A 56,582-nucleotide genomic window follows, 5' to 3' on the forward strand; every position below is an offset into this window, starting at 1 on the left:
CTCACCATGAGGGTTCAAGATTTAGCCGCACAGAAAGTCCTCATCCTGAGGGGTCGCCGTAGGCGGCCGTCTCGAAGGATGGCCGCACAAAGACTGCAGGCCAATCTCTTTCTTCATATGCGATTCCCCTACCCGCAAGCGGGAGAGGTAAGTTACTTCACTTCCCAAACCCCGCGCTTTCGCGCTGCTGGCGCTGACCCGCACCGCTCAACAACTCGATCAGGATTTGCGCCTGCGCCGCATGGGCGGCGTTCTTGACCACCGCTGCCGTATAAACGGTCGCCAATTCACATCCCGGCGGCAGCGATCCCGACAGCACGACGCCTTCGGTCGAGATGATCTCGGTCGATTGGGTGCAGCCGACCGGGCGTTTGGTTTTGGATGCGGCCAGATGACGCATCGCGGTAGCGCCATTGGGGTGGATCTGCAAGCGGGCGGCGACTTCGTCGGCGATGCCTAGTTGTGCCAGCACTTTCGCAACATGAATCCCGGCGGTAGAAGCTTTGGTGTCCGGCACGAAGATCGCGTCGGCGCTCAGGAATGCGGCGCGCAGGCTGGCGGCATCCGTCGCCGCGACCAGGGGATCGCCCGTGCGAACGGCCATCGCGGTTTCGACCAGGCCTACATCGGCAATAGAGCCGCTGGTGACGAGATTTTCGCGCGCGAGATCCGCGATCAGCGCCGACGTCAGGATGACAATGTCGGTCGGCATTCCCCCACGCAACTTGCCGGCCATTGCGCCGACCGCACCGAACTCGCCTTCGATGTCGAGGCCGGTTTTAGCCTTGAACGTCGCCGCGAGGCTCTTGACCAGGCCGTGCGCAGCGCCGCCGCTGAGAATGTTGAGTGCGCTCATGACAATTCCATTGCTGCGATCAGACTGTCGCGCGTGATCGGCAGGTCGCGAACCCGCACGCCCAGCGCGTCGTAAACGGCATTGGCGATCGCGGCGGCGACCGGGCCGTGGGCGGCTTCGCCGGCGCCGAGCGGCTCCATGTCGGGCCGCGGGATGATTTCGATATCGACTTCCGGCACTTCGGTGAAACGAAGAATCGGATATTCGCTCCACGAATTGCTGGTGATGCGCGTCGAATCAAAACGGACGCGCTCTTTCAGCACCCAGCTCGTGGCCTGGATGGCGCCGCCTTCGATCTGGTTGATCACGCCGTCCGGGTTGATGGCTTCGCCGACATCGACCGCGAGCGTCAGGCGCTTGACGCTGATGTCTTCCGCGCCCTCGATCTCGGCCACCACAGCACAATAAGCGCCGGTGTTTTTGTAGCGCGCAAAACCGATCCCGTAACCGACGCCGTCGCGCGGTGCCGGTTTCCAGTTGGCGCGTTTGGCCGCGGCGCTGATGACATCCCGCGCGCGTGGATCTTTCATATGCCGCAGCCGGAATTCGACCGGGTCTTCGCCGCGCTCGGCCGCCAACTCATCGAGAAAGGATTCGATCGCGAACACATTGCCCTGGGCGCCCAGCGTGCGCAGCGCGGAAGTACGCACCGGCATGGTGAGCAGGCGATGGGACTCGATATGCCAGGAGGGAAAATCATACAGCGGGACGGAATTGCGGTCGCCGCCGCCGCCATTGGCGGCCGGCGGATTGCCGGAAATCGAGCGTGGGAACGGCTTTGCCAGCTCAGTGCCTGCGAGCAGACCCGGCATGTCAGGGCGACCCGGCCGCGCCGAGTGGCCGTTGCTCCACACGGTATGACGCCAGGCGACGATTTCGCCCTGCGCATCGAGGTCAGCTTCGACCTCCATCCGCATCGCGGCCCCGAACGGCGCATGCGACATCTCGTCGGCGCGCGACCACAGCACGCGCACCGGCCGGCCGCCGGCGGCCTTCGCCAGCAGGATCGCATCGAGCGCGACATCGTCGGCGGCGTTATGCCCGTAGCAGCCGGCGCCTTCCATATGCTCGACGGTGATGTGGTCGGGCGGCAGCTTGAGCACCATCGAAAGATCGGAGCGCAGCAGATAGACGCCCTGGCTGTGGGTCCAGACCCGCACGCGGTCGTCGCCGGTCCATTGCGCCATCGCACAGGACGGCGCGATCGAACCATGCGCGATATAGGGCCTCGAATATTGCCGCCGGATCGTCTGTGTCGTCTCAATCGGCTGCGATGCGGCCTTGCTGGAGATCACGCTCGATTCCGCCGGCTGGGTTTTCAGCCAGTCTGAAACATGGTTTTCATCGGGCAGCGCTTCGCCCGGCGACCAAGCCGCGCTTTTACGCAGCGCCTTGAGCGCGGCTTCCGCGCCGGCCTCGGTCTCGCTGACCACGCCAACAAAATTGCCGTCGCGCACGATCGCGACCAGACCCGCGACGGCGCGCGCGCCATCTTCGTTCAGCGATGTCAGCGTCGCGGCCGCAAGCTCCGGTCGCATCACGCGGCCATGCAGCATGCCCGGCAGTTTGGTGTCCTGAATGAAACGAGGCCGCCCGAACACCTTGTCGGGCACGTCGAGCCGCTGCACGGATTCTCCGGCGAGCGCGCGCTGATCGGGTGATTTCGGCACGATGCCGGGCGTCGCCGGACGATCCAGCGCGACGTCGGCGGCGAGTTCCCAGTAGCTGGTCTGGACGTTCCCGGGGCCGGAGATGGTGCCGTCGCTGACCGCGAGAACTTCGGTCCCGACGCCGAGCCGGTCCGAGGCAGCGGTGAGAAACATCTGCCGGATTTCGGCGCAGGCTTGCCGGATGGCGCGGCCGGAATGCTGCACGGAAAGACTGCCCGACGTGACGCCTTCATTGGGACTGCCGGCGGTGGTGGTGCGCACCATCTGCACGCGGGCGAGATCGACATCGAGTTCGTCGGCCGCGATTTGCGCCAATGCAGTCACGATGCCCTGTCCGATCTCGACCTTGCCCGGCGAGACGATCACATGTCCCTCGGGCGCGAACTTGATCCATGACGACAGCATGGGGTTAGCGGCAAGGCTCGGCAGCAATTTCGGTGCGGCAGGTGAGGGGGCGGGCGTTGTCGCTGGAGAAGTCATGGCGTCTGCATCTCGGCCGCGGCGCGCAGGATCGCCCGCACCATGCGGTTATGCGAACCGCATCGACACAGATTGCGATCGAGCGCGTTCCGCACGTCGGTGTTGGTCGGATTGGGATTTTGCCGGAGCAGCGCGGCAGCGCTCATCAAGATGCCGGAGACGCAATAGCCGCATTGCAGCGCCTGCTCGGCAATGAAAGCGCGCTGCAGCGGATGCGGCGCTTCCGGATTGCCGAGGCCCTCGATGGTGGTGACATCCTTGTCGGCGACCGACCACAGCGGCGTGTCGCAGGACGCCACCGCGTGATCGCCGATCAGCACATTGCAGGCGCCGCATTCATTGGCGCCGCAGCCGAAATGCGGACCGATCATGCCGAGCTGCCCGCGCAGGATCGACAGCAGCGACGCATCGGGATCGGCGTCGATATCTGTCTCGACGCCATTAAGGCGGAAGTGAATTGGCATCAGTGAAGTCTTGTTGTCATTTTTGTCATGGCTGTTTGGTGGTTATTGCGGCTTGTCGCTGATCTGCTTGACGACGGCGGCCCATTTCACAATATCGTCGCGCAGATATTTGTCGAATGCCTCAGGGGTCATCGACATCGGCAACGCGCCCTGTTCGGCCCAGAGTTTGGCGGTTTCCGGCCGTTTCACCGCGGCGTTCACGGCATTGTTAAGCTTGTCGACGATCGGTTTCGGCGTTCCGACAGGCGCCATCAATCCGAGCCAGATCGTTGCGTCGTAATTGGGCATTCCGGCTTCGGCGACCGTCGGCACGTCGGGCAGCACGTCGGAGCGCGCCTTGCCGGTGATGGCGAGCGCGCGCACCTGGCCTTGGGCGATATTGGGCGCCATCGTCGTCACGGCATCGATCATCATCTGCACCTGCCCGCCAATGGTGCCGCTGCGCGCCTCGCCGCTGTTGCGGTAGGGCACATGCACGAGATCTATACCGGCCACGGTCTTAAACAACTCGCCGGCCATGTGATAGGGCGTGCCCTGGCCGGATGACGCGTAATTCAGCTTGCCCGGTTGCGATTTGGCCAGCGCGATGAATTCAGCCAGCGTCTTGGCCGGGACCGACGGGTGCACGACGATCACCAGATCGGAATAGTTCACGGGTGCGACCGCCACGAAATCACGCATCAACTGGTATTTGCGCGTGGGCACCAGCGATTCATTGACGGTCTGGGCGTTCGACATCATCAACAGCGTATAGCCGTCGGGCGCCGCCTTGGAGGCCTCCAGCGTCCCGATCACGCTGCCGGCGCCGGGCCGGTTTTCGATCACGATCGGCTGGCCGAAACTTTCCTGCAGGTAGTTGCCGACCAGACGGGCCGCCACATCCGCCGGGCCGCCGGCGCCGAACGGAACGATCAACCGGATCGGCCGCGTCGGATAGTCCTGTGCCAGGCAGGAGCCCGCCAATGGACCCGCGAGAAGGGCCGTCGTAACAAGGGTTGCCGCCAGCGCCGGGATGAACCTTGGCGAGAATCCGCACGTGAACTTCGACCAGGTGAACTTTAGAGGCGCCATTTCGTTCTCCCCGGCCCCAGACTGGTTTGTGTTGGGCCGGTGGCTGGCCAAATCCAGCTTTCACGTCTAACTGTCAAGTCTAGCTGCAAAAGCGACGGGCTGTCGACGATGGACCGGGATTTTAGCGGCAGGAATAAAACACGCATTCGGGTGTACCGAAGCTCAGGAAACGCCGGCAGAACGGGCCCATGAAAAATCAGGGATTATCGCGTCGAGGCATGCTCAAGGTCGCAACTGGCGTCGTCAGTGGCGCGCTGGCTGGCACGACCTTCTCAACCCGCGTGATGGCCGATGCGCCGCCGCCGGAACCGGTGACGCCGGCCTTGATCGCGGCGGCGAAAAAAGAAGGCCAGATCATCCATTATACCTCGACCGACCTGCCGGTGGCCGAGAAGCTGGCCAAGGCGTTCGAGGCGAAATATTCAGGGATCGCCGTCCGCGTCGAGCGCACCGGCGCCGAGCGCGTGTTCCAGCGTATCGGCCAGGAATATTCCAGCAAGATCCACGCGGTCGATGTGGTGAATTCATCCGACGCGTCGCATTTCATCGTCTGGAAGCGCGACGGCATTCTGCTGCCTTATGTGCCGGAGGATGTCGCGAAGTTCTATCCGGCCGAACACAGGGATGTCGACGGCCAGTTCGCAAGCTGGCGCGTCTGGCTCTCCATAATCGCCTACAACACCTCGCTGGTGAAAGCCGAAGACGCGCCGAAGAGTTTTGCCGATCTGCTCGACGCCAAATGGAAGGGCAAGATCGTCAAGGCCCATCCCGGCTATAGCGGCACCATCATGACCGCGACCTATCAGATGCAGCGCGATCTCGGCTGGACCTGGTTCGAGCAGCTTGCCAAGCAGGGTGTGATGCAGGTGCAATCCTCGGCCGATCCGCCGAAGAAGCTCGAACTTGGCGAGCGTGCCATCATGGCCGACGGCAACGAATACAATATCCTGCAGATGAAGGAGACCGGCCGTCCGGTCGAGCCGGTCTATGCCAGCGAAGGATCGCCGTTGATCATTGGCCCGAACGGCATCTTCAAGGACTCGCCGAACCCGAACGCGGCCAAATTGTTTCAGTCGTTCTGTTTCACCCCCGAAGCCCAGCAACTGATCATCGATATCGGCGGCTTGCGCTCGGTGCATCCGCAAACGCAGGAAAAAGCCGGGCGCACGCCGTTCAAGGACATCAAGACCATGAAGGACGATGCCGCCGCGGTCGAGAAACAAGGCGACAGCATCAAGTCGCGCTACACAAAAATCTTCCGCGTCTGATCCCGCGGCGCGCTCAACTCATTTCAAACACAGAGCCATCATGACATCCGAGCTGCCGAAGGTCTCCGTCGCCGAAACGCTGGCCGCCAAGATCGCCGGCCTCAAGCCCGGCGTGTTGCCGGCATCGAGCACGCAGAAATGCGAGGACCTGCTGATCGATGTGATCGGTCTGTGCGTCACCGCGCGCAACGAGGATTATGTGCAAAGCGCGATCGCAGGCTGCGACGATGACGGTCCCTGCACGGTGATCGGTCACAAGCGTACGCTGACCGCGGCGGGTGCGGCGTTCGTCAACGGCACCGCGGCGCATGGCGAGGATTTCGACGATACGTTTGAGGGCGGCCCGGTTCATGCCGGCGCAGTGATCGTGCCGGCTGTGCTGGCGGCGTGCGAGCGGCACAATCCCGATGGCCGGATGGCGCTGACCGGCATTGCGGTCGGCACCGAGGTGCTCTGCCGGTTGAGCGTCGTGGTGCCTAAAGCCGTCCACAAATCAGGGTTTCATCCGACCGCGGTGTTCGGCGCGATGGGGGCGGCAGCCGGTGTCGGCGCAGCGCTTGGACTCAACGCCAAACAGATCGTCGATGCACTGGGGATCGCCGGCAGCATGGCCGGCGGCATTATCGAATATCTCGCCGAGGGCGCCTGGACCAAGCGGATGCATGCGGGCTGGGCCGCACAGTCCGGCATTCGCGCCGCACTGCTGGCGAAGGCCGGCTTTGTCGGACCGCGCACGGTGTTCGAGGGTGTGCACGGGCTGTTCAACGGTTTCGCACACACCACCAAGGGAGATTACGAGGCGCTGACCGGCGATTTCGGCGCAAGCTGGGTGACCGACACGCTGGCGTTCAAGCCCTATCCCTGCGGGACCATGGCGCAGCCTTATATCGATTGCGCGCGGCGTCTGGCCGCACGCGGCATCGCGGCCGAGGACATCAGCGCGATCCTGTGTGAGGTCGCGGAGGGGACGGTGCATCGGCTGTGGGAGCCGCTCGCCGACAAGCAGCGTCCGCGCAACGGCTACGCGGCCAAGTTCGCGGTGCCGTATCTGCTGGCCTCCGGATTTGTCCATGGCGGCGTCGGGCTCGGCGCGTTCACCGAGAGCGCGATCCGCGATGAAAAGGTGCTAGCGCTCGCGGCCAAGGTGAAATTCGTGATCGATCCGGACAATCCCTATCCGAACAACTACACCGGCCACATCAAGGCGACCTTGAAGGACGGCAGCGTGGTCGAGGACCGCCAGCCTTATCTGCGCGGCGGCGCCCAGGAGCCGTTGACGCGGCAGGACGTGACCGACAAGTTTGCGCTCAATGCGCAGCATGGCGGCTGGAGCAAATCGCAGGGCGATGCGGCGTTGAAGTTGCTGGCGGGGTTGTATGGCGGGAAGATCGACATATTGTCGCTTCGCGAATAATTTTCTTCGTCATGCCCGCGCAGGCGGGCATCCAGTAATCGCAATACCATCGGTTGAATCGCGGGCGCTGGCGTTTACTGGATCGTCCGCCTTCGCGGACGATGACGACTCGGGAGCCAATACATGACCAAAGAACTCACCGGCAAGGTCGCGATCGTCACAGGCGCAGGGCGCAATATCGGGCGCGCGATTGCGCTGACGCTGGCGGATGGCGGCGCGTCCGTTGTGGTCAATGCGCGCAGCAATCGCGCCGAGGCAGAGGCGGTGGTGCGCGACATCGAGGCGGCCGGCGGCAAGGCGCTGGCTCACATCGGCGACATCGCCAATCCCTCAGACGTGCAGGCAATGGCGGATGCTGCGGTGAAGGGCTTCGGCCGCATCGATATCCTGGTCAACAATGCGGCGCTGCGACGCGAAAAGCGGTTCGACGAGATCTCGTTTGAAGAATGGCGCGAAGTGATGGACGTGATCCTCAACGGCACGTTTCATTGCGTGAAGGCCTGCCTGCCGGCGTTGCGTCAAAGCGGTGCGGGCACCATCGTCAATATCGGCGGCCTGAGCGCCCACACCGGCGCCCGCGACCGCGCCCATGTGGTGACCGCCAAAGCCGGCATTATCGGCTTCACCCGTGCGCTGGCCCATGACCTCGCCGACGACGGCATCGTCGTGAACTGCGTGGTTCCGGGGCTGATTGGTACGCCACGCCCCAAGAACACGCCGGAGCCCGCGCATCACCTGGTCCACCACACCATCACCGGCGAGCGCGGCCGGCCGGAAGACGTCGCCGCGGCGGTCCGGTTCCTGTGCAGCCCGGGCGCCCGCTACATCACAGGGCAATCTATCCACAGCAATGGCGGGGCCTATCTCGGCGGCTAAAGCCCCGTAGGGGAACGGAATTCTGCATACCCCGCTCGCTATTTGCGCAGCTATAGCCGGATAATTGCGCTCGGATCGGCCGGATTTTGATGATACTCATCAGTCCATGAACCAGCTCGCCAAGATCGACATCCGGCATTCCACCTGCCCGCACGATTGTCCGTCGGCCTGCGCGCTCGATATCGAGGTGATCGATAATTCGACCATCGGCCGGGTGCGCGGTTCCAAGAAGCAGACCTATACGGCCGGCGTGGTCTGCGCCAAGGTCGCGCGTTATGCCGAGCGCATCCATCATCCGGACCGGCTGACGTTTCCGCAATTCCGCGTGGGCCCCAAGGGCTCGGGCAAGTTCGCGCGCATCTCCTGGGACGATGCGTTCGACGAGATCGCGTCCCGGTTCAATCAGGCCGAGCGCGAATTCGGCGCCGAGTCGGTGTGGCCGTATTACTATGCCGGCACCATGGGCCTCGTGATGCGCGACGGCATCAACCGCCTTGCCCATGTGAAGAAATATTCCCGCTTCTATTCGACGATCTGCTCGACCATTGCGCGCGTAGGCTACGCCGCCGGCACCGGCAGGGTCGCGGGCGTCGATCCGCGCGAGATGGGCGTCTCGGACCTGATCGTGATCTGGGGCACCAATCCGGTGAACACCCAGGTCAATGTGATGACGCATGCGATGCGCGCCCGCAAGGAACGTGGCGCCAAGATCGCGGCGGTCGATATCTACAACAACGACACCATGAAGCAGGCGGACATCAAGATCCTGCTGCGGCCCGGCACCGACGGCGCCTTCGCCTGCGGCGTGATGCATGTGCTGTTCCGCGAAGGTTTTGCCGATCGCGCCTATCTCGAGAAGTACACCGATTGCCCGGATGAACTGGAGGCGCATCTGGCGACCCGCACGCCGGAATGGGCGTCTTCAATCTGCGGCGTGCCGGTCGCCGAGATCGAGGCCTTTGCCCGCGCGGTCGGCCAGACTCCTCGTACGTTCTTCCGCCTCGGCTATGGCTTCACCCGCAGCCGCAATGGCGCCGCGCAGATGCACGCCGCGTTGTGCATTCCTACCGTGACCGGCGCCTGGCAGCACGAAGGCGGCGGCGCGTTCTTCAACAATTTCGCGATCTGGAAATTCGACGAATCCATCATCGAAGGCCATGACGCGGTCGATCCGACCGTGCGCCAGCTCGATCAATCGAAAATCGGTCGCATCCTGACCGGCGATCCGGCCGCGCTCAAGAACGGGCCGCCGGTCAAGGCGATGTTGATCCAGAACACCAATCCGATGACGGTGGCGCCGGAGCAGGCGCTGGTGCGCCAGGGCTTTGCGCGCACTGATTTGTTCACCGTGGTGCATGAGCAGTTCATGACCGAAACCGCGCAGATGGCCGATCTGGTGCTGCCGGCGACGATGTTCATGGAGCACAACGATCTCTATTACGGCGGCGGCCACCAGCACATCTCGGTCGGCGCCAAGCTGATCGAGCCACCCGGCGAATGCCGTTCGAACCACGAGGTGCTGCGCGGCATCAGCCGCCGTGTCGGGGCCGTGCATCCCGGCTTCGAGATGTCGCCACGCGAATTGATCGACGCCACGCTGAAGAAGAGCGGCCATGGCGGCATCGAGGCGCTGGAGGAGGATATCTGGCGCGATATCCAGCCGGACTTCCGCACCTCGCATTATCTCGACGGCTTCGCGCACGCCGACCGCAAGTTTCACTTCAAGGCGGACTGGGCCCGTGTGCCGCTCGGAAATGCCGGGATGATGGGCGCGTGGGAACAACTGCCGTCGCTGCCCGATCACTGGGCTTCGATCGAGGAGGCCGATGAAGCCCATCCGTTCCGGCTCGCGACCAGCCCCTCGCGCAGCTTCCTCAACACCAGCTTCAACGAAACGCCGTCGTCGCAGGCCCGCGAAGGCGTAGCCAGCGTGATGATCCATCCGGACGATGCCGCGCCGTTTGATATCGCCGATGGCGACGCGGTCACGCTCGGCAACATGCGCGGCGAGACCACGCTGATCGCCAAATTGTTCGATGGCGTGCGCCGGGGTGTGCTGGTTGCCGAATCCGTCCACCCGAACAAGGCCCATATCGGCGGCCGCGGCATCAACATGCTGACCGGTGCGGAAGCCGTAGCACCCTTCGGCGGCGCCGCATTCCACGACAACAAGGTCTGGGTGAAAAAGGCCTCGGCTGAGATTCCGACGCCTTAGAGCCTTTACCTTTCGCTCGAAAACGCCGTCAAATTCCAAGAAACTTGAACGGCGTGGTTTCCTTGAATTGATCGCTGACCTCGCCGGAATAGATGTGCGTCTGGTTGGGTCCGAGCTCAAGCTTCAGGACTTTGCCGTGTTCGGCTGAGAGATCCAGCTTCTTCAGGTCGACCCAGAAGATATTCGGCGTCAGCGCCGATTCGAAGAAATACAATTGGCGCTTTTGATCGGACACGGTTCGCCAGCGCGTCGAGGAAATATTCGGCTGGTCCGGCGTCGTGATCCCGAACGGCACCGAGACATTGCGGATCACGCTGAACACGCTGGCGATGGCTTCGACCGGGTTTTCGCTTTTCGGGATCGCGTTGACATAGAAAGAGGCGCGGGCAAAGCGGTCGGAGGCGCGGTTGGTGCCGGGCAGCATGGCGGTGCCGCCGATCTGTTTCCAGTAGGCGTTCAGCGCCAATTGCTCCTCGAAGATCGGCGAGTTGGTCATCACCTGATAGTCGCGGCTGTGGTGAATGACCTGCTTGCCGTTGATGTATTCGACGATGGCGCTATCGCCACTGGCATCGGACAGTGACAAATGCAACGTCGCAAGCCGATCCTCGCCCGGCGTCTTGTCGGTGACGACGGTGAAGGGCTCTTTCGCCAGTTCGTCGACGGCGTCTTTGACGGTGGCGAAATTGTCGAGGGCATATTGCGCCCAAGCCGCAAGCGAAAGGCCGGGAGTCTTGCCGTCATATTTCGGGTAGGCCGACTCGGCGAGCCACAGAACGTTCGTGACCAGACCCGCATCGTTCATGCCGTCGGTGGTCGAGATGTCATACCCCGACGCGATCACGCTGCCGTATTTGGACGTCCAATGGACGGAGTTCGGTCCGGCCTCGCCGGAACGCTTCATGCCGCGCGGGAATACCCATAAATTGGTGCCAACGTCCTGCTTCCAATCCATCGAGCGGCCGGTGATCACCTGACCGTTGGCGCCGTGATACACAAAGCGCGTGCAAGCCTCGGCGGTCGTCGCGGTCGCCATGCTCGTTGCGGCCAACAGGGATATAAGTGCCTGTCGCAGCGAGCGTGAATTTGAAATCATGGTTCGTTTCCTCATAGGAAAATTTGGAAATGGCCAACCAAACCAGAAGTTAGGCCGGAATTGTGACGTTCCGGGTACGTTGCCGCCCTTGAAAAGAAGCCGCCGAACGTGCTGTTGTTCACGGGCGCGGATTTGCTCAAGGCCAGCCCGGATGCCGGCTATTGACGCGCTATTTTAGGCCACCATAGTTCTCAGACAGACAAGAACCCGAAATGGCCGTCGTGTTCAGAAAACCACTCATTTCCTTTGCCGTCAGCTTATGGACCCTGGTGTCCGTGCTTCCTGCGGGCGCAGGCCAGCTTGAGGATGCGCAGGCCGCGGTCAATGCTGGCGACTACGTCACAGGCTTGCGATTGCTCGGGACCCTGGTCGATCAGGACAATACCTATGCCGAGCGCCTGCTCGGGATCATGTACATCAAGGGCCTTGGTGTTCCGCAGGACTATGCCTTGGGCATGCGGTGGATGCGCGTTGCGGCGGACAAGGGATTGGCGGACGCGCAGAATGAGATCGGGATTTTGTATCAACGCGGCTGGGGCGCCGCGCGTAATGAAGCCGAGGCGGTGAAATGGTTTCGTCTTGCCGCGGATCAAGGCATGGTCGTGGCCCAGAATAATCTCGCGGATACCTACGCTCTGGGTATCGGCGTGCCGCAGAACTTTGCCGAAGCCCTCAAATGGTATCGCCTCGCTGCCGAACAAAGCTCTTCCTATGCGGAAAATGTCATCGGCCTCGCTTACGAACATGGCCTTACCGTTGCAAAGGACGATGCCGAGGCCTTTCGATGGTACCGGCTGGCGGCGAACAAGGTCTATGAGCGGCCCGGTGACACCTGGATACATACGCCGCAGTACAATATCGCGGCCATGTATGCGTCCGGCCGCGGTACGGCTCAGGACAATGTCCGGGCGCTGATGTGGTTCATGCTGGCCGCTGCGTCGGGGGATACCAAACCGCCCGATCCGGTTGCCGGCAAGCTGGTCGATACGCCGAAATATACCGCTTTGGAGCAACGGGACAGGCTTGTGGCGCTGATGACCAGCGCGCAGATCGTTGAGGCGCAAAAGCTGGCGGGCGAGTGGCAGCCGCATCCCGTCGTGACGATCGAACCTCGTCAAAAACAATGACCGCGTGCGGTTTCCGGGCATAAGCCCTCGCAAGGCCAATTGATTTCCGGGCGCCTTGATCGCCCCTTGAAATGGAGCCGCCGAACGTGCTGTTGTCCGCGCGGCGGAGGAAGCCTTTTAGACAGAGAGAGTGAAAATGACCTACCCGAATGTAGAATTGTTCATCGACGGAAAATGGCGTCCCGCGGCTTCCGGAAAAACCATCCCGGTGATCAATCCGGCGACCGAAGAGCCGATCGGCACCGTGGCGCACGCCGCGAAGTCCGACCTCGACGAGGCGCTGGCATCGGCCGAAAAGGGTTTCAAGGCCTGGCGTAACATCTCGTCCTATGAGCGTTCCAAGGTGATGCGCAAGGCCGCCGATCTCATTCGCGAGCGCGCCGACAAGATCGCAACCCTGATGACCATGGAACAGGGGAAGGTGCTGGCCGAAGCCAGGATCGAGACGCTGTCGGCCGCCGACACCATCGAGTGGTTTGCCGAGGAAGGACGCCGGACCTATGGGCGCATGATTCCGGCGCGGTTGCCCGGCGTCTATCAGATGGTGATCAAGGAGCCGGTTGGGGTGGTCGCCGCCTTCACGCCCTGGAATTTTCCGATCAACCAGGTGGTGAAGAAGCTGGCCGCGGCAATTGCCGCCGGCTGCTCGATCATCGTCAAGGCGCCGGAAGAGACCCCGGCCTCGCCCGCGGAATTGATCAGGGCATTTGCCGATGCCGGCGTACCGGCCGGTGTCGTCAATCTCGTCTATGGCGTGCCGTCCGAAATCTCGGAATATCTGATCCCGCACCCGACCATCCGCAAGATCTCCTTCACCGGCTCGACCAAGGTCGGCAAGGACCTCGCGGCGATGGCAGGCAAGCACATGAAGCGCGTGACGATGGAACTTGGCGGTCATGCACCGGTTATCGTGTTCGACGATGCCGATGTCGAATCGGCGGCCAAGATCATGTCGGCCGCCAAATACCGCAACGCCGGCCAGGTTTGCATCTCGCCCACGCGTTTCCTGGTGCAGGAAGGCGTCTATGACAATTTCATCAAGCAGTTCGTGGACAATGCCAAGGCGATTACGGTCGGTAACGGCCTCGATGCCTCCTCCAAGATGGGGTCGCTCGCCAACGACCGCCGCGTCACCGCGATCGAAAGCATGATCCAGGATGCGGTCGGCCAAGGCGCCAAGGTTGCGACCGGCGGCAACCGCGTCGGCAACAAGGGCTATTTCTTCGAACCCACCGTCGTCACCGGCGTGTCGAAATCGGCGCGTGCTATGAACGAGGAGCCGTTCGGGCCATTGGCGCTGATTTCGCCGTTCGCCAAATTCGAAGACGCCGCGGAGGAAGCCAATCGCCTGCCGTTCGGGCTTGCGTCCTACGCCTTCACCAAATCCGCCAAGACGGCAACCGCGATCGGCGCGGCGGTGGAAGCGGGCATGATGTCGATCAACAGTTTCGCCCTGGCGCTGCCCGAGACGCCGTTCGGCGGCATGAAGGACTCCGGTTACGGCGCGGAAGGCGGCACCGAGGGAATCGACGCCTACCTGAGCACCAAGTTCATTACCCAGACTGGAGTCTAGGTCCCTTCAAAACGAGAGGCAGCACCCTGCGGGTTGCTGCCTTTCTCGCCCTGCGGATGCTTGTTCAGCGAGCACGACAATGACCGATAACAGCAGCGTCATCTTCGAGAAGCGCGGGCAGGCGTTCTGGATCACGATCAACCGGCCGGAGAAGCGCAATGCGATGAACGCCGACGTGATCGCCGGCATCTCGCAAGGCTACCGCGATGCGCATGACGACAAGGATGTCCGCGTGATCGTGCTCACCGGCTCTGGCGACAAGGCGTTCTGCGCCGGCGCCGATCTGCAGAACACGGGGGCGGCCTTCGCGGCCGATTTCAGCCAGCCCAACGTCCCCTATGCCGATCTGTTGCGGCTGTCGCAGAACGCCACCAAGCCGGCGATCGCACGGGTGGCCGGTGTCTGCATGGCCGGCGGCATGGGCCTGTTGTGCATGACCGATATGGCTGTCGCGGCGGATCACGTGATATTCGGATTGCCCGAGGTCAAGGTCGGGGTGTTTCCGATGCAGGTCTTGAGCCTGCTGCAATCGATGGTGCCGCGGCGCCTGATCAACGAATGGGCCATCACCGGCGAGCCGTTCGATGCCCACGCTGCGCTGGCCGCGGGATTGCTCAATTATGTAGTGCCTGCAGCCGAACTCGACGCCAAGATCGACTGGCTGATCGGCCGCATCACCGACAAGTCGCCGACCGCGATCCGGCGCGGCAAATACGCGATGCGCGCCATCGCCTCGATGTCGTTCGACGAAAGCATCGCCTATACCGAAAGCCAGATCGCGCTGCTGGCGATGACCGAAGACGCCAGGGAAGGCCTCAAGGCGTTCGCCGAAAAGCGCAAGCCGTCCTGGCCGGGGAAGTAAGTAGGCTTCCGATTGCTGCGCCCTTTTCCGTCATTGCGAGCGTAGCGAAGCAATCCACCTTGCCGCGTAAAGAAAGAATGGATTGCTTCGTCGCTTACGCTCCTCGCAATGACGGAAATAATTGAGACAGCGGAAGTAATCAGCCCGCGTTGGGTTTCAATCCGGCGGCCTCGATACCTGCGATGGCGCAAATTTCGTCATTGTCGGAGGTGTCGCCGCTGACGCCGACCGCGCCGAGCAGCACGCCGTCCTGCTGGATCAGCACACCGCCGGGCACCGGCACCAGCCGGCCCTGCGCCATGGTATTCACGGCGCTGACGAAATAGGCCTGCTCCTGCGCGCGCTGGAACAGCGCCCGCGAACCCATGCCCATTGCGAGCGCGCCATAGGCCTTGCCGTGGGCAATCTCGCCGCGCATCAGGCTGGTGCCGTCCTGTGCCGCGGAAGCTTTGACGCAGCCGCGAACATCGAGAACGGTGATGACCAGAGGTTTCAGCTTCTTCTCGACCGCCTTGGCGAGAGCGGCATCGAGAATCTTGCGGGCGATATCGAGAGAGAGTTCAGCCATGGAGTGGTTCCTTTGCGATAGATGAGGGATGGATTTTGGAGCGCGTACTGTCGAGGCTCATGGCCAGCACGCGGGCGACATGAAGGGCGGCACGCGCGGTTCCGTCCTTGATCTGGTGGCGGCACGAGGTGCCGTCGGCGACAACGATTGCTGAAGCATCGGCGCGCCGCACCGCGGGCAGCAGCGACGCCTCGGCCATCGCGATCGAGGTTTCATAGGTGTCGGCGCCGTAGCCGAACGCGCCGGCCATGCCGCAACAACTGGACTCGATGGTTTCGACATTCAAATCGGGAATCAGCCGAAGTACCTGCTCGACCGGCTTGAACGCGCCGAACGATTTTTGATGGCAATGGCCATGCACCAGCGCCTTGTCGGCGATCGGGCCAAGCGGCAGCTTGAGACGACCGGCCGCGGCCTCGCGGGCCAGGAATTCCTCGAACAACAGCGCATGGGCGCTGATGTTCTTCGCGAACACGTCCGAGCGCAGCGACAATAGTTCGTCGCGCAGCGTGAGCAGACAACTCGGCTCCAGGCCTACAATCGGCACGCCGCGCGAGGCGAACGGCGCGTAGGTCGCGACCAATCGATCGAGCTCGACGCGGGCATGATCGACCAGACCGGCCGACAGGAACGTGCGCCCGCAACAGAGCGCCCTTCCATCGTCGGCGGGCTTTGGAATGTGCACGCGATAGCCGCCGGCGACCAGCACGCGCAGGGCATCGTCGAGATTCTCGCGCTCATATGCGCGGTTGAACGTATCGGCAAACAACACGACTTCGCTGCCATCGGCCGGGCCATAGACTTCCATATCCGGCTTGAATACATCGCGCCGCCATTCCGGCAGCGCACGTTTGGCGCTGATCCCGGCGGCGCGTTCGAGCCACGCGCGCAGCAACGGGCTGTGATTGCGCCAATTCGCCAGCGGCGCGAGGCGGGCGAACAGCGGCGCATAGCGCGGCAGGAAGCCGACCAGCCGGTCGCGCAGCGAAAGGCCATGTTTGGCGTTGCGTGCGGACAGAACCTCGATCTTCATCTTGGCCATGTCGACGCCGGTGGGGCACTCGTGACGGCAGGCCTTGCAGGACACGCAAAGCTTCATCGTGTCCATCATCTCATCGGACGCCAGCGCGTCCGGCCCGAGCTGGCCTGAAATCGCCAGCCGCAATGTGTTGGCGCGGCCGCGCGTTACATCCTTTTCGTTGCGGGTGGCGCGATAGGACGGGCACATCACGCCGCCCTCGAGCTTGCGGCAGGCGCCGTTGTTGTTGCACATCTCGACCGCGCCCTGAAAGCCGCCGCCAGCGCCGGGATAGGCCGACCAGTCGAGTTCGGTCTTCAAGTCTCCGATGTGATATTCCGGCGGATAGCGAAACAGGCTGCGGTCGTCCATTTTGGGCGCATCGACGATCTTGCCGGTGTTGAGCACGTGTCCGGGATCGAAGCGCTGCTTGACCTCCTTGAAGTCGGCGATGATACGCGGGCCGAACATGGTCTCGTGAAATTCCGAGCGCACCAGGCCGTCGCCATGCTCGCCGGAATGCGAGCCTTTATATTCGCGCACCATCGCGAAGGTCTCTTCGGCGATCGCGCGCATCGCCTTGACGTCCTTGTCGAGCTTCAGGTTCAGCACCGGGCGCACATGCAGGCAGCCTTCGGAGGCGTGCGCATACATGGTGCCGCGGGTGCCGTGCTTGGCGAAGATGCCGCTCAGACGTTCGGTGTAATCGGCCAGATGCGGCAGCGGCACCGCGCAGTCCTCGACGAACGAGACCGGCTTGCCCTCCTGCTTCATCGACATCATGACGTTGAGGCCCGACGTGCGGAAATCTGAGATCGCGGTTTGCGTCGCAGGCTCGACCACATCGACCACGCCGCCCCATTTGCGCGGCGGGTTGTTCCAGCCGAACCCGAGATCGCCCATCAGCTCCGCAAGCTGCTTGAGCTTTTGCAGATTGTCGCTCTGGTCTTCTTCGGCGAATTCGACGATCAAGAGCGCATCGGGATCGCCGCGCACCGTCGCATCGATCACCGGCCGGAACATCGCGATGTCGCGGCCGAGCGCGATCATGGTGCGATCGACCAGCTCCACCGCAATCGGGCGAAGTTTCACCAGATGCTGGGCCGCATCCATCGCTTCATAGAAGCTGCCGAAGTGACAGACGCCAAGCACCTTGTTGCGGATCACAGGCCACAGCTTCAACTCGACTCTGGTGGTGAAGGCCAGCGTGCCCTCGGAGCCGACCAGAAGATGCGCGAGATTGTTGGCGGCATTGCGCGGCACCAATGCATCGAGATTATAGCCACCGACGCGGCGCTGCACCTGCGGAAACTTGTCGGCGATCTCTTGGGCCTCGCGGGCGCCGAGCGCCAGCATGTCGCGAAACAGCGAAAGCCCACTATCGGTTGAATTGAGCTGCGACAGGTCGCGCGGCGTCTCGCCGAAATGCAGCAGCGTGCCGTCCGCAAGTGCTGCGTCCATCGACAGCGTGTTGTCGCGCATGGTGCCGTAGCGCAGCGAGCGTCCGCCGCAGGAATTATTGCCGGCCATGCCGCCGATGGTGGCGCGCGAGGCGGTGGAGACATCGACCGGGAACCAGAGCCCGTGTTTTTTTAACTGGCGATTGAGATCGTCGAGCACGATCCCGGGTTCGACCACGCAGGTCCGCTTCTCGACGTCGAGCGAGATCAGGCGGTTGAGGTGCTTGGAGAAGTCGACGACGATGCCGTTATTGATGGTCTGGCCGCATTGCGAGGTGCCGCCGCCGCGCGGCGTGACGATCCGCCCGTCGTCGCGGGCGATGGCGAGCGCGCGCAGTGCCTCGTCGATGCTGCGCGGGACCACCACGCCGGCCGGCACGATCTGGTAGAACGAGGCATCGGTGGCATAGCGGCCGCGGCTGAACGGATCGAACAACACGTCGCCGGTGATCTCGCGCCGCAGCCGGCTTTCCAGTGGCGAGGGGGTCTGGTTGGACATTCCATCCTTATTACCGGCAAGCATGGCCTATCCGTACGCTGGCTGGTGCATTCACTATTTCAATCGCTTCATCCTTCGAGACGCATCGCTTCGCGACGCTCCTCAGGATGAGGTCTAAGCTAGGATCAGATCTCAGACCCTCATGGTGAGGAGCGCGTCTTCGCGCGTCTCGAACCATGGGGCTAGGCGATAGCGGTAAATGCAACTTACTGAACTCTGGTTTCCATTTTGAATGCAAAATCAGGGGCCCGGATTTGCCATCCGGGCCGCAGCTCGCTGTATCAGACAGGCTCGGGAGCCGCCACAGCGCCGGCCGCGAGATGTTCGACGGCGGCGGTCCGTTTGTTGCGCAGATGGGCGAACAGGATGTCGCTGAGTTCGCTGCCGGCGCGGCGGCGCAGCGCATCCAGGATGGTCTCGTGCTCGCGCATCGCTTCGCCCCAGCGCTCGCGCTTGCGGGCAAAGTTGGCCGAGTAGCGAATCCGCCGGATCCGCCCCGCCAGATTGGCGTAGCTGCTCTGGAGCGTCGCATTGCGCGAGGCTTCGACGATCTTCTGGTGGATCAACTGGTTGACATGGAAATAGCCGTGCATGTCGCGGTGCAGGTAAAACCCGTACATCTCGTAATGCAGCCGCTCGATCTCGGCGATTTCCGCATCCGTGATGCGCTCGCAGGCCAGTCGCCCGGCGAGGCCTTCAAGGCCGCCCATCACGTCGAACAGTTCGCCGAGATCGTGTTCGCTCAATTGTTTTACCCGCGCGCCGCGGTTGGGCAGCAATTCGACCAGTCCCTCGGACGCCAATACCTTCAGCGCCTCGCGCAGCGGCGTGCGCGAGATCTTCAGCATCTCGCACAATTGGCGCTCGGGCACGCGGCTGCCGTCGGGGATATTGCCCTCGACAATGTGGTCGCGCAGCCGGGTCAGAATCTCGTCATGCAGCGACAGGTCTTCGCGGGCGGAGTCCGCATTGCTAAGGGCTTTCGAGGTGGCGTCACTGGGGATCATCGGTTTCATGACGGGGAACATATGTCGGTATCGGGAAGCCGTCGACAGGAAAGTGAAGTCAATTTATGGGTTGCCGCCCGATAAATCGAATGCAATATGGCCTAAAGCCAATCGGAGGAGAAATCCATGAGTGCCCAGGGTCGCCATTTCCTGCAAATCCCCGGCCCGAGTCCGGTGCCGGATCGCGTGCTCCGCGCCATGGATATGCCCGTCATCGATCACCGCAGCGCCGAATTCGCCGCGCTCGGCAAAGCCGTCTTCGAAGGCTGCCAGAAGATTTTCCAGACCTCCGGTCCGGTCATCATCTTTCCGTCGTCGGGCACTGGCGCCTGGGAAGCGGCGATCGTCAACACGCTGTCGCCGGGAGACAAGGTGCTGATGGTCGAGACCGGCCATTTCGCAACGCTTTGGCGCCAGATGGCGGCGCGCTGGGGCATCGAGGTGGATTTCATCCCGAGCGACTGGCGTCACGGCGCTGATCCCGCCGCGATCGAGGCCAAGCTGGCGCAGGATAAAGCGCACAGCTTCAAGGCCGTGATGGTGGTGCATAACGAGACCTCCACCGGCGTCACCAGCCGGATCGGCGACATCCGCGCCGCGATCGACAAGACAGGCCATCCCGCGCTGTTGCTGGTGGACACGATCTCCTCGCTGGGCTCGGTCGATTACCGGCACGAGGAGTGGAAGGTCGACGTCACCGTGAGCTGCTCGCAGAAGGGTTTCATGCTGCCGCCGGGGCTCGGCTTCAACGCGATCTCCGAAAAAGCCCGCGCCGCCGCCAAGACCAACAAGATGCCGCGGTCCTATTGGGACTGGGAAGAGATGCTCAAGCCCAACGCCAACGGCTTCTTTCCCTACACGCCGGCCACCAATCTGCTTTATGGGCTGCGCGAAGCGATCGCGATGTTACTGGAAGAAGGCCTCGACAATGTGTTCGCGCGGCACAAGCGTCTTGCCGCGGCGACCCGTGCCGCGGTCGCGCATTGGGGGCTCGAAGTGCTGTGTCTCGATCCGGCGGAATATTCGCCTGTCCTGACCGCCGTGCTGATGCCGCCGGGCCACGACGCGGACAAGTTCCGCAAGACCGTGCTTGAGACCTACAACATGTCGCTCGGCTCGGGCCTGAGCAAAGTCGCGGCCAAGGTGTTTCGCATCGGCCATCTCGGCGAGTGCAACGAACTGACGCTGATGGGCGCGCTGTCTGGCGTGGAGATGGGGCTTGTTGCCGCAGGCATCCCGCACCGGGCCGGCGGTGTTGACGCCGCGATGAAATCGCTGGAAGAACCGATGCAGTCGAATGCGCCGGAGCATCTCAAGGTGGTCAAGACCTGAGCAAGACCCGAGAATGGAACTTAGCGTCAAGATTTAAGGTTTAAGCATACCGCTCAATGTGATTTGTGCGGATGGACCGTCGTGGTCATAAGCAACGATAAAAGCGAGTTCGGGAGGCAGACGATGCGGCTTCGGTTCAAGCCCACCCATGTGGTGCTGGCAATGCTCTGCCTCATGTATTTCATCACCTATGTCGACCGGGTGAACATCGGCACCGCCGCTTCCGAGATCCAGAAGGAACTTCACCTCAGCAATACCCAGCTTGGGCTGGTGTTCTCGGCCTTTGCCTATCCGTATCTCCTGTTCCAGGTGATCGGCGGCTGGGTTGGCGATCGCTTCGGGCCGCGCAAAACCCTGTTCTGGTGCGGCCTCATCTGGGCTGCCTCGACCATCATGACCGGCTTCGTCACCAGCCTGTTGACGCTGTTCATCGCCCGCGTCGCACTCGGCTTCGGCGAGGGCGCGACGTTCCCGACCGCGACCCGCGCGATGCAATACTGGATCCCCGCCAACCAGCGCGGTTTCGCGCAAGGTCTCACGCACGCTTTCGCGCGGCTCGGCAATGCTGCGACGCCGCCTTTGATCGCGATGCTGATGGCGTGGCTGACCTGGCGCGGCTCGTTCATCGCACTCGGGCTCGTCAGTCTGCTGTGGGGCGTGGTCTGGGCGCTGTACTTCCGCAACGAGCCCAAGGATCATCCGGATATCACGCCGGAAGAACTCGCGACGCTGCCGCCGCGCACGGGCGATACAAGGCCGCAGGTGCCGTGGGGGCCGCTGATCAAGCGGATGTGGCCGGTCACGCTGACCTACTTCTGCTACGGCTGGACGCTGTGGCTCTATCTCAACTGGCTGCCGCTGTTCTTCAAGAACAACTACAGCCTCGACATCAAGAACTCGGCGCTGTTCGCATCGGGCGTGTTCTTTGCCGGCGTGGTCGGTGATAGCCTTGGCGGCATCGCGTCGGATCGCATTTACAAGCGCACGGGTAATCTTCGCTTTGCGCGGTTGAGTGTCACGGTGACCGGTTTCGTCGGAGCTTTGCTCTCGTTGTTGCCGATCCTGTTCACACATGACATCACGCTGGTCGCGCTGTGTCTCTCCAGCGGCTTCTTCTTCGCGGAGATCATCATCGGCCCGATCTGGTCGGTGCCGATGGACATCGCCCCGAAATATTCAGGCACGGCGGCCGGCCTGATGAACACCGGCTCGGCCTTCGCCGCGATCGTCTCGCCGCTGGTGGCGGGCTACGTGATCGACGTCACCGGCAACTGGTATCTGCCGTTCCTGATGTCGATGGGCCTGCTGCTGCTGGGCGGCTTCTCGGCCTTCCTGATGCACCCGGAAATCCCGTTCGAAGAGGGTGGGGCGATGCCCTCGGCTGGACGGCCGGTCCCCGCGGAATAGGGGGTCTGCCCGGCGCGGCTGCCGACTTGTGTCCAAAAACGGGCCGTTAAGGCGAGTCCCGTATCCTTATCCCGTATCTTGCCCCGTATTCCTGCGGACGGGCCAAAAGCCCTACTTCTTATGCATTGACGGTGTGCGCCGGGCGGGGGACAAGCCCGCCAAATAGTGATATTCGACCCCTCCGAACAGAATCTCCGGGAAGGACCGCCTAGATGACCGTGCACACTGGAAGGCATTTTTTACAGATTCCAGGACCGACTAACGTACCCGACCGGGTGCTGCGGGCCATGGATATGCCGACGCTCGATCATCGCGGTCCAGAATTCGCCGTGCTCGGCCATGCCGTATTGGCAGGCTGCCAGCGCATTTTCCGCACCAAGCAACCCGTGATCATCTATCCGTCCTCGGGCACCGGCGCTTGGGAAGCCGCGATCGTCAATGCGCTGTCGCCCGGCGACACCGTGCTATTGGCCGAGACCGGCCAGTTCGCGGTGCTGTGGAAGGGCATCGCCGACAAGTTCAAGCTCAATGTCGAGTTCCTGGCCACCGACTGGCGCCGCGGCGCCGATGTCGAGCAGATCGAATCCCGTCTGGCCGCCGATCGCGCCCACACCATCAAGGCTGTGCTGGTGGTCCACAACGAGACCTCGACCAGCTGCGTTACCCATCCGCTGGAAGTCCGCAAGGCGCTCAACCGCACCAACCATCCGGCGCTGCTGATGGTCGACACCATTTCGGGTCTGGCCTCGCTCGAATACGAACACGACGCCTGGGGCATCGACATCTCGGTGGCCGGTTCTCAAAAAGGCATGATGCTGCCGCCGGGCCTGAGCTTCAACGCGGTCTCGGAAAAGGCGCTCGCAGCATCGAAAGCGAACACCGCGCTGCGGTCCTATTGGGACTGGCACGACATGATCGAGATCAACAAGCAAGGCACCTTCCCCTACACGCCGGCGACCAATTTGCTGTTCGCGCTGAAGGAAGCGATTGCGATGCTGGAGGAGGAGGGGCTCGACAACGTGTTCCTGCGCCACAAGCGTCATGGCGCGGCGACCCGCGCGGCGGCCAAGGCCTGGGGCCTCGAACTCGTATGTCTCGATCCGCATGCTTATTCGCCGGCACTGACCGCGGTTATGGTGCCCGACGGTCACGATGCCGATGCGTTCCGCAAGATCGTGCTGGAAAACTTCGACATGTCGCTCGGGACTGGTTTGGGCAAGATCAAGGGCAAGGCGTTCCGGATCGGCCATATCGGCCACTTCAACGATCTGATGCTGATGGGAACGCTGTCGGGCGTCGAGATGGGTCTCGATCTGGCAAAAATCCCGCATCGCGCTGGCGGCGTGCTGGCCGCGATGGATGTGCTCAAGGCCCGCGACGTGGTGCCGATGCAGAAGGCCGCGGTGGCCTGAGGCTAAAACAAGCGCCGTCATTGCGAGGAGCGCAGCGACGAAGCAATCCACACTTCCTTATTGCTAGATGGATTGCTTCGCTTCGCTCGCAATGACGAAAGAACAACAAGAAAGAGAGCCCGCCATGAACGCCCCGGTCGAAGCCAATGAAGACCTGATCTACACCGTCACCGACGGCATCGCGCGGATGACGTTCAACCGTCCGCAGGCGCGCAACGCGTTCACCTTTGCGATGTACGAGAAGATGGCGTCGCTCTGTGAAGGCATCAACGCCGACCGTTCGATCAAGGTGCTGATCATGACCGGCACCGGCGAGAAAGCATTCGCCTCCGGCACCGACATCTCGCAATTCCGCGCCTTCAAGACCGCCGACGATGCGCTCGAATATGAAGAGCGGATCGACCGCGTGCTCGGCATTCTGGAAAAGGTCCGCGTCCCCGTCATCGCGGCGATCGCCGGCGCCTGCACCGGCGGCGGCGCCGGGATCGCGGCCTGCTGCGATATACGGATCGGGACTGCATCGACCCGGATGGGTTTTCCGATCGCGCGCACGCTCGGCAATTGCCTGTCGATGTCCAACATCAGCCGCGTCGTCGCGCTGGTCGGCCCGGCGCGCACCAAGGATCTGATTTTCACGGCGCGGCTGATCGAAGCCCCCGAGGCGCTGTCGCTCGGCCTGCTCAACGAAATCGTGCCGGACGTCGAAACGCTGCAGCGCCGCGCCGACGAGACCGCCAAGATGATCGCCGGTCACGCGCCGATCACGATGGAGACCGCCAAGGAAGCCGTGCTTCGCCTGCGCCGCACGCTGTCGCGCGAAGAAGGCCGCGACCTGATCTTGCGCGCCTATATGAGCGAAGATTTCCGTGAGGGCATGGACGCTTTCCTCAACAAGCGCACGCCGGTCTGGAAGGGCAAGTAAGCGCTGTCACGGCAATTCCCTGACGGAATCTCCTTCATGCGCAGCCTGAAATGGGCTATTCTTGCGCCATGACGAAACTTCTGGATCAAGCCCTTGAGGTGGCGCGCAGCCTCCCGTCCGATGTTCAAGACGACATCGCCCGCGTCGTTCTTCAACTCGCCGGTAGCGATGAGGCGTCACCCGTCGCGCTCTCAGCCGATGAGCGCACAGCGATTGCAAAATCGAAAGACGCTGCAGCGCGGGGCGAATTCGCAAGCGATGAGCAGGTCCGGGCAATTTGGGCCAAACACGCACTGTGAAACTCCGTTTCACCCTTCCGGCGCTGGCCGACCTCAATTCAATACTCGATTATATTGCCGCGCATTTGCCGCAAGGCGCAAAACGCGTTCAAGGTCGTATCCAGAACATCATCGGCCTGCTTTTGACTCATCCGGATATCGGCATTCGCACGGAAGATCCGACCATTCGCCGTCTTTCGACGCCGCCTTATCCCTATCTCGTTTTCTATGAGATTGCGGAGACGGAGATCATCATTCACGCGGTGCGGCACGCCGCTCGTGATCCTTCCGACATGCCGGGTTCTGCGTAATAACTCCCGGCAAATTCTGCCCTGACTGTTTTCGAGTCTGGAATATTATGCCGGCAACGCGCGCCATTCGCACGTCTCGGAATCCAGAAGTCCTTGAAAATCAACCGCGCCAATAGCGCGTTGTTCTGGCACGCGATTTGCTGGCTTCTCAAGCTGATATTGAAGTCAGAGTGCGAGCCATGACAAGCGTCGGTTACGTCGTCCCACCAAATTATACCGTGGGCTCCGACAAGAGCCAGGCCGCCAGCAAGAACCAGAATCCGAACGATCCGAACATGCTCACCACGGGCGCGTATGGTAATGCATTCGAACTGGCGGTCAACAGCGTGACCAATAGCGACGGCACGACGACGGATACGCTGACCTATCAAAACTACGCGGGGCAAAACAACGGATCGTTCTCGGCCGTGTCGGAGACCGGGAGCGGCGGCGATCTCGCAACCGCCTACCAGTCGCTATTGGCATCGATGCAGGCGAACGGCGAGACCAGCGATGCGGCGACTTCTCAATTGAAGGGCGCCTTCAGTCAGCTCGAAAGCAAATCGCAGGGCGGCAGCGCGGATGCGACCATCTCCGGCGGGGGGATGCTGGTGCTGGCCGGTGGCCCGGTGCAGTTCAATGGCATCTCGGCCTATCAGAACGGCGTTGTCGATTCGATCATCAACGATCTGACCTCGAAGCTTCAGCACGACTCGATGGCGTGACGCTGTTCACCCTCTCCTGGAGAGAGGGTGAATAGTTTCTCGCTTTGGCGAGTGATGTCAACGAACTCACGCCAGCAGTTTCAAGAACTCGTCATGGTTCATCGGCCGTGAGAACATTCCGAAATTGTGGGTCAGCGCCATGTCCTGCGCCTCCTGGCTCAGCGTGGCGGTGCAGTCTTTCAGCGTCACGACATCGAAGCCGCGCTCGTAAGCGCTTCGCATCGTCGATTCCACGCAGCAATTGGTCAGGAAGCCTCCGATCGCCACGGTCTTTATTCCCTTGCTGCGCAAGATGAAATCGAGATTGGTGCTGGGAAAGGCATCGAGGCCGCGCTTGCCCTCGACGACGATGTCTTCGGGATGCGGCGCCAGCACGTCGACGATTTCGGCGCCCCACGATCCCTTGCGAAACGCCTTGTTGTCGACGACGCCCTTGAGGATTCCGTAGGGCGTGCCGGTTAGTTCGCCGTAGCCTTCGGCGAAGGTGATCGGCGCATGCATGATGGTGGCGCCGGCGGCGCGGCCTTTGGTTGCGACTTCAATTGAATTGGCCAGCATGTTATTCGCCTGCATGACGCCCTTGACGCCGTCATGGAAAACGCCTCCCGGCGTCGTAAAGTCGTTCTGATACTCGATCAGGACAATGGCGGTTGTCTCCGGATTCATTGGCTTGCTCCCTTGGTTGCTGTTTCCTGTTTCTTCTCGGTTTCTTTCCCGTTGCTTTTCGATTTCCTGCCCGTTTTGCAGCAGGGCTGCTCTCGCGATCCCAACCCCTGGCGCGGACAAGCCATGATACGCCTTTTCTCAATGCGCGGGTATGAGCCTGTTAGCACCGGGTTAAGGAATTAAGGTGACAGCCGGTTGGGGATAGCCCGCCTCCCGGCCTCACCCGTGCTATCGTCAGCCATGGACGATCATCGGGAGCTTTTGTTGCAGCGGCCGCAGTTCAAGATCGATGCGCAATCGAATGAGCCGGTTTGGATACAAGCCCGGCAGGATCTGTGGCGGCGCATCGAGCGGCACGATTTCGAGCCCGACACGCCGCTGAATTTTACCGGCCGGCTTGCGCGCGACCATGGCTGGAGCCTTGAAACCGCGCGCGCGGCCGTCGAGGCCTATCGCCGCTTTTGTTTTCTCGCCGTGATCTCCCCGACGCCGGTCACGCCGAGCGAGGTGGTCGATGAAGTCTGGCACCAGCATCTGATCTATTCGCGCGATTACTGGACGATCTGGTGCGGCGAAGTGTTGCAGGCGCCGCTGCATCATGATCCCACGCCGGGCGGCCCCGAGGCCCAAACGATCTATCGCCGGCAATATGCCGAGACGCTGGCGTTGCACGAGCGCGCCTTCGGTCCGCCGAGCCCTGAATTCTGGCCGGCAACGCATCTGCGCTTCGCATCTGCGCGCTATCATATGACAGACCGTACCCGCTGGCTTATCCTGCCGAAACCGATCGCATGGATTCGCCGCCATTTCGGGAAGTGAACTGATGACATGGAATCCGTTCAACTGGACCGCCGAGCCTTTTCTCCTTCTCTACATCGCCCTCGCGGCCACAGTCTTTTTGCTGGGCTTCGGCTTCCGGTCGGTGATCGGCCCGCCGGCGTCGGCTGCCCGTCAATTGAACGTATTGGAATTGGCCTATCTTGCCGGCGGTGCACGCCGTTTCGGCGACGCGGTATTGCTCAGCCTGACATCGGGGAATGGCGCCACCATCGACACCAAGGATTACAAAATTACCGTGACGAGTCAGGCACCGCTGGCGATTCTCTGCGGGCGGCCGACGGCTCTGCAGTTCGAGCCCGGCATCACGCGGCAAAAATTCCAGAAAGCGGTTAAACCACTCGCCGAGCAAGTTCTGGGACGCCTGCAACAGTTTGGTTACTGCCCAACCGACGATCAGATGTCGGCTTTCCGCATGGGCTTTCTGCCCTTTGTCGCGCTGCTGCTGGTGTTCGGGATCACCAAGGCTTTCATCGGCGCCGAACGCCATCATGCGATCGGGTTTCTGGTCGGCCTTCTTATCGTTACGGCATTTATCGGCTTCCTGCTGGCAACGCGTCCCGTGCGGACGCGGGCCGGCAAGGAGGTTTTAGCGGATTATCAGGCCTCGAAGGCGCGGGCGGCACGTGCGCCGCTCGATCACGAACTGCTGCTCGCCGTGGCGCTGTCGGGCACCGTCGTTCTTTCGGGTACCGCCTATGCGTCGGTCCATTCGGCTTCGCAGACCATGAACGGAAGTGGCGATGGCGGCAGCGGGTGCGGCGGCGGTGGTGGCGGCGGATGCGGCGGGTGCAGTTGACGCCGCAGGGCAGGGCAACGTTACCGGAACAAGATCTGTTCGCGGGCTGACAGTGGCCTCGGGGCGGCGGCGATTACGGCTTGCCGGTCGCCTGCTTGGGACCCGATTTTTCATCCTCGGCAATCTGGATGCAGGCGAGGAGATCGAGATAGCTCGTCGTGCCCAATGTACGACCATCGCTCTCACATCGATTCCGTATCACGACCGAGGTCGATGCCCACACAGCACCTAGCTGCTGTCTGGCATTGTCTTCGTCCTGCACGCACTCCGCGACGCTCTGCAAAGGAACCGAGTGCATCAACCTGGCGTCGCCATCTCTTGCGTTGCACACCGCCTGACTATTGAGGTTTGGCACCTGGCCGAACGCGGGTGGCGTCAACAGGCCAAACGGCGCGGCTGACAACACCAGCGCAAATAATACCAAGGACGGTTTCATTCGACTCTCGTGCGATGAGGGGTGACAAGCAGCCGGAATGTAAGTGGCGGGATGGGTTTAGCCAATGCTCAACCCATCCCGTTGGCGTGATCAACTTGGAAATGCGTTATCGCTGGTAAGTCACCGGGCGCTTGCGCGCGACACCCGGCCGCGGCGGAGGCGGCCCGAAATCCCGCTCCCAGATCCTGCCATCGTCGAATTGAATCCGCAGTCCGTCCGGCGAATAGACGGCGCTCTCGTTGCGCACGTCGACCCAGATCCGGCTGGCTGGCGCCGTCACATCGGGCCAGGCACGGTAGGACTCGCCGGTCTCGGTGACGAGGTTCAGGCTGTCGCCATTCTGGGTGATGAAGGCGGGACCGCCCAGATTGCCGTCACGGCAATCCTGGACACACCGGTAATTGCCGGTGAGGTTGACCGATTGCGCCGAGGCGCTGGTGGCGGCGAACGCGGCAATGGCGCCAATAACAAGTGGCAGGTATCTCATCGGATCACTCCATTGTTACAAGGTTCGGTTGATGTTGTTGCGATGCCCGGCACCTTCTCGAAGAGGCCGCGACGCGGCGCATCAGCCCTTGTTTGGCGGGCCCAAAAAAAGGCTTAAGACATAAAATCCTGCTGCCGTCGTTTTGTTCCGCCGGAAATGATGTCCTGACGTTACCGGAATTACGGCCCGGAGAACCCGCGCCCATAGGCATTGGCGGTATCGCGGTAGATCGTATGAACGTGCATGGAGAGATCCCATCCGAGTTCTTGCGGCGCGAACTCGATCACGACTTTGGGACCTTGAATCCGGAAGTAAGCCGTCGCATTTTGTCCGGGCTCTGATGTCATCGGGCCATTCCAGGCAAAATACGTGTCGTCCAGCCCAGCTTCGATCTCGGCCATGCGGGGTGCGGCATAAACGTCGTTGACGATCCCAACCCATTCCGAAATCAGATCGAGCAGCAATTGCCGCTGGCGTCCGGTCATCGCGGACGCCTTCAATCCCTCGGGTTTTATCGTTTCGCCGTCGTGCCCGGGGCCAAGCTGCAGATCGGCGGGAGAGAAGTCCACCATCATTTGCTTGCGTTGGCTGTCGTCCAGCGCTCCCAGCAAGGCGAACGCCTTGTCGCTTTCCTCGGCCAGCACGCGGATTGTCTTGCCATCAGATGTGTAGACCGCGGGCTGCGCGCCGGTGGCGGCGGGAGCGAGTACGCCTCGGGCTCCCGCGATCGTGATGTTGAGCGCGAGATGGTGCCCGCCGAATTGTATCATCCATGGCGCGGTGAGGCCTGGCGCACCGAAGATGCCCAGCGTGCAGGTCTCGGCGCCGCCCGCGACCTTGCTGTCCGCTGCAAGGGCCTGATCGGATCCCATGATATCCAGAACCTTTCGGTAGCCTTTGACGCTCAGCAAAACCTGCAACAGGTGCATGACGCCGTCGCGCTGCGGCGCGCTGAGGTTACCGAGGCGCAGACCCGGACGCGGCACGTCGCTGGCCGGCAAATCAGACCACAGGGCCTGTCCGTACTGTTCGCCGACATAGGTCGCGTTGCCGCCGCGGCCGCCTTTGAAGCGAGCGGCCGTTGCCGTCGGTGGCCGCACGAACGGAAACTGCACTTTCTCGCGTTGTCCGGCGTCGAGCGTATTCAGAAAGGCGTTCGTGGCGTCCACGATCGCCTGCGTCCGCGCGGCGCCGGTGGCCGGCGCCGGTTCAGCGAAGCAGGGGACGATGCCGTGAATGAGCGCACTGAAGACCATCAACGCGATCAGCGCGAGACTGGAGCGCCTGATCAACGCGTGACGGGCAGCCAACTCACGCTCACCAGGTGCGAACCGCAAGAACCGCATCGGCAAAGGCACGCGGCGCCTCCTGGGCAATGTTATGGCCCGCATTGGGGATGACGCGGTGCTCATGATGCCCTGTGAAGTGGGCGGCCTGAGCGGCAGTACCGGCCGGCCGGATGCCGTCGGTGGCCCCATCGAGCGTGATCGTGGGTACGGATATGTTGGGTTGCTTGGCGAGGCGTTGCTCGATCCCCGCCAACGCCGGGTCGCCGGGCGCCAGCGCCATCCGGTGCCGGTAGGATTGAATCACGACGTCGACGAAGTCCGGATTATCGAACGACGAAGCGGTTCGCGCGAACGTTGCGTCATCGAACTTCCAGGTCGGCGACCATAATTTCCACAGCAGACGGCAGAACGCCCGCCGGTCTTTTTTTAGGCCCGCGGCCCCGCGCTCGCTCTGCAGGTAATATTGGTACCAGATGCCGTATTCTTTTTCCGGCGTATCCGGCTCGCCTGATTTGGCGATGTCCTGGATGTTATAGCTGTTGTAGGAGACGAGGCTCTTGGCCCGCTCGGGCCACAGCGCGGCGACCACGCAGGCCGCGCGTCCGCCCCAATCGTAGCCGGCCAGATGCGCGGAAGGAATCTGCAGCGCGTCGAGCAACGCCAGCAGGTCGGCGCCCAGAGCGGCCTGTTCGCCCGATCGCGGCGTCGCCGCCGAGAGAAAACGCGTCGGGCCGTAGCCACGCAGATAAGGCACGATGACGCGCGCGCCTTCAGCGGCTAACAGTGGCGAGACTTCGTCATAGGCGTGGATGTCGTAGGGGAAGCCGTGGAGCAGAACGACCGGCCATCCGCTCGCGGGGCCCGTCTCCAGATAGCCGACGTTGAGAACGCCCGCGTCAATATGCTTGATCAATGTCGTTTCCTCTTTCGCCGTTCGCGGCGGATTGGTCTGCGCCATTGCAACGCTTGACAGCATTCCGGGAAGAAAACTGCCGATCATGAACCGGCGGGACATATTCATGTGTGTCATCGCTTTTCCTGACACACCTGCAACAGCCTTCGCAAGCCGCAATGCCGGCAGGCTGCAATGTCTTCAAGCCGGGTCTGTTCTGATATGTCTGCCCTGATATCCCCGATCAGTAGGTCGAGGCATCAGGCGAATCCGTCGGTTTCTCGAAAGCCCGCTTCATCGCCGGGCTCATCGGGATATTCAGATTGGCGCCCTTCGGCGGGATCGGCTGGGTGAACCACTTCGCATAGAGCGCAGCCATCTCCGGGCTCTGGTAGAGGCTCGCGGTCGCGGCATCGGCAAGCGCCTTGAACGCCACATCGTCCTTGCGCAGCATCACGCCATAGGGTTCGGGTTTGGAGAACGCGTCTTCCGAGATCACATAGGCCTTCGGATCCTTGGCGTTGGCGATCAGGCCCGCCAGCACGATATCGTCCTGGACGAAGGCCACGGCGCGGCCGGTCTCGACCATCAGGAACGCTTCGCCCTGATCCTGCGCCGGGACGATCGTCATTCCCAGGTTTAACCTGTTATTGAATTCGAGCGCCTGCTTGATGTTGGTCGAGCCGGAAGGCGAGACGATGGTCTTGCCCTTGAGATCGGCGATCCCGTTGATTTTGGAATCGACCTTCGAGACAAAGCGGCTCGCGGTCAGAAAATGCGTATTGGTGTACCAGACCTGCTGTTGCCGCTCGGCATTGTTGGTGGTGTTGCCGCATTCGAGATCGATGGTGCCGTTGGCCATCAGTGGAATGCGCATCGCCGACGTCACGAGTTGATAGCGCACCTCCAACTTGTCGAGCTTCAATTCGCGCTTCACCGCGTCGACGATTTTGGCGCAGATGTCCATCGCGAAGCCGACCGGCTGCTGCTTGTCGTCCAGATAGGAGAACGGCACTGAAGCTTCGCGGTGCCCGATGGTGATGTAGCCCAGCTCCTTCACCTTCGCGAGCGTGCCCGTGAGTTCGGCCGCCATCGCGCTGGCGTGGCCTGACACAAGCGTCGCCAGCGTCAGCGCCGCGAACAATTCCTTCCGCACGGATATCTCCATCGTCAATCACGCCTCGCGGCCATGCTTGGCGATATCGGGGAATTTATCAAGGGGAAGGCACCGACGAAAACAGATAGACGAGTCCCTCACTCATGGTCGGGTGTGTCACGATGAGGTCACGTAGCGCGGTGTAGGGCAGTCCGGCGCTCATCGCCAATTGGACCGGCGCCAGTAATTCACCCGCGCCTGTTCCAAGAGCGGTGAAACCGACAATTCGATCGTTGCTGTCGATCAACGCCTTCAGAAAGCCCTCGGTCTCGCCAAGTGTTTGAGCCCTGAGCACGGCCGCCATCGGAAGCTTTACCAACCGGTAGGCGAGGCCTTGCTGCCTGGCGTCGATTTCGCGCAAGCCAATGTGCGCAAGCTCGGGGTCCGTGAACAGCGCATAGGGCACCTGGCGTCCGGCGGTCGAGCGTCTTTCGCCCCGGAGCGTCCGCTGGACAATCCGATAATCGTCGAACGCAATATGCGTGAAGTTCGGACTGCCGGCGCAATCGCCGACGGCATAGACATTGTCCGCGGTCGTCTGCAGTACGTCATTGACCTTGATATGCCCGGTCGCGGCGAGATCGATCCCGGCCTTTTCCAGGCCGATCCCATCCGTGTTGGGTGCACGGCCGGCGGCCGCGAGAATATGGGTGGCGTTGATGGTCTGCTCGCCGGCCACGGTGCTTATCTTGACCGCGACCGCGTCGGCGGAGCGCCCCTCCACGGAATAGACCGCGGCGCCGAAAATGAACCGGATGCCTTCCGCCGCAAGCAGCCTCGTAAGCTCGGCTGCGACATCTTCATCCTCGCGCGGCAATAGCCGGGGACCTCGGTCGATCACCGTCACCTTCGAGCCGAAACGCGCCATGGCCTGCGCGAATTCCAGCCCCACATAGCCGCCTCCGAGAATGAGCAGATGTTCGGGGAGGGTATCGAGTTCAAGCTCTTCGACATGCGTCATCGGATACGCCTCGCGCAGTCCGGCGATTTCGGGAATGATGGTGCGCGAGCCCGTGCTTACGATCACTGTCTCGGCGGTGAGCGAGCGGAAGCCGCCTTGCTCCAGTTCGACGGACAATGTGCGGGGACCGGTGAACGCGCCTTGTCCGTAAATGAACTCGACATGGTTGGCGGAGAAACGTTTTTTATGAATCTCAACCAGACCATCCACCATGGCGCGTTTGCGGTCGCGGACCACGGTCATGTCGATGCCGGGTTCGGAGGCGTTAAGTCCGAAATCCCTTAGTCTTTGCGCGTACCACGCCACTTTGGCCGAATGCACCACGTTCTTGCTCGGAAGACAGGCGATATTGGGACACGACCCGCCGACGTAGCGGCGCTCGACAAGTGCGACGCGTTTGCCCTCGGCCCCGAGCGACCAACTGAGGTATTTGCCGGCTTCTCCGCTGCCCAGCACGAGGACATCGAATTTTTCAACGGGTAAGCCTGCACTGACCATGTCTAAAATTCCTCGCTTGTCGCGCCCCGGCGCCCTTCGCGTTCAAACGCAAGGTTAAACGCCTGGCGGGAGATTTTCCACGATTCTGAAGGCTTATCGTCATTCCGGTTCAATTCGGACCCGGGTTCCCAGGACTAACTGCTGGTTGCATTGGCGCACGATTGGATCAGGAACGCGCGGACGTGTCACATATCGGTGTGAAACAAACGTCGCGCATGCAGCCCTCTATGTTATGGTGAGTTGCGGCAGGTCGGTCTCACTGACTGCAATGGAGCGCATTCGATGCAACAGCGTCTTGCAGGCGCAAGTTACGAGAGCGCCGTCATCGGGGACCGATTTCAGCTCGACCTGCCTCCGACGGCTCTGGCGCGGACCGCTTCCATCGCGCCGATCGGGTTCACGCGTTTGAAGAGCGAGCGCGCGATGCAGGGTCCGGCCAAAAACGTCCCGCCGGAACATGCCTTTTCCTTCCATGTTCCGCTGCTGCCGGTTGCCGCGGATCTCTGGATCGACGGAAGACACCTTTTGTCAAAGGCAATGAATCCGGGCGCCACGTTCCTGTTCGACCTGCGCAGCAATCCGGTTTCCGAAATTCACACGCCATTCGATAATATCCGATTTTATATTTCTCAGGCCTCCCTCGATGAACTTGCCTTCGATCAGGGGATGCCCCGGTTGAAGGGATTGGTTTCTTCGTGTCAGGGCTCCTATGACCGGGTCATGTACGGGCTCGCGAACGCCCTGGCGGATCAGGTCGAGCACGAGTGCAGCGCGTTGTTCATCGATCACATCGCGCTGGCCTTTCACGCCCACATCGTGAAGACGTATGGCAACGCCACTGCGACGGTTGACATGGTTGCGGGAGGATTATCGCCCTGGCAGCTTCGGCGCGTGCTCGACTTCATTACGGCCCATCTGGACGGCGATCCCACGATCGCCGAGCTCGCACGCGAGTGCGCTTTGTCGCCTGGTTATTTCGCCCGCGCGTTTCGCCGGACCACCGGGGGCACGCCTCACCAATGGCTGGTTCGAAAGCGGGTTGAACGGGCAAAAGCATTGCTGCTTGGGGGCAGATCGGGCCTCGCCGATATTGCCGTCACATGCGGCTTTGTCGATCAAAGTCATTTCACGCGTGTCTTCTCGAAGATCGAGGGCGACAGCCCCGGAAGGTGGCGGCAGCGGCATCGCTGATCCCCCGTCGAAGACCATGCGCCTGCCGATTTCCACCGCTGTGCCGTTTTTTAAAAAAGACAGCGACAGTAATATCCAATCCAAACAGTCTCTCCCGGCCGATCCTTGTATTCACGCGCGGCGGTTCTGACCTCCTGCGCTGTTTCGAGGAGGACGCCATGGACAACAAGCCGGGTTTCACCGAACACCATATTTCACACGGCGAAGGCAGGATTTACGCGCGCGACCACGATGGTGCGGGACCGGCTTTCGTGCTCATGCACGGCTTTCCCGACAATCTTCATATCTATGACGACCTTGTGCCCTACCTGACAGCGGCAGGCCGGCGCGTCGTTGCGTTCGATTTCCTCGGGTTTGGCGCGTCCGACAAGCCGGCTGCGTCGTACAGCTTCGAGCAGCAGCTTGGCGATCTCTCGGCGGTGATTCAGGCCCTGGGGCTCGGCCCGGTCGTTCTCGTCGCGCACGATTCGTCAGGTGCCGCCGCGATCAATTTTGCGGTCGAGCATCCCTACAAGGTCGCCTCGCTCTGCATCCTGAATTCGGCCTACGACAATTCACCGCTCAATGTCTGGCCGGAGATGATTGTGCTGTTTGCCGATCCGGCGCTCAGGGCGCTCGCGCTCGCGGTCGCGCAAAGTCCTGCGCAGTTCGGTTGGTTGCTGGACTGGCAGAGAATGAAATTCGCAGAGCCGCTCCCGGCGGACCAGAAATTGCGTTTTGAGCAGTTCGTAGCCCCGCTGATCGCCGACAATTTTACGCGGCCTCCGGGTTCAGGCCCGGCCTTCATGCAGATGGCTGCGCAATTCTACGAAGAGCTGAAGCGAAACAGTACCCGTCTGCCTCTGGTCAAAGCGCTCGATCTCCCGGTCAAGGTCATTTGGGGCGAATACGATCCTTATCTCGGCGTCGAGATGGGAAGGGAGCGGGCTAGTTATTTCAAGAATGGCTCATTTCATTCAGTGCCGGCGGGCCATTGGCTGCAGGCAGATATGCCGCAACGGGTCGCGGAGCTGATGTTGTCATGACGGGGCGCCGGTGCATTACCGTCGGCGACTTCGCCTGTGTCGATGCCGACGTGCTCAACGCCGGCATCGTAAATCACTAACTCGGCTTCGTGGAGGAGGGAAGAATGACAATTTCAATCAAGGTGCGCGCAATGATTTTCTGCCGTGCGGCTTTGCGACTGGCAGTCCTCACGACTACGGCGGCCGCATGCCTGGCCCAGCCGGCGGCTCAGGCTGCTTCACGATCCACAGATCCCCTCGCCGAAGCATCACGTCAACACGTCACCACAGCAGAAAAGGACTCGATAAAAATGGCGCAGAACACATCACCTCCGGGCGCTGCCGAAATGGCAGCGGCAAAAACCCTCACGACCAAAGTGCTTGCGATCGGCTCGTGGACGGCCAAGGCGACACCCGACAAACGGCCCCCGATCATGCCGTCCGAGGCGCGCGACACGATGCGTTTGATGCTGGCCGGAAAGATCGACCAGTGGTTCGCCAAGATCGACGGGTCCGGAGCGGTGTTCCTGATGAACGTGACCACTCCGGCCGAAGCGCACGCGCTGCTGGAAAAACTCCCATTGGGTAAGGCCGATATGATGACGTTCGAACTCATCCCGGTGGGTCCTCTCTGGCCGTTGGGTTTGCTGTTGGGCGAACCTGCGAAATAAGGCTGAGGGATCATTGGGCCGGGTTGGCGCGACCTTTTCAGATCTTGTCGCGCCGCAGCCCGGGCCTGGTGGTTCGCCGAACTGCAATATCCATCAAACACCTGAGAAAATCGACCGTTGGGGCATCATCATGTCGGACTTCAGCCTGAGCACGCTTACGCTATTGCACGTTTTAATCAGCCTGATCGGCATCGCCGCCGGCGTGATCGCGATGATCGGGTGGTTGAAGTCCGACCTGTCGCGAACTGCGACAGCGACGTTCCTGGCGACTACCATATTGACGAGCGCGACAGGCTTTCTTTTCCCGTTCACCAAATTGCTGCCATCGCATATCGTCGGCATCATCTCATTGGTGATGCTGGCGTTGGCGACGTTTGCGTTCTACGCGAAGCATCTGTCAGGTTTTTGGCGTCCCGTTTATGCGGTCACGGCCGTGCTGTCGCTTTATCTGAACGTGTTCGTTCTGCTCGTGCAGGGGTTCATGAAAGTTGCGCCATTGAAGGCGTTGGCGCCGACACAGACGGAGCCCGCGTTCGTGGTGGCGCAGGGCGCGCTATTTCTCCTGTTCCTGGCGCTGACGATCCTGACAGCCCTGCGATTTCGACCGGCCCCGCTCGTCGCGGTCTGACATGATGGCGACCTCGTCGCTGATGGGGGATTAGCTGTCGTGAAATATACGCCGGAGCTCTACGCGTTGACCGTTATTTCCGGTGCCACCGCGCTGATGTGGGTGCCGTATGTTACGGCCCGTATGACCACGCACGGTGTGACGCGGGCTATCGGCGTCCCCGGGGTCGGTTATCCGGTTGACGCGCCCTGGGCCGACCGCGCGCGGCGCGCCCATCTCAACGCGATCGAAAATCTGGCTGTCTTCGCGCCGCTGGTGCTCGTGGCGGCCATCGTCGAGGTCAGCACCAAGGCCACCGTGCTATCGGCCCAAATCTACGTCGTCGCTCGTCTCGTCCATTATGTGATTTACACCGTAGGCATTCCGGTTATTCGAACAATCGCTTTTCTAGCGGGCGCAATCGCGATGGTCGTCATCGCCGCGGTACTGCTTCTCAGTGCGGTCTGAATGCAACGCCGCTACACCGACCGGCCGATTTGAAACCACGGCTGGCCTGTCGCTCGGGAGCCGCGCTCGATCGACAAAACGGATTGCGCTGCTCGCGGTCAGGTCTGGACCGCAAACCTTCCCAGCAAGGCAGTGAGATCCTCCGCGCGATCGAGCGCCCACAGCGACTGCAGAACATCGTCGGTTCGCTGCTGCGGCCAGCGTGGGCCGACATTGGCGCGAAATTTCCGCGCCACTTCATCGCGGCTCATCGGCCGGCCGACGAATCCGGGGACATTGTCGATCTCGCTGACAAGGCGTTGCCCGTCGACCAGGACCGCCGTGATGCGCGACGGAACCGTGGTGGCGTTGGTGCGCGCGGTCAGCGCCGGGTCCTCGATCACGGTGATCTTGCGCATGAAGGCGAGGATGCGCGGATCGCGCAGCTTTTCGGGCGCATAGCTTTCATTGGTGATGTCGCCGTCGAACATGGTCCGCGCCGCGATATAGGGCAGGCTGTGGTCCGCGGTGTCCCGGGTGGTCGGCGCCCATTTCTCGGCTCCGCTCCCGGTCATCTCAAAGCCTCGCCGGGCCGTTGCGATTTCGATCGAAACGATGCGATCGAGCGAGCCTGCCTGCTTCATGATGTCGAGGCTCGCAAGGATCGCAGCCTGCGTATAAGTCTGCGCGGGGTAGGCCTTGATGCTGCATTGGTTGATCCGAAACGGAATGCCCCGCCGGCCGAAACTATTCACGTCGATGTCGGTCGATCCGGACACCTGCCGGAAGAAACCCAACTGCCCTTCGAAGACAGGCGCCGGACCGGTGATGCCGCCGCGCGCCAGCAGTGCTGCGAAAACCGCATCGCGCCCGGCCTCGGCGTCGGCCAATCCCTTCCAGTCCGACAGGGTTTGCACCCTTGTTTGTCCCATCGGCATGTGGGCATTGAGCGCGATGTTCGCGGCCTGGGTCAGCTTGTCAGTATCGAGCTTCATCAGTTTGCCGGCGGCGAGCGCCACGGCGGGAAGACTGAACGCCGGGGCATCCCAGCCTTTGGTCGTGATGTCGAAGGCGTCGACCAGCCGGCAGTTGATCTCGTAGACGAGCGCGATCGCGGTGATGAGGTCGGTGGCGCTTGCCCGCTCGGATTCCGCGACCGCCAGGCAGGCGGCGATCTGGTCGCTCGGGTGGCCGGTCAGGCGGCCGATATAGAAGTCATTGAGGTCGTAGTAGCGAAAGGCGACGCCATTGGCGAACGCCGCGAGATCGGGCGTCGCGTGCCGGTCGGTGCCGATGATGCTCGAGCCGCCGCCAGCTTGCGCGAGCGCGATATTGCGGCAGATGCGGACGGGCCCCTCGTCGAACGCCGCGATCCCGCAACCAAGCGTATCGATGAGATGGGTCTTGACGCTCTCAATCGTTGCAGTGTCGAGATCCTCATAGCGCAGGCTGTTGGCGTAGGCGGCAAGCCGCTCGGCGAGCGGACGGGCCGGCTGGTCCGGCAGCGGCGGCGTCGCGAGAGTTTGTGCGCCGGCGATGCGCGCCGCGGCCGGCAGGGCGGCCGCGCCCGCTGCCATCAGCAGGAATTGACGGCGCGGATGGTTCATGGCGGCGCTTCCTTGGCGGAGATCAGCGATGGTTGACGGGATCCATGCCGGACTTTTTGATCGCGGCGTCGGTTGCGCTGGATGCGAGGAACGCGATCAGACGCCGGGCTTGCTCCGTGCGATGCGATGTCTTGACCATCGCCGCTGTGAAAATCTGAACGAGTTGAACGCTGTCAGGAAACGGTCCGATCACGTCCACACCGGGTTGGCCGACCAGTTCGCTGAGCGGGCCGATCGCCAGATCCACTTCGCCTGCCGCCAACGCGGCCGTCGATTCCGATCCGCGGGCAAACATCTTGAAATGCACCTTGTCGGCAATCCCGAATTTCGGAAGCACTTCGTCCTTCATGAACAGGCCGCTGGTGCTTCCCGGCATCGCGAACATCCGTGAATTGAGCAAGGCCTGCTTCAGTGCAGCCTCGTTGCTGATGTCGGGTTTGGGGCTTCCCTGGCGCACGGCCGCACCAAGAGGAGAGGCGGCCAGCCCGGCCTCGGAACCCTCCGCGATTCGCCCCATCGCGGCCAGTTCGTCCAGTCCCTCTTTCGAGAGGATCACGACGTCGACATCCGCGCCATTCTCAAGCTGATACTTGATGGTCTTTGGTCCGGTTCCCTGCGAAGATCCGGACAACGTGGTCACCGCGATGCCCGTTGAGCGCTCAAACTCCGGCAGCGCAGCTTGATACGCCTGCGAGAAACCGCCCGAAATCATAACGCGCAGCTCGTCCATCGCATGGCCCTCGGTTGCAGCAAGAAGCATCACAAGTCCGAGGAGCGGAGCAATCAATTTTTTCATCGGAAACGGCCCTTTGAACTATTGCCTACCACGCCCGGTTGCGGGCGTCAGTGAAAGAGTTCAGGCCTGAACGGCCAATGGCGTTTTAGTGAACCCAAGGCATCGACGACGCAAGAGCTTGAAATACGCGACACTCATCGCCGCGTCAGTAGCTAACAACGCAGGTTTCGCCGCTGAGATCGACAGCAATCATTTTGACGAACGTGCGCCGCCGCATCGCCAGCTTCTCAATTCGGTGGGCAGGAACCCGCACCATCGACAAGCAGGGGATGGTCAAGCGCGGGGCAGGATACCCATGCCGATCAAATGCGTTCGCACGAATTGCGCGACGTGCGCGCCGAGGCTTTTGGGAGGAACTGCGACCATCCGCTCTTCCAGGCCAAGCGAGATGATGCCGTGCACCGCGGAAAACATCGTCCGCGCCAGCAATGCTACCTCGACAGGATCCTTGTCCGGCAATAGCCGTTCCATCGGGGCGTGCATCAGCGCGAAGGTGCGCATCACCATTTCAAGCAGATCGTCAGGAAACGGCCGATCGTTCTCCATGCGATGTTCGAATAAGGACCGCAGCAGATTGGCATGTTCGGTGAAGAAACCGAGATAGGCGTCCGCCAGCCCGAACAGGTGGTCGACGGCGTCCTGAGCGGGGACCGCCGAAAGCACGCCGTCGAGCCGCTGAACTGTCTCCCGATTGACCGTCAGGATCAGTCCGTCGAAGTCGCCGAACTCGTTGTAGATACTGCCGATCGAGCAGTCGGCGGCGTTGGCTACATCCCGAATCTTAAGTGATATCAATCCATTAGCTTCAATTTCGCGGCGCGCAACCTCGATCAGGAGTTGCCGTCGTTTACCCTTTTTTCGCCCTCGCAAAGATTCTTCTTGAACAATGTTCATTTTCGTCGTACCCATATTGAACATTGTTCAAATATCCCAGAGGAGATGAAGATGCAAACGCTTATTTCCCAAATCGGCTTCACGTTCGTCGAGGATGCGGCTGCGCTGGCCCAAGGTTTCGCTCACGTGGTTCGGACTTTGGCGGTCGAAACCTTCACTGCGATGCGTGCCCGCGTTTTCGGGCCAGTCGACCGGTTGGCAGAGGCGTGCGACGTCGGAAACGTGATCCCGGCGCGACGCGATGTGACGGCGCGGCGCCGTCAATTCCAGACCAACCGGAAAACGCCGACGGGACTTCATCTGCTCCAGCGCTGCAATCCGTTCCGCGGGCTGCACCATCTCACGTGAACCGAAGCACCGGAGCCGTTGTTATGCGTGACACTCTGACATCGATCATCGATCTGGTTTCCAGCCTTCTGCGGGGAAACCTCAACGCGGCGTCGAACCTCGACCGTTCGATCGCCGTTGCGGCGTCTGGCCATTTTGCCGCCCGGCGGGCGCTCGCCGTCGCTGTTGCGGAAGAAAACCGGGAGATCGCACGCAGGGATGACCTGACCGTGAAGGTCACTGATCTCGAGTGCCGAGCGGTTCAGGCCATTCGCGCGGGCCGGGACGATCTGGCGATGAATGCAGCCGAAACCATCGCTGTGGTTCGGACCGAGATCGAGGCATCCGATCGCGCCTCGTCGCGCTTCGCTGCGGAGGTTGCACTCGCCCGTCGCGAAGTCGACAGCCAGCGCCGCCGATTGGCTGATCTTGACCGCGGCCGCCGGCTGGCGCGGATCGGCAGCGCGTTGAACGGCGCCGCCTCGTTTTCGGATCCCGGATGCGATCGCCTCAGCGAGGCGGAAACTGCACTCAAGAAAATCAATGCGGAAAATGACGACGCGAGGGCGATCCGCGAGGAAATGGCTTCACAGCCCGATCGCCTGATCGATCGGCTGTCTGACCAGGGCTTCGGGCCGCCGGTAGACGTTCGTGCGACCGATGTCATGGCGCGGCTGCGCATGATGGCGGCAACGCCGGTGCTGCTCGAAAGCGGACCGGAACTGAATTCGCGGCTTTGAACATTCAATTCGCCCCCGACACCAACCATCGAAGGAAATCGTCATGTCTTTTCAGCAGCTAACTTCCGTAGATCGGCCCACCGGCGCGTGGGTTAACTTCAGCTATGCATCGTTCGCGGCTTCGGTACTGATGGTGGGCGGCGGTATCGCCGCGCTGCCACTTGATTGGTGGGTCAGGGCCTATTTCGCCATGGGCATGGTGATGGTGGTTCAGTCCTGCTTCACCTTGTCGAAGAACATTCGCGACGTGCATGAAGCCAGCCGGATGATTAACCGTATCGAAGAAGCGAGAACGGAGAAACTATTGAGTAGCGAACGAACATAAAATTTGTCGCGTTAACGAGACATTGTGCATCCTCGACACTGCTCAGCGAGACGCAATTGTCTATTTACTCAAACTGAGGTTGTCTGAGTTTCCACGAAAGGGCCGGCCATGATCAAGGAATTGATGTCGTCACGACGCTTTGCGCCGCTGTTTTGGGCGCAGTTCTGTTCTGCTCTGAACGACAATGTGCTCAAGAATGCCCTTGTCATCATGATCCTCTATGGCGTGGGCGCCGGTGAGGGCGGCTCGCTGGTCACGGTGGCGGGCGCCGTGTTCATCTTTCCGTTCTTTGTGCTGTCGGCGCTCGGCGGCGAACTCGCCGACAAATATGTCAAATCGGTCGTTGCCCGCCGGCTGAAATTTTTCGAGATCTTCGCCGCGTGTTTTGCGGCGGCAGGCTTCTTCCTCCATTCGGTGCCGCTGCTGTTCGTGGCGCTCGCTTTGTTCGGCATCGTCGCCGCCCTGTTTGGCCCGGTGAAATACGGCATCCTGCCTGATCAATTGTCGACGTCTGAATTGGCGATGGGCAACGCATTGGTGGAGGGCGCCACCTTCCTGGCGATCCTGATCGGCACGATTGCCGGCGGCTTGTTCGTGTCGGGCTCGTCGCATATGGGCGTGGTCTCGCTCGCGGTGGTCGGCCTCTCGGTGGCGTGCTGGGCGTTTGCGTCGCGGATCCCGGCCACGGTGCCGTCTGCACCTGATCTTCCGATCACCCGCAATCCCTGGACCTCGACCGTTCGGCTGTTGAAGACTCTGTGGTCCGAACCACGGCTGTGGGACGGCATGGTGATCGTGTCGTGGTTCTGGCTGGTCGGCGCGGTGGTGCTGTCGCTGCTGCCCGCCGTGATCAAGGACGGTGTCGGTGGCACCGAAGGCGTGGTCACGCTCTGCCTGGCGACCTTCGCAATTGGCATCGCCGCCGGTTCGCTGTTCGCGGCTCATCTCAGCCATGTGCGGCCCAATCTCGCGCTGGTGCCGATCGGCGGTATCGTGATGGGCCTGCTCGGGCTGGATCTGGCCTGGGCGATCGGTCATGCCGCGCATGGCAGCGAAGTCGATCCGATGTCGTTCCTGACCTCGATCGACGGTCTTCGCTTGCTGATCGGATTCTTCATCTTCGCGTTCGGTGGCGGCTTGTTTGTAGTGCCGTCCTTTGCCGCGGTGCAGGCCTGGAGCGCGCCGTCCGAGCGCGCCCGCGTCATTGCCGCTGGCAACGTGTTGCAGGCGGGCTTTATGGTGATCGGCTCGCTGGTCGTAGCATTGCTGCAGCATATGGGTCTGGCGGTGGCGTGGCTCTTCTTCGGCCTGGCGATCGCGACCTTCGCGATGGTCTGGTTCGTGCTGGCAACCTGGGGCAAGGAAGGCGTACGCGATTTCGGTGCGCTGATATTCAAGGCGTTGTTTCGGGTCGAGGTTCGCGGTCTGGAAAATCTGCCCCCCGCCGGCACCCGCATGCTGATCGCGCCGAACCACGTCAGCCTGATCGACGGCCCGCTGTTGCATGCCGTGCTGCCGCTCGACGCCAGCTTTGCAGTCGATACTGGAATTGCCAAGGCGTGGTGGGCCAAGCCGTTTCTGCGGCTGGTCCGTCATTACACGATTGACCCGTCGAAGCCGCTGGCGGCCCGCGACCTGATCAAGCTGGTAGCGGCCGGTGAGCCGGTGGTGATCTTTCCCGAGGGCAGGATCACAGTGACGGGCTCGATCATGAAGGTTTACGACGGCACCGCGATGATCGCCGACAAGGCCGGCGCGGTGGTGGTGCCGGTGCGTATCGAAGGCGCGCAGCGTTCGTACCTCAGTTATTTGAAAAATGGTGAAATCAAGCGCGCCTGGTTTCCCAAGGTGACCATCTCGATCCTTCCGCCGGTCAAACTGGAGATCGATGAGGCGCTGCGCGGCAAGGTGCGCCGCAACGCCGCCGGTGCGGCGCTGCAGGACGTCATGATCGACGCCTTGGTCAAGACAGCGATACTCGACCAGACCTTGTTCGAGGCGCTGGCCCATGCCTATCGCGACCGCGATACCGGCAAGCCTATTATAGAGGACGCGCTCGGAACCAAACTTACCTATCGCAAGCTGATCCTGGGCGCGCAGGTTCTGAGCCGTCGCCTCAGCCGCGGAACGGCGCAGGGCGAGAATGTCGCAGTGCTGCTGCCGAATTCGGCGGGGGTCGCCGTCGTGTTCATGGCCCTGCAAAGTATCGGTCGTGTGCCGGCAATGCTGAATTTTTCCGCGGGTCCTGTCAGCGTGCTGAGCGCGATGAAGGCTGCGCAGGTAAAAACCGTTCTGACCTCGCGGGCCTTTATTGAAAAAGGCAAGCTCGACAAGCTAATGGCTGCGATTGGAAGTGCCGCGAACATCGTCTATCTCGAGGACGTCCGCGGCTCGATCGGAATCGGCGACAAGATCGCGGGTATGCTCGCGGGCACAAAGCCGCGGGTGGCCCGCAAAGCCGATGATCCAGCGGTGCTGCTCTTCACGTCGGGCTCGGAAGGAACGCCCAAGGGAGTGGTTCTGTCTCACCGAAACATTCTGGCCAACGCAGCGCAGTCTCTGGCACGGGTGGATGCCAATGCCAACGACAAGGTATTCAATGTCCTGCCGGTGTTTCATTCCTTTGGTTTGACCGGCGGCACCATCATGCCGCTGCTCGCAGGCATTCCAATCTTCATGTATCCGTCGCCGCTGCACTACCGAATCGTGCCTGAACTGATCTATCAGACAGGCGCTACCATCCTGTTCGGCACCGACACCTTCCTGGCCGGCTACGCGCGTTCGGCCCATGCCTATGATTTCCGTACGTTGCGGCTGGTCGTAGCTGGCGCCGAGGCAGTCAAGGAACGCACGCGACAGAACTATATGGATCGTTATGGCATTCGTGTCCTCGAGGGCTACGGCGTGACCGAGACCGCCCCCGTGCTCGCCATGAACACGCCGATGGCTAATCGCCCAGGTACCGTCGGGCGCCTCTCGCCCCTGATGGAATATCGCGTCGATCCCGTACCGGGCATCGAGGAAGGCGGACGTCTATCCGTGCGCGGCCCAAACGTCATGCTGGGTTATCTTCGTGCCGAGAATCCCGGAGTGCTGGAGCCGATCACGGATGGGTGGTACGATACTGGCGACATCGTTACGATCGACAGCGCCGGTTTTATTGCGATCAAAGGACGCGCCAAGCGCTTCGCCAAGATCGCCGGTGAAATGGTCTCGTTGACGACGACGGAGGCTATGGCCGCAAAAATATGGCCGCAGGCCATGTCGGTGGCGGTATCCATACCGGACCTGCGTAAGGGAGAGCGTATCGTTCTTCTGACCACGCAGAGGGACGCGGACCGTACAGCGATGCAGCTTCAGGCCAGGGCGTCCGGGACTTCAGAACTGGCCGTCCCTGCCGCCATCCAGATCGTCGACAAGATTCCCTTGCTGGGGTCGGGGAAGACCGACTACGTCGCCGCGACAGCGCAGGCGAGGGACGCGGCGACGATTGTGGAAAGAGATGTCGCGTGAAAAAGACGCTGGCTGCGGTCATGGCCTGCAGGAACCGTCCGGGGTAATTTTGCTTCATGGCATCGCGCGGACTTCTCGCTCCCTGAGACGATTGGAGCATGCGCTCGGGAAAGCCGGCATTGAAACTCTCAATCTCGACTATCCGAGCCGGAAAAAGCAGATCGATCTTCTCGCGGATCATGTTCATCCGGCGGTGTCGAATTTTGCCGGAAAAAACAAAAGTGCGATCCACTTCGTCGGCCATTCGATGGGTGGGCTTTTGGCGCGGGCCTATATTGCGAAGTACCGGCCGGCAAATCTTGGCCGTGTCGTCATGTTGGGCACGCCGAACGGCGGCAGCGAATTGGCCGATCGCCTGCAGGATTTTTCCCTTTACCGATCTTTTTACGGCCCGGCTGGCCTGCAACTTACGACCGGATCCAATGAGATGCTAAAGTCGCTGCCGGCAGTGGACTATGCGGTCGGCATCATCGCAGGAACTCGTTCCGTTGATCCCGTTGCATCTTTCCTTAACCTCCCAAGGCCCAACGACGGCAGGGTTTCGGTGCAAAGTTCCAGGCTCATCGGCATGGTCGATCACATCACGGTCGACGTCTCTCATAGCGGACTTTTGAGCCATCAGGGCGTGATCGATCAAACGATAGAATTTCTGCGACACGGCAGCTTTGCCCGCTCAATAACGGCGCGCCGCTAAACCGGCGCCAGCGGCCCCGGATTCTTCAGGTAACGCTTGATCGAATCCGCGGCCCGCAACGCCAGCGCGCCTACGGGGCCGGTGGGGTTCTTGCCGGCATTCTGCGGGAAGGAACAGGCGCCGGTGACGAACACGTTCGACACGTCCCATGTCTGCGAGAACGGATTGAGCGCGCTTCTGGTCGGATCGGTTCCCAACACCGCGCCACCGGTATTGTGGGTGCTTTGATACGGCACGATGCTGTAGCGCTGCGGCGCGCCGCGCCGTGCGACGCGCTCGGCGCCCATCGCATTGCCGATATTGACGCAGATGTCGGCGAGGTAGTTCGCCTGCTTCTGCTCGTTTTGCTGATAGTCGAAGGTCATGCGCATCAGCGGCCGGCCATAGCGATCCCTATAGGTCGGATCGAGATCGAGATAGTTCTGGCGATAGCCCATCACGCTGCCCTGGTTGACGACGGCGAGCGTGTGATTGTAGTGGCGCACGACGGCGCGCTTCCAGTCGGTGCCCCAGCCCGGTGTGCCCGGCGGCACCGGCCGGAAGCCGATCGGTCGCCCGCCCGCGCTTGGCGTCGAGATGCCGCCGCCGCCAATGAAACCCTCTTTAAGGTGATCGAAGCTGCCGGTGTTGAAGTCGTCGATATTCATGGCTAACGCACCGGCGCCCATGAACGGATTCATCCAGGTCTTCTCGTCGAAGAAGACGTTGGCGCCGCTGCCGATCTGATAGGCATAATTGCGGCCGACGACGCCGGTGCCAGTCGTGGGATTGTAGGGTTTGCCGATGCCCGACAGCAGCATCAGATGGACATTGCTGAGCGCATAGGCGGCCAGGATCACCATGCCGCCCGGTTGCTCGAACTCGCGGCCGGCGGCGTCCAGATAAGTCACGCTCTCGGCGCGCTTGTTGGAAGAATCGAGGTTGACCTTCATGACGCGCGAGTCGGTGCGGATCTCGACATTCTTTTTTGCCGCCGCGAGCGGGATCACGGTGAAATGCGCGCTGGCTTTGGCGTTCATTTCGCAGCCGAAGCGTTCGCAATAGCCGCAATAATGGCATGAGCCGAACGCGACGCCGTCGGGATTGATGTAGGACTGGGTCATGTTGGCGGATGGGCCGGGGAAGGGGTGATAGCCGAGGCTTCGCGCCGCCTTCTCGAACAGATCGCCGGCATGGGTCTGGATCATCGGCGGATTGGGATAGTCGCGCTTGCGCGCGCCTTCGAACACATTGCCGCCGTCAATCTTCTTGCCGCCGAGGTTTCCGGCCTTGCCGCCAACCCCGCACAGATATTCGAACTTGTCGTAATAAGGCTCGAGTTCGTCGTAGGAGACGCCCCAGTCCTGCAGTTGCATGCCTTCCGGAAGCGCGGACTTGCCATAGCGCGCGATCGTCATCTTTTCCGGTTCGTGGTCCCAGGGCAGCCAGCGCCATGTCACGCCGTTCCAGTGCACGCCGGCGCCGCCGACGCCTTCGCCGGGCAGAAACGAGCCGAGCTGGCGCATCGGAAGCGCGGTCTCGTTTGAATTGTTGCGGAAAGTGAGCGTCTCGCGCGAGACGTCCTGCATCAATTCGTGGCGCTGGGCGTATTTGAGTTCGTCGTGCACATGCGGATAGGCGAAATCAGGATTGGTGTCGCGCGGCTTGCCGCGTTCGAGCACCACGATCGACAGGCCGGTTTCGGCAAGCTCCTTTGCCAGGATGCCGCCGGTCCAGCCGAGACCGACAATCACGATGTCGGCCGCCTTGAGCTTCGTTGCCATGGTCGTTTCCCCTCAGCTCAGGTCCTGGATGGATTTCGGCGCAACGACATATTGCTTGTTGCGATATTTCTCGATGTCTTCCTCATACATGCCGATCGCGCCGGGGAATCCGATCATCGCCCACACCGCGTTGTTGCGATTGCCGCCATAAATCGGATCGGCGAAATAGCCCTCCATCGTGTTCTGCAGCAGGATATTGAAGAAGGCGCGTGGCGGGATTTGCGCGAATTCCGCTTGCCCCGCTTCGAGCGCCTTGAGGGCGACGGCGCGGTCGGCCACCGGGAGCTGGTCGAACCGCTTGCCGTCGCGGGTCTTGACGCACCAGGCGTTGAGATCGGCGATGCCGACCCGATAGAGATCGGCGGGCGGCAATGGAAGCTGATAGCCTTGTTGGGGCGTGCCTTGAGCGAACGGGCCGTTGAGGAACATGCGCGCGCCCCGGCCATACGCACCGGCCAGTTCGTGATCGATGAAAATCGGCACGCCGGCCTCGACGCCGCCGGGGCCGACATCATCCTTGGGTATCAGCGTGTCGACGAGGGCGGTGACCGTCGCAGCTTCCGGCGGGGTGAAGTAGCGGAAAATATCGGCGGCATCAGCGTGCCGTTCCGGCGGATGCGGGTGGGCGTGCGGTGGTTCCTGTGCCGGTGTCTGCGCTTGCGCCTCGGTGAGAACAGGTGGCGCGGCTGTTGTCGCGATGCCGACCGCGGCACTTGTTATGCCGATGCCCTTCAATACGTCGCGTCGACGCATGCCTTCGTGATCAGACATGGAATCCCCCCGGATATGGTGCGCGTCGTTTTTTAGCCAGGACGCGTCGACATAAATCCTAGCACCCTGATTGAGGAACACGGAAGCCACGGCGTTCGCATGACTGCGATGCCGGTGGCCTGGATCGTTCCCGAGAGGCCGATGCGTGAGCTGGCGCTGTCTTCGCGTGCCTGCCAACGACCGCGGTGCAACATTATGGTTTGAGATGCATTGCGAAAGAAATGCCGTTTGTACTCGTGGTCCAAGCGCGTCATAGTTCTTGAAAAAATACGACCCGGAATTCCAAAGGGGCATCACACCAGTCGGGAGGCTATGCCATGGAGGACGTGGAGAAACGTGTGATCGGCAAGGTGATGCGCCGGCTTATTCCGTTCCTGATCGTTTGCTACTTCGTCGCCTATCTCGATCGCGTCAATGTCGGCTTCGCCAAGCTGCACATGAATCAGGCGCTCGGTTTGAGTGAGGCCGCCTTCGGATTGGGCGCAGGCCTGTTCTTTATCGGGTATTTCCTGTTTGAGGTGCCGTCCAATATCTTTTTGGAGAAGGTCGGCGCGCGCGTCTGGATCGCCCGCATCATGATCACCTGGGGAATCGTCTCCGCCGCTTTCGCCTTTATTCCATCGATATCGGCAGCGACGGGAGTTCCGACGACCGGGGTTTTCTATTCTCTGCGTTTGCTTCTCGGCGCCTGCGAGGCGGGCTTCTTTCCGGGCATCATTTTCTATCTGACACTGTGGTTCCCGGCGGTTTACCGCGCACGGGTGATCAGCCTGTTCATGCTGGCGATCCCGATTTCGTCGATCATCGGATCGCCGATCTCCGGGATGCTGCTCAGCGTAACAGGGTGGGGACTGGCAGGCTGGCAGTGGCTGTTTATTCTTGAAGCGCTGCCGTCGGTCATCGTGGGCATCGGCGTCTTGGCTTACCTGACCGATTTCCCGTCGCAGGCCCGCTGGCTGCAAAAAGACGAGATCGCCTGGCTGGAGAACGTGCAGGCTACCGAAAAGAAGAACAAGGAGAAAGTCGAGCACCTTTCCCTGGTACAATCACTCACCGATGTCAGGATTTTACTGTGCGCCCTCGTGTATTTCTGCCTGAATGCTGCGAGCTACGGCATCGCTTTCTTTCTGCCGACCATCATCAAGGGGTTTGGCGTCAGCGACACCCAGACCGGACTGCTTGCCGCGCTGCCGTTTGTTTTCGGAGCCATCGGCATGGTGCTGCTCGGCCGTCATTCCGACCGGACCATGGAACGGAAAGGCCACGTTGCCGCGGCGCTGTTGATGGCCACGGTCGGCATCGGATTGTCGGGCCTCGTTGGCAATCCCGTCCTCATCATGGCGTTGCTTTGCTTTGCGCAAATCGGCGTCTCCGCGGTGCCGCCGATGTTCTGGCCGCTACCGGCGAGTTTCCTGACGGGCGCATCGGCCGCCGCCGGGATCGCGGCAATCAACTCGCTCGGAAATCTTTCCGGTTTCGCCGGGCCCTACATGATGGGTTATCTGAAGGATTTGACCGGCAACTTTACGGCAGGCCTCCTGTTGCTGGCGGGCTGCGCTTTGGTCGGCGCGATCGTCGTCGTGATGCTGCGGATCGATGTGAGACGCGAACAGTTGTCGGGTGAAGTCGCGATGGCGCACTGAAAGCGTTTTCGAGCCAAGGGCCGCGCGAACGCACCCGACCTGAAATTATAGTTGACTAGGAAACTAGTTTTGCTATTCTGTGCTCATGGCACCTGCAGAACTGACTTCTCATTTGGGTTATTGGCTACGGCTGGTTTCAAACCACGTTTCCCATTCCTTTGCCCGCAAACTTCAAACAGTCGATATTACGGTCGCGGAGTGGGCGCTCATGCGCGTTCTATTCGGGATCGACGAAAATCCCAGCCAGCTTGCCGAGCGCATGGGTATGACGAAGGGCGCGATCACGAAGCTCGCCGATCGGCTGATTGCCAAATCACTGATGACAAGGATCGCAAGTCCTGAAGATAGAAGGTCCCACACCCTGCGACTTACAAAAAAGGGCGAGAGTCTCGTCCCGCGGCTTGCCGATCTGGCCGACCAGAACGAGGCAGAGTGCTTCTCGCATCTTTCAAGAACGGACCGTGCCTTGCTTGAGCGGGTGCTCAAGGCAAGCGTCAAACGCTTCGGATTGAACTCGATACCGATCGATTAGAGGAATGACAATGACGCCCGCCCAGGAGAGTTTAGCCAAGTCGTGCTTGCTTGGAGCCGAAAACGACACCATGACTTTTCCCGAGATCGTCGGGGCGCTCTTTCAAGCGGGCTTTGAGAGCTACGCCATTGATTACCGTCGATGTCGCGCCATCTACTATCTTCCAGATGGCCAAAGCACCGAATACGCCACACACCAGTCAGGCCCGGTTGCCGAGCGGTTCGACGTGCGCGCCATTCAGGCAGCTATCCGGGACGCTCAACAATTAGTGCCTGATTACACCTACAAGGGATTTTGTCAGAAAGTGACAAAGGCCGGTTGTGCCGGATACGTAGTATCATTCACAGGCAGACGGGCGGTTTACATGGGGCGCTCGGCGGAGATTCATGTCGAATACTTTCCTTCCTGAAATAACGATCCCCGATGGTCCGGCCTGACGATATAACTGCGGCCGATAGCGCCATAGCGAGACGGTATTTGCCGCCCGCGCTATTGAACGATTGGATGGCGCCGGAGAGACGCGGCTAATCCGGCCGGTTTCGGACAGAGATGAAGCGATGGTCCGCGAAGCATTGGGTTTCCTTCTACGCAATCTGCCGGCCTTTTTGTTCGCCGCAGCACTTTTGTTGGCGGCGTTGTCGCGCAATGGTAAATCCGTCCCGGAGCGCTTCCTGACGTGGATATTATTGTTGCCTATCGGTGTTACCGGACTCTGGGCTGCAATCTCGCATGTCTTCTTTCCCGCGATCGCTGCCGCCCACATTGGGTGGCAGGTAAGCCCCTTTCAATTCGAAGTCGGGATGGCCGATCTGGCCATCGGCGTTACAGCGTGTGTTGCCTTTTGGCGAGATTTGTCGTTCAAGACCGGCGCGGTTTATGCTGCATCCATATTCCTGCTCGGCGACGCCGTTGGACATATTCGGGAAATGGCCGAGGCCGGCAACTTTGCACCGGGCAATGCCGGGCTTCCGTTTTACATGGATGTCATCTGTCCTGTGCTTGCCATCGCGCTGGTTGCCATCGCAAAACGTCAGCAAACCGGTGCTTAATTCGCGACGCCGCAGTTGCCCGCATGGTCACCTGGACCGACGCAAATGACCTGACACAAACATCTTGCGCTTGTTACCGTGACTTCTGAAAAAATTTTGGTTTCGTTGGAGGCCATCCAATGTTGTTAGCTTTCGCCCCTTTTATCGCGTTTGCGGTTTTCAATCATTTCGTTGCTCCAACGTCTGCGTTGGCGATCGCGGCTTTCGTTTCGTTTGCCCTGATCGGCCGGGAGCTTGTATCGGGCCGTTCGGCAAAAATCCTCGAAGTGGGCACGTGCATCCTCTTCGGCGGCCTGGCCGTCTATGTTTTCTTCTCGAACACGGATTGGCCTGTTATCGGCGTCAAACTGGCTGTCGATATCGGTTTGCTGCTGATAGTGCTGTTCTCGTTAATTATTGGTCGTCCGTTCACGATGCAATATGCGCGCGAAAGTGTTCCGCGCGAATTATGGACCAGTCCGCAATTCAATCGGACAAATCAGATGATCACACTGGTTTGGCTTGCGGCGTTTTTCGCCATCGTCATTGCTGATCTTGTTCTCTTGTACTTGCCGGAAGTGCCGCACAAGATAAGCGTCATTCTGACCATTGGAGCCTTGTACGGAGCCTTCAAATTCACAATGGCCTATCCCGATAGGGAAGAAGCAAGGGCCAGGTGAATTCTGCTTCTGGCACCAAACGCGCCTGCCGATCCCAAGCCTTTGATGTCCGGCGTCGATGCAACAGCCGACGAGGGCGACGTTCACGATGCCGGTCCCCTGACTGCGCGGTCGGTATTGGCTCGCGAAGATATTTCAATAAATGTTGAAATATGACTTGACGCAGGTTGTTATTTCGATATTCGTTGAATTATGGAAAAGACAGATGTGGTCGCGGCCTTGGCCGCACTTGCCCAGGACAATCGGCTCGATATTTTCCGCCTGCTTGTAGAAGCGGGGCCGGAGGGGATGCCGGCCGGTGCGGTCGCCACCGCACTCGACCTCGCACCGAATACGCTGACTTTTCATTTTGACCGGCTTCGAACGGCAGGCCTCGTGACCGTGCGTCGTGATGGCCGCTCGATGATCTATGCGGCCCAGTACGAAACGATGAACTCACTGCTCGGTTATCTCACCGACAATTGCTGCGGCGGGGTTCAATGCACGCCCGCGGTCGAATGCAAGCCCGTGCGCAAGCGCGCCAAAATTCCGGCCTGAAAGGAAAAACCATGAAGCGCCTGCATGTACACATTGCCGTCAATGACATCCAGCAGTCCATTGGCTTCTACTCCGCGTTGTTTGCGGCCCAGCCCGCCGTCGTCAAGCCGGACTACGCCAAATGGATGCTTGATGATCCGCGCGTGAACCTGGCGATTTCGACCCGAGGCCGCGAACCTGGTCTTGATCATCTTGGCATTCAGGTCGAAAACGCCGGCGAATTAAATGAAGTCTATGCCCGCTTGCGGGAAGCTGGCGGCAATATCATCGAGCAGGGCGAGACCGCTTGCTGCTACGCCAAATCAGAGAAGTCGTGGATCGATGATCCCGCCGGCATCGCATGGGAAACCTTCCTGACGACGGGCGAGAGCACCACCTACGGCGACGGCACCGGAGAAAACGGTGCCCGCGTGGCGCACGAGAAGCAGGGGGCATGCTCCGTTTCGGAAGCCTCGCCTTCCAGGCCCGCCTCTGCTTGCTGCTGACAGGGGCGTGACATGACTGACAGCCCTTACAACGTGCTCTTCCTCTGCACCGGTAATTCCGCCCGTTCGATCATCGCGGAAGCAATCCTGAACAAGGCTGGTGCGGGCAACTTCCGCGCTTACAGTGCCGGAAGCCAACCGAAAGGCCAGGTTCACCCGGAGACGCTGTCGCTTCTGCAATCTCTTGGCTACGACGTAACTGATTTTCGCTCGAAGTCTTGGTTGGAGTTCACGGAGTGGAACGCTCCAAAGCTCGATTTCATTTTCACGGTATGCGACAGCGCAGGGGCGGAGACGTGTCCGATTTGGCCGGGGAAACCGGCGTCGGCCCATTGGGGTGTTCCCGATCCGGCAGATGCCAAAGGCTCGCCCGCAGAGATCTCACTGGCCTTCAAGGATACTTACCGGCTTCTCAATCAGCGCATTGGCACTTTCATGGCACTGCCGTTACGCTCGCTCGATAGACTGAGCCTGCAAAACAAGCTTCGTGACATCGGCCGTATGGAAGGCTCGACGGCCAAGGCGACAGAAGCCACCTGATGCCGTCACTGGGGCGATGCATCTTCGCGGAATGGCTGGGCACCGCGTTTCTGTTAGCGGCTGTTGTCGGTTCGGGCATCATGGCGCAGAAGCTCGCGGGCGGGAACGTCGCGCTCGCGCTTCTGTGCAACACGATACCCACCGGTGCAATCCTCGTCGTGCTGATCCTGATTTTCGGGCCGATCTCGGGCGCGCATTTCAATCCAGCCATAAGCCTCGCGTTCGCGTTGCAGCGCGAACTGCCTTGGTCGATTGCTGCCAGGTATATCGCCGCGCAAATCATCGGAGCCGTTGCCGGCGTCTGGGCGGCACATCTCATGTTTGAGTTGCCGGTTTGGCAGTTCTCGGTCACGTCACGCACGGGCGCCGGGCAATGGCTGGCCGAGGCTGTCGCCACTTTCGGCTTGGTGCTCACCATTTTCGGCTGCGCGGCGCGGACGCCGGCCGCTATCCCTTATGCAGTCGGCCTCTACATCACGTCGGCCTATTGGTTCACGGCCTCAACATCGTTCGCCAATCCAGCCGTGACGATTGCGCGTTCGCTTTCAGATACCTTTGCAGGCATAGCCGCCGGGGGCGTGGTTGCTTTCATCGCAGCTCAATTGATTGGAATGCTGGTCGCGATGATGGTCGGAAAATGGCTCTGGACCGACGCAAAGAAGTAACGTTCTATCGCTCGATATCCCAGCCGGCCCGGCGAAATTGATCGGCCCCGATCGGGCTGGTGACAAATTCCAGAAAAGCGGAAGCCGCTTTCGGGTTCGCCGATCGCGTCGCAAGCGCGGCAGAATAGACCGTCGTGACGTTGTGCGCGTCCGGCAGATAACCCGCAAAGTCAACGCCATTTCGGCCGACGATCTCGCTGGCTTGCGTCATGCCGATCGAAGCCGCCCCGGATGCAACCGCTTTGACGATTTCCTCGCCGGTCTTGCCGAGGACGGCCTTGGCATGCACGGCATCGGCGACGCCGAGCGAGACCAGTATCTTCTCGAAAGCGGGGCCCGCCGTGCCGCCGCCATTCGGGTCGATATAGGCGATCTTGTCGGCGGACAACAAAAGCGCCTTGAGCGCCTCAGTCGAGGAGAAATCCGGCTTCGCCGCGCCTGTGCGGATGGCGACCCCAAGCCGCATCTTGCCGATCGCGACTTCATCGGCGACCGCGTTTTGTTTGGCGAGCGCCTTGATGCCGGCCGAAGATGTCATCACGAGATCGGCGGGCTCGCCGGCAGCGACGCGCGCGGCGACTTCGCCGGCATTGCCGATCGATAGCTGGATTTTGGTGCCGCGTGCCACTTCGAAGGGAGCTGCCAGCGATTCCAGAGCGGTGGCAAAAACGCCCGTCGCCAGCACGCGAACAGGCTCCTGCGCCATCGCGGGAAGTTGCGTGGCGAGGAGTACGGTGAGGCTTGCAAGGAGGCGAACTATTTTCGAAAGCGGCATTGATCGATTTCCATGAGGTTTTTCGTACCATTGGCACGGGCATCGCTCACTCGCCACCGTCACAGCCAGTCGCCACGATAATCCTCGATCACAATGTCAGGCGCTCACTTCACCCTATTGACTCATTGTTCATGTTTTGTTCTTATGATGCTCGTCCACACGGGAGAGCAGACATGGACAATCGCATCAACGAAATTCGTAAGCAAATCAGGGCACTAAGGGTCAGTATGCTGGAGGCGGAAGCCATCATGCGCGAGCAGATCAACCGGGATGACGATTGCTCCTTCGTGGCTGAAGAAGTCCTTAAGATGCGCGTGGTGATGAGCTTCCTGGTCGAGGAGCGGACCCGGCTCGGCGATCACGAACCCATTCTGGTGGACCGGTTCATTATTCCACGGCGCGCACCGGTTGCGAAGCCAACCGTGGCGAAGCTCGC

56 protein-coding genes (1 of these 56 running past the window's edge) are annotated in these 56,582 nt (G+C 61.3%); 35 read left to right on the forward strand and 21 right to left on the reverse strand.

Annotation, left to right across the window (positions count from 1 at the left end):
• Positions 1-157 precede the first annotated feature (157 nt).
• From HB676_RS24820 to HB676_RS24835, 4 genes are read right to left on the reverse strand one after another with little or no spacing between them, the layout of a single operon-like run.
• Positions 158-856: a substrate-binding domain-containing protein gene (locus tag HB676_RS24820; protein WP_213741098.1), complete on the reverse strand. Its 699-nt coding sequence runs from the start codon at positions 854-856 to the stop codon at positions 158-160.
• Positions 853-3,006: a molybdopterin cofactor-binding domain-containing protein gene (locus tag HB676_RS24825; protein WP_213741099.1), complete on the reverse strand. Its 2,154-nt coding sequence runs from the start codon at positions 3,004-3,006 to the stop codon at positions 853-855. Before HB676_RS24825 ends, HB676_RS24820 begins: the two co-directional genes overlap by 4 nt.
• Entirely contained in the window at positions 3,003-3,470 is a 468-nt protein-coding gene (locus HB676_RS24830; protein ID WP_213741100.1) for a (2Fe-2S)-binding protein, read from the reverse strand. The genes HB676_RS24825 and HB676_RS24830 overlap by 4 nt, the downstream gene beginning before the upstream one ends.
• A gap of 42 nt (positions 3,471-3,512) precedes the next feature.
• Positions 3,513-4,541 carry a tripartite tricarboxylate transporter substrate binding protein gene (locus HB676_RS24835; RefSeq protein ID WP_213741101.1) on the reverse strand — a complete coding sequence of 343 codons (1,029 nt, stop codon included), beginning with the start codon at positions 4,539-4,541 and terminating at the stop codon, positions 3,513-3,515.
• 188 nt (positions 4,542-4,729) lie between these two features.
• Between HB676_RS24835 and HB676_RS24840 the strand changes: the two genes are divergently transcribed.
• The 4 genes from HB676_RS24840 to HB676_RS24855 all read left to right on the forward strand — a co-directional run bounded on the left by HB676_RS24840 (position 4,730) and on the right by HB676_RS24855 (position 10,314).
• A complete protein-coding gene (locus tag HB676_RS24840; protein WP_249780454.1) occupies positions 4,730-5,809 on the forward strand; it encodes an extracellular solute-binding protein in 1,080 nt (359 codons plus the stop codon).
• A 40-nt stretch (positions 5,810-5,849) separates the two neighbouring features.
• Positions 5,850-7,223: an MmgE/PrpD family protein gene (locus tag HB676_RS24845; RefSeq protein ID WP_213741102.1), complete on the forward strand. Its 1,374-nt coding sequence runs from the start codon at positions 5,850-5,852 to the stop codon at positions 7,221-7,223.
• Positions 7,224-7,346: 123 nt separating this feature from the next.
• The gene (locus HB676_RS24850; RefSeq protein ID WP_213741103.1) at positions 7,347-8,099 is read left to right on the forward strand and encodes a 3-oxoacyl-ACP reductase family protein; all 753 of its coding nucleotides are present in this window, start codon (positions 7,347-7,349) and stop codon (positions 8,097-8,099) included.
• A 106-nt stretch (positions 8,100-8,205) separates the two neighbouring features.
• Positions 8,206-10,314 (forward strand): molybdopterin oxidoreductase family protein, encoded by a 2,109-nt coding sequence (locus tag HB676_RS24855; RefSeq protein WP_213741104.1) that lies wholly within the window; start codon positions 8,206-8,208, stop codon positions 10,312-10,314.
• Between the two features lie 28 nt (positions 10,315-10,342).
• Here the strand turns inward: HB676_RS24855 and HB676_RS24860 are convergent, their stop codons facing one another.
• Positions 10,343-11,350 (reverse strand): linear amide C-N hydrolase, encoded by a 1,008-nt coding sequence (locus tag HB676_RS24860; RefSeq protein ID WP_249780467.1) that lies wholly within the window; start codon positions 11,348-11,350, stop codon positions 10,343-10,345.
• A gap of 281 nt (positions 11,351-11,631) precedes the next feature.
• Between HB676_RS24860 and HB676_RS24865 the strand changes: the two genes are divergently transcribed.
• The 3 genes from HB676_RS24865 to HB676_RS24875 all read left to right on the forward strand — a co-directional run bounded on the left by HB676_RS24865 (position 11,632) and on the right by HB676_RS24875 (position 14,972).
• Entirely contained in the window at positions 11,632-12,537 is a 906-nt protein-coding gene (locus HB676_RS24865) for a tetratricopeptide repeat protein (protein ID WP_213741106.1), read from the forward strand.
• A 136-nt stretch (positions 12,538-12,673) separates the two neighbouring features.
• A complete protein-coding gene (locus HB676_RS24870) occupies positions 12,674-14,110 on the forward strand; it encodes an NAD-dependent succinate-semialdehyde dehydrogenase (RefSeq protein WP_213741107.1) in 1,437 nt (478 codons plus the stop codon).
• A 79-nt stretch (positions 14,111-14,189) separates the two neighbouring features.
• Positions 14,190-14,972, forward strand: coding sequence for an enoyl-CoA hydratase/isomerase family protein (locus HB676_RS24875; RefSeq protein ID WP_213741108.1), 783 nt, complete (start codon positions 14,190-14,192; stop codon positions 14,970-14,972).
• Positions 14,973-15,111: 139 nt separating this feature from the next.
• Here the strand turns inward: HB676_RS24875 and HB676_RS24880 are convergent, their stop codons facing one another.
• The 3 genes from HB676_RS24880 to HB676_RS24890 form a co-directional block, all read right to left on the reverse strand.
• Positions 15,112-15,540 (reverse strand): heme-binding protein, encoded by a 429-nt coding sequence (locus tag HB676_RS24880; protein WP_213741109.1) that lies wholly within the window; start codon positions 15,538-15,540, stop codon positions 15,112-15,114.
• Positions 15,533-18,517, reverse strand: coding sequence for an FAD-binding and (Fe-S)-binding domain-containing protein (locus HB676_RS24885; RefSeq protein ID WP_213741235.1), 2,985 nt, complete (start codon positions 18,515-18,517; stop codon positions 15,533-15,535). The genes HB676_RS24880 and HB676_RS24885 overlap by 8 nt, the downstream gene beginning before the upstream one ends.
• Before the next feature lie 281 nt (positions 18,518-18,798).
• Positions 18,799-19,533: a GntR family transcriptional regulator gene (locus HB676_RS24890; RefSeq protein WP_249780455.1), complete on the reverse strand. Its 735-nt coding sequence runs from the start codon at positions 19,531-19,533 to the stop codon at positions 18,799-18,801.
• Between the two features lie 117 nt (positions 19,534-19,650).
• On the opposite strand from HB676_RS24890, the gene HB676_RS24895 reads away from it, so the two are divergent.
• The 6 genes from HB676_RS24895 to HB676_RS24920 all read left to right on the forward strand — a co-directional run bounded on the left by HB676_RS24895 (position 19,651) and on the right by HB676_RS24920 (position 25,890).
• Positions 19,651-20,856, forward strand: a complete 1,206-nt coding sequence (locus tag HB676_RS24895; RefSeq protein ID WP_213741110.1) for an alanine--glyoxylate aminotransferase family protein — start codon at positions 19,651-19,653, stop codon at positions 20,854-20,856.
• Positions 20,857-20,979: 123 nt separating this feature from the next.
• Entirely contained in the window at positions 20,980-22,263 is a 1,284-nt protein-coding gene (locus HB676_RS24900) for an MFS transporter (protein ID WP_213741111.1), read from the forward strand.
• Between the two features lie 212 nt (positions 22,264-22,475).
• Positions 22,476-23,675 (forward strand): aminotransferase class V-fold PLP-dependent enzyme, encoded by a 1,200-nt coding sequence (locus tag HB676_RS24905; RefSeq protein ID WP_213741112.1) that lies wholly within the window; start codon positions 22,476-22,478, stop codon positions 23,673-23,675.
• Positions 23,676-23,799: 124 nt separating this feature from the next.
• Positions 23,800-24,597, forward strand: coding sequence for an enoyl-CoA hydratase/isomerase family protein (locus HB676_RS24910; RefSeq protein WP_213741113.1), 798 nt, complete (start codon positions 23,800-23,802; stop codon positions 24,595-24,597).
• 295 nt (positions 24,598-24,892) lie between these two features.
• Positions 24,893-25,186: a type II toxin-antitoxin system RelE/ParE family toxin gene (locus tag HB676_RS24915; protein WP_213741114.1), complete on the forward strand. Its 294-nt coding sequence runs from the start codon at positions 24,893-24,895 to the stop codon at positions 25,184-25,186.
• Between the two features lie 179 nt (positions 25,187-25,365).
• On the forward strand, positions 25,366-25,890 hold the full coding sequence (locus HB676_RS24920; protein WP_213741115.1) for a hypothetical protein: 525 nt from the start codon (positions 25,366-25,368) through the stop codon (positions 25,888-25,890).
• Between the two features lie 66 nt (positions 25,891-25,956).
• Here HB676_RS24920 and HB676_RS24925 read toward each other — a convergent pair whose 3' ends face one another.
• Complete coding sequence (locus HB676_RS24925; protein ID WP_213741116.1) at positions 25,957-26,556, reverse strand: cysteine hydrolase; 600 nt, start codon at positions 26,554-26,556, stop codon at positions 25,957-25,959.
• A 264-nt stretch (positions 26,557-26,820) separates the two neighbouring features.
• On the opposite strand from HB676_RS24925, the gene HB676_RS24930 reads away from it, so the two are divergent.
• Both HB676_RS24930 and HB676_RS24935 read left to right on the forward strand, forming a co-directional pair.
• Positions 26,821-27,375: a hypothetical protein gene (locus tag HB676_RS24930; protein WP_249780457.1), complete on the forward strand. Its 555-nt coding sequence runs from the start codon at positions 26,821-26,823 to the stop codon at positions 27,373-27,375.
• A 4-nt stretch (positions 27,376-27,379) separates the two neighbouring features.
• Positions 27,380-28,192, forward strand: coding sequence for a TIGR04222 domain-containing membrane protein (locus tag HB676_RS24935; protein WP_213741118.1), 813 nt, complete (start codon positions 27,380-27,382; stop codon positions 28,190-28,192).
• Positions 28,193-28,265: 73 nt separating this feature from the next.
• Here the strand turns inward: HB676_RS24935 and HB676_RS24940 are convergent, their stop codons facing one another.
• From HB676_RS24940 to HB676_RS24965, 6 genes are all read right to left on the reverse strand, one after another.
• Positions 28,266-28,628, reverse strand: a complete 363-nt coding sequence (locus tag HB676_RS24940) for a hypothetical protein (protein WP_213741119.1) — start codon at positions 28,626-28,628, stop codon at positions 28,266-28,268.
• A 106-nt stretch (positions 28,629-28,734) separates the two neighbouring features.
• Positions 28,735-29,115 carry a hypothetical protein gene (locus HB676_RS24945; protein ID WP_213741120.1) on the reverse strand — a complete coding sequence of 127 codons (381 nt, stop codon included), beginning with the start codon at positions 29,113-29,115 and terminating at the stop codon, positions 28,735-28,737.
• Positions 29,116-29,294: 179 nt separating this feature from the next.
• Positions 29,295-30,425, reverse strand: a complete 1,131-nt coding sequence (locus tag HB676_RS24950) for a DUF3500 domain-containing protein (protein WP_213741121.1) — start codon at positions 30,423-30,425, stop codon at positions 29,295-29,297.
• A gap of 7 nt (positions 30,426-30,432) precedes the next feature.
• Positions 30,433-31,314, reverse strand: a complete 882-nt coding sequence (locus HB676_RS24955; RefSeq protein WP_213741237.1) for an alpha/beta fold hydrolase — start codon at positions 31,312-31,314, stop codon at positions 30,433-30,435.
• A 226-nt stretch (positions 31,315-31,540) separates the two neighbouring features.
• Entirely contained in the window at positions 31,541-32,389 is an 849-nt protein-coding gene (locus HB676_RS24960; protein WP_249780470.1) for an amino acid ABC transporter substrate-binding protein, read from the reverse strand.
• A 121-nt stretch (positions 32,390-32,510) separates the two neighbouring features.
• Positions 32,511-33,911, reverse strand: coding sequence for an FAD-dependent oxidoreductase (locus tag HB676_RS24965; RefSeq protein ID WP_213741123.1), 1,401 nt, complete (start codon positions 33,909-33,911; stop codon positions 32,511-32,513).
• A gap of 282 nt (positions 33,912-34,193) precedes the next feature.
• On the opposite strand from HB676_RS24965, the gene HB676_RS24970 reads away from it, so the two are divergent.
• The 5 genes from HB676_RS24970 to HB676_RS24990 all read left to right on the forward strand — a co-directional run bounded on the left by HB676_RS24970 (position 34,194) and on the right by HB676_RS24990 (position 37,852).
• Positions 34,194-35,102 carry an AraC family transcriptional regulator gene (locus tag HB676_RS24970; RefSeq protein WP_213741124.1) on the forward strand — a complete coding sequence of 303 codons (909 nt, stop codon included), beginning with the start codon at positions 34,194-34,196 and terminating at the stop codon, positions 35,100-35,102.
• Complete coding sequence (locus HB676_RS24975) at positions 35,081-36,127, forward strand: alpha/beta hydrolase (RefSeq protein ID WP_213741125.1); 1,047 nt, start codon at positions 35,081-35,083, stop codon at positions 36,125-36,127. The genes HB676_RS24970 and HB676_RS24975 overlap by 22 nt, the downstream gene beginning before the upstream one ends.
• A gap of 104 nt (positions 36,128-36,231) precedes the next feature.
• Positions 36,232-36,777 (forward strand): hypothetical protein, encoded by a 546-nt coding sequence (locus HB676_RS24980; RefSeq protein WP_249780458.1) that lies wholly within the window; start codon positions 36,232-36,234, stop codon positions 36,775-36,777.
• Between the two features lie 130 nt (positions 36,778-36,907).
• Complete coding sequence (locus HB676_RS24985) at positions 36,908-37,405, forward strand: hypothetical protein (RefSeq protein ID WP_213741126.1); 498 nt, start codon at positions 36,908-36,910, stop codon at positions 37,403-37,405.
• A 39-nt stretch (positions 37,406-37,444) separates the two neighbouring features.
• Complete coding sequence (locus tag HB676_RS24990) at positions 37,445-37,852, forward strand: MAPEG family protein (protein WP_213741127.1); 408 nt, start codon at positions 37,445-37,447, stop codon at positions 37,850-37,852.
• Positions 37,853-37,950: 98 nt separating this feature from the next.
• Here HB676_RS24990 and HB676_RS24995 read toward each other — a convergent pair whose 3' ends face one another.
• The 3 genes from HB676_RS24995 to HB676_RS25005 form a co-directional block, all read right to left on the reverse strand.
• The gene (locus tag HB676_RS24995) at positions 37,951-39,438 is read right to left on the reverse strand and encodes an MmgE/PrpD family protein (RefSeq protein WP_213741128.1); all 1,488 of its coding nucleotides are present in this window, start codon (positions 39,436-39,438) and stop codon (positions 37,951-37,953) included.
• A 22-nt stretch (positions 39,439-39,460) separates the two neighbouring features.
• Positions 39,461-40,198 (reverse strand): substrate-binding domain-containing protein, encoded by a 738-nt coding sequence (locus tag HB676_RS25000; protein WP_213741129.1) that lies wholly within the window; start codon positions 40,196-40,198, stop codon positions 39,461-39,463.
• A gap of 309 nt (positions 40,199-40,507) precedes the next feature.
• A complete protein-coding gene (locus HB676_RS25005) occupies positions 40,508-41,128 on the reverse strand; it encodes a TetR/AcrR family transcriptional regulator (protein WP_213741130.1) in 621 nt (206 codons plus the stop codon).
• On the opposite strand from HB676_RS25005, the gene HB676_RS25010 reads away from it, so the two are divergent.
• From HB676_RS25010 to HB676_RS25030, 5 genes are all read left to right on the forward strand, one after another.
• Complete coding sequence (locus HB676_RS25010; protein ID WP_213741131.1) at positions 41,114-41,476, forward strand: hypothetical protein; 363 nt, start codon at positions 41,114-41,116, stop codon at positions 41,474-41,476. The genes HB676_RS25005 and HB676_RS25010 overlap by 15 nt on opposite strands.
• Positions 41,477-41,499: 23 nt before the next feature.
• Positions 41,500-42,195, forward strand: coding sequence for a hypothetical protein (locus HB676_RS25015; protein WP_213741132.1), 696 nt, complete (start codon positions 41,500-41,502; stop codon positions 42,193-42,195).
• A gap of 43 nt (positions 42,196-42,238) precedes the next feature.
• Positions 42,239-42,520, forward strand: a complete 282-nt coding sequence (locus tag HB676_RS25020) for a YiaA/YiaB family inner membrane protein (protein WP_213741133.1) — start codon at positions 42,239-42,241, stop codon at positions 42,518-42,520.
• Between the two features lie 108 nt (positions 42,521-42,628).
• Positions 42,629-46,033: an acyl-[ACP]--phospholipid O-acyltransferase gene (locus HB676_RS25025; protein WP_213741134.1), complete on the forward strand. Its 3,405-nt coding sequence runs from the start codon at positions 42,629-42,631 to the stop codon at positions 46,031-46,033.
• Positions 46,023-46,727, forward strand: coding sequence for an alpha/beta fold hydrolase (locus HB676_RS25030; RefSeq protein WP_213741135.1), 705 nt, complete (start codon positions 46,023-46,025; stop codon positions 46,725-46,727). The genes HB676_RS25025 and HB676_RS25030 overlap by 11 nt, the downstream gene beginning before the upstream one ends.
• Here the strand turns inward: HB676_RS25030 and HB676_RS25035 are convergent.
• Together HB676_RS25035 and HB676_RS25040 are read right to left on the reverse strand one after the other, a co-directional pair.
• Complete coding sequence (locus tag HB676_RS25035; RefSeq protein WP_213741136.1) at positions 46,724-48,490, reverse strand: GMC family oxidoreductase; 1,767 nt, start codon at positions 48,488-48,490, stop codon at positions 46,724-46,726. The two genes, HB676_RS25030 and HB676_RS25035, sit on opposite strands and share 4 nt — an antisense overlap.
• A 12-nt stretch (positions 48,491-48,502) precedes the next feature.
• On the reverse strand, positions 48,503-49,261 hold the full coding sequence (locus tag HB676_RS25040) for a gluconate 2-dehydrogenase subunit 3 family protein (RefSeq protein ID WP_213741137.1): 759 nt from the start codon (positions 49,259-49,261) through the stop codon (positions 48,503-48,505).
• A 317-nt stretch (positions 49,262-49,578) separates the two neighbouring features.
• On the opposite strand from HB676_RS25040, the gene HB676_RS25045 reads away from it, so the two are divergent.
• The 9 genes from HB676_RS25045 (at position 49,579) to HB676_RS25085 (ending at position 55,371) form a co-directional block, all read left to right on the forward strand.
• Positions 49,579-50,904, forward strand: a complete 1,326-nt coding sequence (locus HB676_RS25045; RefSeq protein ID WP_213741138.1) for an MFS transporter — start codon at positions 49,579-49,581, stop codon at positions 50,902-50,904.
• An 85-nt stretch (positions 50,905-50,989) separates the two neighbouring features.
• Entirely contained in the window at positions 50,990-51,436 is a 447-nt protein-coding gene (locus tag HB676_RS25050; protein WP_213741139.1) for a MarR family transcriptional regulator, read from the forward strand.
• A gap of 10 nt (positions 51,437-51,446) precedes the next feature.
• Positions 51,447-51,845, forward strand: coding sequence for a DUF1398 domain-containing protein (locus HB676_RS25055; protein ID WP_213741140.1), 399 nt, complete (start codon positions 51,447-51,449; stop codon positions 51,843-51,845).
• A 148-nt stretch (positions 51,846-51,993) separates the two neighbouring features.
• A complete protein-coding gene (locus tag HB676_RS25060) occupies positions 51,994-52,485 on the forward strand; it encodes a DUF6790 family protein (RefSeq protein ID WP_213741141.1) in 492 nt (163 codons plus the stop codon).
• A 119-nt stretch (positions 52,486-52,604) separates the two neighbouring features.
• Entirely contained in the window at positions 52,605-53,144 is a 540-nt protein-coding gene (locus HB676_RS25065; protein ID WP_213741142.1) for a hypothetical protein, read from the forward strand.
• Between the two features lie 192 nt (positions 53,145-53,336).
• The gene (locus HB676_RS25070) at positions 53,337-53,681 is read left to right on the forward strand and encodes a metalloregulator ArsR/SmtB family transcription factor (protein WP_213741143.1); all 345 of its coding nucleotides are present in this window, start codon (positions 53,337-53,339) and stop codon (positions 53,679-53,681) included.
• An 11-nt stretch (positions 53,682-53,692) separates the two neighbouring features.
• A complete protein-coding gene (locus HB676_RS25075) occupies positions 53,693-54,166 on the forward strand; it encodes an ArsI/CadI family heavy metal resistance metalloenzyme (RefSeq protein WP_213741144.1) in 474 nt (157 codons plus the stop codon).
• 12 nt (positions 54,167-54,178) lie between these two features.
• Entirely contained in the window at positions 54,179-54,706 is a 528-nt protein-coding gene (locus HB676_RS25080) for an arsenate reductase ArsC (protein WP_213741145.1), read from the forward strand.
• Positions 54,706-55,371: an MIP/aquaporin family protein gene (locus tag HB676_RS25085; RefSeq protein ID WP_213741146.1), complete on the forward strand. Its 666-nt coding sequence runs from the start codon at positions 54,706-54,708 to the stop codon at positions 55,369-55,371. The genes HB676_RS25080 and HB676_RS25085 overlap by 1 nt, the downstream gene beginning before the upstream one ends.
• 4 nt (positions 55,372-55,375) lie before the next feature.
• On the opposite strand, the gene HB676_RS25090 is transcribed toward HB676_RS25085, so the two are convergent.
• The gene (locus tag HB676_RS25090; protein ID WP_213741147.1) at positions 55,376-56,146 is read right to left on the reverse strand and encodes a substrate-binding domain-containing protein; all 771 of its coding nucleotides are present in this window, start codon (positions 56,144-56,146) and stop codon (positions 55,376-55,378) included.
• Positions 56,147-56,319: 173 nt separating this feature from the next.
• Here HB676_RS25090 and HB676_RS25095 point away from each other — a divergent pair, with 173 nt between their 5' ends.
• Positions 56,320-56,582 carry the 5' portion of a hypothetical protein gene (locus HB676_RS25095; protein ID WP_249780459.1) on the forward strand. 55 nt of this gene lie beyond the right edge of the window, so the window shows 263 of its 318 coding nt (coding positions 1-263); its start codon is at positions 56,320-56,322; the stop codon falls past the right edge of the window.

Origin of the sequence: Bradyrhizobium sp. dw_411 (assembly GCF_018449695.1) — a bacterium.
Lineage (GTDB): Bacteria > Pseudomonadota > Alphaproteobacteria > Rhizobiales > Xanthobacteraceae > Bradyrhizobium.

Coding starts and splice junctions, on each gene's coding strand:
- HB676_RS24820 (WP_213741098.1), bottom strand. CDS start 856: ATGAGCGCACTCAACATTCTCAGCGGCGGCGCTGCGCACGGCCTGGTC.
- HB676_RS24825 (WP_213741099.1), bottom strand. CDS start 3,006: ATGACTTCTCCAGCGACAACGCCCGCCCCCTCACCTGCCGCACCGAAA.
- HB676_RS24830 (WP_213741100.1), bottom strand. CDS start 3,470: ATGCCAATTCACTTCCGCCTTAATGGCGTCGAGACAGATATCGACGCC.
- HB676_RS24835 (WP_213741101.1), bottom strand. CDS start 4,541: ATGGCGCCTCTAAAGTTCACCTGGTCGAAGTTCACGTGCGGATTCTCG.
- HB676_RS24840 (WP_249780454.1), top strand. CDS start 4,730: ATGAAAAATCAGGGATTATCGCGTCGAGGCATGCTCAAGGTCGCAACT.
- HB676_RS24845 (WP_213741102.1), top strand. CDS start 5,850: ATGACATCCGAGCTGCCGAAGGTCTCCGTCGCCGAAACGCTGGCCGCC.
- HB676_RS24850 (WP_213741103.1), top strand. CDS start 7,347: ATGACCAAAGAACTCACCGGCAAGGTCGCGATCGTCACAGGCGCAGGG.
- HB676_RS24855 (WP_213741104.1), top strand. CDS start 8,206: ATGAACCAGCTCGCCAAGATCGACATCCGGCATTCCACCTGCCCGCAC.
- HB676_RS24860 (WP_249780467.1), bottom strand. CDS start 11,350: ATGGCGACCGCGACGACCGCCGAGGCTTGCACGCGCTTTGTGTATCAC.
- HB676_RS24870 (WP_213741107.1), top strand. CDS start 12,674: ATGACCTACCCGAATGTAGAATTGTTCATCGACGGAAAATGGCGTCCC.
- HB676_RS24875 (WP_213741108.1), top strand. CDS start 14,190: ATGACCGATAACAGCAGCGTCATCTTCGAGAAGCGCGGGCAGGCGTTC.
- HB676_RS24880 (WP_213741109.1), bottom strand. CDS start 15,540: ATGGCTGAACTCTCTCTCGATATCGCCCGCAAGATTCTCGATGCCGCT.
- HB676_RS24885 (WP_213741235.1), bottom strand. CDS start 18,517: ATGTCCAACCAGACCCCCTCGCCACTGGAAAGCCGGCTGCGGCGCGAG.
- HB676_RS24890 (WP_249780455.1), bottom strand. CDS start 19,533: ATGAAACCGATGATCCCCAGTGACGCCACCTCGAAAGCCCTTAGCAAT.
- HB676_RS24895 (WP_213741110.1), top strand. CDS start 19,651: ATGAGTGCCCAGGGTCGCCATTTCCTGCAAATCCCCGGCCCGAGTCCG.
- HB676_RS24900 (WP_213741111.1), top strand. CDS start 20,980: ATGCGGCTTCGGTTCAAGCCCACCCATGTGGTGCTGGCAATGCTCTGC.
- HB676_RS24905 (WP_213741112.1), top strand. CDS start 22,476: ATGACCGTGCACACTGGAAGGCATTTTTTACAGATTCCAGGACCGACT.
- HB676_RS24910 (WP_213741113.1), top strand. CDS start 23,800: ATGAACGCCCCGGTCGAAGCCAATGAAGACCTGATCTACACCGTCACC.
- HB676_RS24920 (WP_213741115.1), top strand. CDS start 25,366: ATGACAAGCGTCGGTTACGTCGTCCCACCAAATTATACCGTGGGCTCC.
- HB676_RS24925 (WP_213741116.1), bottom strand. CDS start 26,556: ATGAATCCGGAGACAACCGCCATTGTCCTGATCGAGTATCAGAACGAC.
- HB676_RS24935 (WP_213741118.1), top strand. CDS start 27,380: ATGACATGGAATCCGTTCAACTGGACCGCCGAGCCTTTTCTCCTTCTC.
- HB676_RS24940 (WP_213741119.1), bottom strand. CDS start 28,628: ATGAAACCGTCCTTGGTATTATTTGCGCTGGTGTTGTCAGCCGCGCCG.
- HB676_RS24945 (WP_213741120.1), bottom strand. CDS start 29,115: ATGAGATACCTGCCACTTGTTATTGGCGCCATTGCCGCGTTCGCCGCC.
- HB676_RS24960 (WP_249780470.1), bottom strand. CDS start 32,389: ATGGCGGCCGAACTCACGGGCACGCTCGCGAAGGTGAAGGAGCTGGGC.
- HB676_RS24965 (WP_213741123.1), bottom strand. CDS start 33,911: ATGGTCAGTGCAGGCTTACCCGTTGAAAAATTCGATGTCCTCGTGCTG.
- HB676_RS24970 (WP_213741124.1), top strand. CDS start 34,194: ATGCAACAGCGTCTTGCAGGCGCAAGTTACGAGAGCGCCGTCATCGGG.
- HB676_RS24980 (WP_249780458.1), top strand. CDS start 36,232: ATGACAATTTCAATCAAGGTGCGCGCAATGATTTTCTGCCGTGCGGCT.
- HB676_RS24985 (WP_213741126.1), top strand. CDS start 36,908: ATGTCGGACTTCAGCCTGAGCACGCTTACGCTATTGCACGTTTTAATC.
- HB676_RS24995 (WP_213741128.1), bottom strand. CDS start 39,438: ATGAACCATCCGCGCCGTCAATTCCTGCTGATGGCAGCGGGCGCGGCC.
- HB676_RS25000 (WP_213741129.1), bottom strand. CDS start 40,198: ATGCTTCTTGCTGCAACCGAGGGCCATGCGATGGACGAGCTGCGCGTT.
- HB676_RS25005 (WP_213741130.1), bottom strand. CDS start 41,128: ATGAACATTGTTCAAGAAGAATCTTTGCGAGGGCGAAAAAAGGGTAAA.
- HB676_RS25015 (WP_213741132.1), top strand. CDS start 41,500: ATGCGTGACACTCTGACATCGATCATCGATCTGGTTTCCAGCCTTCTG.
- HB676_RS25020 (WP_213741133.1), top strand. CDS start 42,239: ATGTCTTTTCAGCAGCTAACTTCCGTAGATCGGCCCACCGGCGCGTGG.
- HB676_RS25025 (WP_213741134.1), top strand. CDS start 42,629: ATGATCAAGGAATTGATGTCGTCACGACGCTTTGCGCCGCTGTTTTGG.
- HB676_RS25030 (WP_213741135.1), top strand. CDS start 46,023: ATGTCGCGTGAAAAAGACGCTGGCTGCGGTCATGGCCTGCAGGAACCG.
- HB676_RS25035 (WP_213741136.1), bottom strand. CDS start 48,490: ATGGCAACGAAGCTCAAGGCGGCCGACATCGTGATTGTCGGTCTCGGC.
- HB676_RS25040 (WP_213741137.1), bottom strand. CDS start 49,261: ATGTCTGATCACGAAGGCATGCGTCGACGCGACGTATTGAAGGGCATC.
- HB676_RS25045 (WP_213741138.1), top strand. CDS start 49,579: ATGGAGGACGTGGAGAAACGTGTGATCGGCAAGGTGATGCGCCGGCTT.
- HB676_RS25050 (WP_213741139.1), top strand. CDS start 50,990: ATGGCACCTGCAGAACTGACTTCTCATTTGGGTTATTGGCTACGGCTG.
- HB676_RS25055 (WP_213741140.1), top strand. CDS start 51,447: ATGACGCCCGCCCAGGAGAGTTTAGCCAAGTCGTGCTTGCTTGGAGCC.
- HB676_RS25060 (WP_213741141.1), top strand. CDS start 51,994: ATGGTCCGCGAAGCATTGGGTTTCCTTCTACGCAATCTGCCGGCCTTT.
- HB676_RS25065 (WP_213741142.1), top strand. CDS start 52,605: ATGTTGTTAGCTTTCGCCCCTTTTATCGCGTTTGCGGTTTTCAATCAT.
- HB676_RS25070 (WP_213741143.1), top strand. CDS start 53,337: ATGGAAAAGACAGATGTGGTCGCGGCCTTGGCCGCACTTGCCCAGGAC.
- HB676_RS25075 (WP_213741144.1), top strand. CDS start 53,693: ATGAAGCGCCTGCATGTACACATTGCCGTCAATGACATCCAGCAGTCC.
- HB676_RS25080 (WP_213741145.1), top strand. CDS start 54,179: ATGACTGACAGCCCTTACAACGTGCTCTTCCTCTGCACCGGTAATTCC.
- HB676_RS25085 (WP_213741146.1), top strand. CDS start 54,706: ATGCCGTCACTGGGGCGATGCATCTTCGCGGAATGGCTGGGCACCGCG.
- HB676_RS25090 (WP_213741147.1), bottom strand. CDS start 56,146: ATGCCGCTTTCGAAAATAGTTCGCCTCCTTGCAAGCCTCACCGTACTC.